The sequence below is a fragment of the Rhodococcus sp. 1R11 genome, assembly GCF_004563845.1.
Taxonomy (GTDB): domain Bacteria; phylum Actinomycetota; class Actinomycetes; order Mycobacteriales; family Mycobacteriaceae; genus Rhodococcoides.
Genome location: NZ_SPNG01000018.1, coordinates 1 through 56,143, shown reverse-complemented (window position 1 = coordinate 56,143; position 56,143 = coordinate 1). Strand labels below are relative to the sequence as shown.

General features: G+C 64.5%; 56 protein-coding genes, 2 tRNA genes, 1 rRNA gene and 1 riboswitch (1 of these 60 cut by a window edge). Of the genes, 26 read left to right on the top strand and 33 right to left on the bottom strand.

Features of this window, described 5'->3' with window-relative positions; all coding sequences use genetic code 11:
• The 3 genes in view from E4P29_RS24065 to argS are tightly spaced (each overlapping or abutting the next) and all read right to left on the bottom strand, a layout consistent with a single transcriptional unit that may run on beyond the window.
• Positions 1-610 carry the start of a homoserine dehydrogenase gene (locus E4P29_RS24065; protein ID WP_032368776.1) on the bottom strand. It extends 692 nt beyond the left edge of the window, so 610 of the gene's 1,302 nt are visible here — the first part of the coding sequence; it begins with the start codon at positions 608-610; the stop codon falls past the left edge of the window.
• Positions 607-2,028, bottom strand: coding sequence for a diaminopimelate decarboxylase (gene lysA, locus E4P29_RS24060; protein WP_135047542.1), 1,422 nt, complete (start codon positions 2,026-2,028; stop codon positions 607-609). Before lysA ends, E4P29_RS24065 begins: the two co-directional genes overlap by 4 nt.
• Positions 2,025-3,677: an arginine--tRNA ligase gene (gene argS / locus E4P29_RS24055; protein WP_135047540.1), complete on the bottom strand. Its 1,653-nt coding sequence runs from the start codon at positions 3,675-3,677 to the stop codon at positions 2,025-2,027. Before argS ends, lysA begins: the two co-directional genes overlap by 4 nt.
• Before the next feature lie 231 nt (positions 3,678-3,908).
• On the opposite strand from argS, the gene E4P29_RS24050 reads away from it, so the two are divergent.
• From E4P29_RS24050 to E4P29_RS24030, 5 genes are all read left to right on the top strand, one after another.
• Positions 3,909-4,832: a DUF3105 domain-containing protein gene (locus E4P29_RS24050; RefSeq protein WP_135047538.1), complete on the top strand. Its 924-nt coding sequence runs from the start codon at positions 3,909-3,911 to the stop codon at positions 4,830-4,832.
• A complete protein-coding gene (locus E4P29_RS24045; protein WP_135047537.1) occupies positions 4,832-5,548 on the top strand; it encodes a DUF305 domain-containing protein in 717 nt (238 codons plus the stop codon). The genes E4P29_RS24050 and E4P29_RS24045 overlap by 1 nt, the downstream gene beginning before the upstream one ends.
• A 69-nt stretch (positions 5,549-5,617) precedes the next feature.
• Positions 5,618-5,690, top strand: a tRNA-Arg gene (locus E4P29_RS24040).
• Between the two features lie 60 nt (positions 5,691-5,750).
• On the top strand, positions 5,751-6,668 hold the full coding sequence (locus E4P29_RS24035) for a hypothetical protein (protein WP_135047535.1): 918 nt from the start codon (positions 5,751-5,753) through the stop codon (positions 6,666-6,668).
• A 14-nt stretch (positions 6,669-6,682) separates the two neighbouring features.
• Positions 6,683-7,270 (top strand): class I SAM-dependent methyltransferase, encoded by a 588-nt coding sequence (locus tag E4P29_RS24030; protein WP_135047533.1) that lies wholly within the window; start codon positions 6,683-6,685, stop codon positions 7,268-7,270.
• Positions 7,271-7,324: 54 nt separating this feature from the next.
• Here E4P29_RS24030 and E4P29_RS24025 read toward each other — a convergent pair.
• Positions 7,325-7,398 (bottom strand) — tRNA-Cys (locus tag E4P29_RS24025).
• Positions 7,399-7,503: 105 nt separating this feature from the next.
• On the opposite strand from E4P29_RS24025, the gene E4P29_RS24020 reads away from it, so the two are divergent.
• The 3 genes from E4P29_RS24020 to E4P29_RS24010 all read left to right on the top strand — a co-directional run bounded on the left by E4P29_RS24020 (position 7,504) and on the right by E4P29_RS24010 (position 10,343).
• A complete protein-coding gene (locus E4P29_RS24020) occupies positions 7,504-8,847 on the top strand; it encodes a DUF2254 domain-containing protein (RefSeq protein ID WP_135047531.1) in 1,344 nt (447 codons plus the stop codon).
• A 35-nt stretch (positions 8,848-8,882) separates the two neighbouring features.
• On the top strand, positions 8,883-9,416 hold the full coding sequence (locus tag E4P29_RS24015; RefSeq protein WP_135047529.1) for a MarR family transcriptional regulator: 534 nt from the start codon (positions 8,883-8,885) through the stop codon (positions 9,414-9,416).
• Between the two features lie 102 nt (positions 9,417-9,518).
• Positions 9,519-10,343 carry a hypothetical protein gene (locus tag E4P29_RS24010; protein ID WP_135047526.1) on the top strand — a complete coding sequence of 275 codons (825 nt, stop codon included), beginning with the start codon at positions 9,519-9,521 and terminating at the stop codon, positions 10,341-10,343.
• Between the two features lie 182 nt (positions 10,344-10,525).
• On the opposite strand, the gene E4P29_RS24005 is transcribed toward E4P29_RS24010, so the two are convergent.
• The 7 genes from E4P29_RS24005 to E4P29_RS23975 form a co-directional block, all read right to left on the bottom strand.
• The gene (locus E4P29_RS24005; RefSeq protein WP_135047524.1) at positions 10,526-11,302 is read right to left on the bottom strand and encodes an enoyl-CoA hydratase; all 777 of its coding nucleotides are present in this window, start codon (positions 11,300-11,302) and stop codon (positions 10,526-10,528) included.
• Positions 11,299-12,207: a 3-hydroxyisobutyrate dehydrogenase gene (mmsB, locus tag E4P29_RS24000; protein ID WP_135047522.1), complete on the bottom strand. Its 909-nt coding sequence runs from the start codon at positions 12,205-12,207 to the stop codon at positions 11,299-11,301. The genes E4P29_RS24005 and mmsB overlap by 4 nt, the downstream gene beginning before the upstream one ends.
• Positions 12,204-13,262: an enoyl-CoA hydratase/isomerase family protein gene (locus E4P29_RS23995; protein WP_135047520.1), complete on the bottom strand. Its 1,059-nt coding sequence runs from the start codon at positions 13,260-13,262 to the stop codon at positions 12,204-12,206. The genes mmsB and E4P29_RS23995 overlap by 4 nt, the downstream gene beginning before the upstream one ends.
• Positions 13,259-14,398 (bottom strand): isobutyryl-CoA dehydrogenase, encoded by a 1,140-nt coding sequence (locus E4P29_RS23990; RefSeq protein ID WP_135047518.1) that lies wholly within the window; start codon positions 14,396-14,398, stop codon positions 13,259-13,261. Before E4P29_RS23990 ends, E4P29_RS23995 begins: the two co-directional genes overlap by 4 nt.
• Before the next feature lie 6 nt (positions 14,399-14,404).
• Positions 14,405-15,913 (bottom strand): CoA-acylating methylmalonate-semialdehyde dehydrogenase, encoded by a 1,509-nt coding sequence (locus tag E4P29_RS23985; RefSeq protein WP_032365569.1) that lies wholly within the window; start codon positions 15,911-15,913, stop codon positions 14,405-14,407.
• 73 nt (positions 15,914-15,986) lie between these two features.
• Positions 15,987-16,739 (bottom strand): SWIM zinc finger family protein, encoded by a 753-nt coding sequence (locus E4P29_RS23980; protein ID WP_032368786.1) that lies wholly within the window; start codon positions 16,737-16,739, stop codon positions 15,987-15,989.
• Complete coding sequence (locus E4P29_RS23975) at positions 16,739-19,582, bottom strand: DEAD/DEAH box helicase (protein ID WP_135047516.1); 2,844 nt, start codon at positions 19,580-19,582, stop codon at positions 16,739-16,741. Before E4P29_RS23975 ends, E4P29_RS23980 begins: the two co-directional genes overlap by 1 nt.
• A 91-nt stretch (positions 19,583-19,673) precedes the next feature.
• On the opposite strand from E4P29_RS23975, the gene E4P29_RS23970 reads away from it, so the two are divergent.
• The 3 genes from E4P29_RS23970 (at position 19,674) to E4P29_RS23960 (ending at position 22,249) form a co-directional block, all read left to right on the top strand.
• Positions 19,674-20,573 (top strand): NADP-dependent oxidoreductase, encoded by a 900-nt coding sequence (locus E4P29_RS23970; RefSeq protein WP_135047514.1) that lies wholly within the window; start codon positions 19,674-19,676, stop codon positions 20,571-20,573.
• 143 nt (positions 20,574-20,716) lie between these two features.
• Positions 20,717-21,385 carry an HNH endonuclease family protein gene (locus E4P29_RS23965; protein ID WP_135047566.1) on the top strand — a complete coding sequence of 223 codons (669 nt, stop codon included), beginning with the start codon at positions 20,717-20,719 and terminating at the stop codon, positions 21,383-21,385.
• A gap of 36 nt (positions 21,386-21,421) precedes the next feature.
• On the top strand, positions 21,422-22,249 hold the full coding sequence (locus E4P29_RS23960) for a shikimate 5-dehydrogenase (RefSeq protein ID WP_032373985.1): 828 nt from the start codon (positions 21,422-21,424) through the stop codon (positions 22,247-22,249).
• Position 22,250: 1 nt separating this feature from the next.
• Here the strand turns inward: E4P29_RS23960 and nagB are convergent, their stop codons facing one another.
• From nagB to E4P29_RS23945, 3 genes are read right to left on the bottom strand one after another with little or no spacing between them, the layout of a single operon-like run.
• Positions 22,251-23,045, bottom strand: a complete 795-nt coding sequence (gene nagB, locus E4P29_RS23955; protein WP_135047512.1) for a glucosamine-6-phosphate deaminase — start codon at positions 23,043-23,045, stop codon at positions 22,251-22,253.
• Entirely contained in the window at positions 23,046-24,230 is a 1,185-nt protein-coding gene (locus E4P29_RS23950; RefSeq protein WP_135047510.1) for an amidohydrolase family protein, read from the bottom strand.
• Positions 24,227-25,474 (bottom strand): PTS transporter subunit EIIC, encoded by a 1,248-nt coding sequence (locus E4P29_RS23945; RefSeq protein ID WP_135047508.1) that lies wholly within the window; start codon positions 25,472-25,474, stop codon positions 24,227-24,229. Before E4P29_RS23945 ends, E4P29_RS23950 begins: the two co-directional genes overlap by 4 nt.
• A gap of 177 nt (positions 25,475-25,651) precedes the next feature.
• On the opposite strand from E4P29_RS23945, the gene E4P29_RS23940 reads away from it, so the two are divergent.
• Positions 25,652-25,882 (top strand): PTS glucose/sucrose transporter subunit IIB, encoded by a 231-nt coding sequence (locus tag E4P29_RS23940; protein ID WP_027497937.1) that lies wholly within the window; start codon positions 25,652-25,654, stop codon positions 25,880-25,882.
• Positions 25,879-26,343 (top strand): PTS glucose transporter subunit IIA, encoded by a 465-nt coding sequence (locus tag E4P29_RS23935; RefSeq protein ID WP_135047506.1) that lies wholly within the window; start codon positions 25,879-25,881, stop codon positions 26,341-26,343. The genes E4P29_RS23940 and E4P29_RS23935 overlap by 4 nt, the downstream gene beginning before the upstream one ends.
• A 2-nt stretch (positions 26,344-26,345) precedes the next feature.
• Here E4P29_RS23935 and E4P29_RS23930 read toward each other — a convergent pair whose 3' ends face one another.
• Positions 26,346-27,089 carry a GntR family transcriptional regulator gene (locus E4P29_RS23930; protein ID WP_245154462.1) on the bottom strand — a complete coding sequence of 248 codons (744 nt, stop codon included), beginning with the start codon at positions 27,087-27,089 and terminating at the stop codon, positions 26,346-26,348.
• Between the two features lie 176 nt (positions 27,090-27,265).
• On the opposite strand from E4P29_RS23930, the gene E4P29_RS23925 reads away from it, so the two are divergent.
• On the top strand, positions 27,266-27,742 hold the full coding sequence (locus tag E4P29_RS23925; protein ID WP_135047504.1) for a thioesterase family protein: 477 nt from the start codon (positions 27,266-27,268) through the stop codon (positions 27,740-27,742).
• 2 nt (positions 27,743-27,744) lie between these two features.
• Here the strand turns inward: E4P29_RS23925 and E4P29_RS23920 are convergent, their stop codons facing one another.
• The gene (locus tag E4P29_RS23920) at positions 27,745-28,770 is read right to left on the bottom strand and encodes a phosphotransferase family protein (protein WP_135047502.1); all 1,026 of its coding nucleotides are present in this window, start codon (positions 28,768-28,770) and stop codon (positions 27,745-27,747) included.
• Between the two features lie 107 nt (positions 28,771-28,877).
• Positions 28,878-29,201, bottom strand: coding sequence for a hypothetical protein (locus E4P29_RS23915; RefSeq protein WP_135047500.1), 324 nt, complete (start codon positions 29,199-29,201; stop codon positions 28,878-28,880).
• A gap of 588 nt (positions 29,202-29,789) precedes the next feature.
• Between E4P29_RS23915 and E4P29_RS23910 the strand changes: the two genes are divergently transcribed.
• Entirely contained in the window at positions 29,790-30,503 is a 714-nt protein-coding gene (locus E4P29_RS23910) for a hypothetical protein (RefSeq protein WP_135047498.1), read from the top strand.
• 39 nt (positions 30,504-30,542) lie between these two features.
• Here the strand turns inward: E4P29_RS23910 and E4P29_RS23905 are convergent, their stop codons facing one another.
• The 3 genes from E4P29_RS23905 to E4P29_RS23895 are packed head-to-tail and all read right to left on the bottom strand — an operon-like array spanning position 30,543 to position 33,405.
• Positions 30,543-31,964: an NAD(P)(+) transhydrogenase (Re/Si-specific) subunit beta gene (locus E4P29_RS23905; protein WP_135047496.1), complete on the bottom strand. Its 1,422-nt coding sequence runs from the start codon at positions 31,962-31,964 to the stop codon at positions 30,543-30,545.
• Complete coding sequence (locus E4P29_RS23900) at positions 31,964-32,287, bottom strand: NAD(P) transhydrogenase subunit alpha (protein ID WP_135047494.1); 324 nt, start codon at positions 32,285-32,287, stop codon at positions 31,964-31,966. Before E4P29_RS23900 ends, E4P29_RS23905 begins: the two co-directional genes overlap by 1 nt.
• Positions 32,287-33,405 carry a Re/Si-specific NAD(P)(+) transhydrogenase subunit alpha gene (locus E4P29_RS23895; protein WP_032385072.1) on the bottom strand — a complete coding sequence of 373 codons (1,119 nt, stop codon included), beginning with the start codon at positions 33,403-33,405 and terminating at the stop codon, positions 32,287-32,289. Before E4P29_RS23895 ends, E4P29_RS23900 begins: the two co-directional genes overlap by 1 nt.
• 254 nt (positions 33,406-33,659) lie before the next feature.
• On the opposite strand from E4P29_RS23895, the gene E4P29_RS23890 reads away from it, so the two are divergent.
• Together E4P29_RS23890 and E4P29_RS23885 are read left to right on the top strand one after the other, a co-directional pair.
• Positions 33,660-34,100, top strand: a complete 441-nt coding sequence (locus E4P29_RS23890) for an HIT family protein (RefSeq protein WP_032401264.1) — start codon at positions 33,660-33,662, stop codon at positions 34,098-34,100.
• Positions 34,097-34,741, top strand: a complete 645-nt coding sequence (locus E4P29_RS23885) for a Type 1 glutamine amidotransferase-like domain-containing protein (protein WP_135047492.1) — start codon at positions 34,097-34,099, stop codon at positions 34,739-34,741. Before E4P29_RS23890 ends, E4P29_RS23885 begins: the two co-directional genes overlap by 4 nt.
• A gap of 7 nt (positions 34,742-34,748) precedes the next feature.
• Here E4P29_RS23885 and E4P29_RS23880 read toward each other — a convergent pair whose 3' ends face one another.
• Positions 34,749-35,060: a hypothetical protein gene (locus tag E4P29_RS23880; protein ID WP_135047490.1), complete on the bottom strand. Its 312-nt coding sequence runs from the start codon at positions 35,058-35,060 to the stop codon at positions 34,749-34,751.
• Between the two features lie 232 nt (positions 35,061-35,292).
• Between E4P29_RS23880 and E4P29_RS23875 the strand changes: the two genes are divergently transcribed.
• Positions 35,293-36,675 (top strand): FAD-linked oxidase C-terminal domain-containing protein, encoded by a 1,383-nt coding sequence (locus E4P29_RS23875; protein ID WP_135047488.1) that lies wholly within the window; start codon positions 35,293-35,295, stop codon positions 36,673-36,675.
• A 103-nt stretch (positions 36,676-36,778) separates the two neighbouring features.
• On the opposite strand, the gene E4P29_RS23870 is transcribed toward E4P29_RS23875, so the two are convergent.
• The 6 genes from E4P29_RS23870 to E4P29_RS23845 form a co-directional block, all read right to left on the bottom strand.
• Positions 36,779-38,083, bottom strand: coding sequence for an aspartate aminotransferase family protein (locus E4P29_RS23870; protein WP_135047486.1), 1,305 nt, complete (start codon positions 38,081-38,083; stop codon positions 36,779-36,781).
• Between the two features lie 74 nt (positions 38,084-38,157).
• Positions 38,158-39,189, bottom strand: coding sequence for a TIGR03842 family LLM class F420-dependent oxidoreductase (locus E4P29_RS23865; RefSeq protein WP_135047484.1), 1,032 nt, complete (start codon positions 39,187-39,189; stop codon positions 38,158-38,160).
• Positions 39,190-39,191: 2 nt separating this feature from the next.
• On the bottom strand, positions 39,192-40,613 hold the full coding sequence (gene hydA / locus E4P29_RS23860; RefSeq protein ID WP_135047482.1) for a dihydropyrimidinase: 1,422 nt from the start codon (positions 40,611-40,613) through the stop codon (positions 39,192-39,194).
• Positions 40,613-41,452, bottom strand: a complete 840-nt coding sequence (locus E4P29_RS23855; RefSeq protein ID WP_209205501.1) for a nitrilase-related carbon-nitrogen hydrolase — start codon at positions 41,450-41,452, stop codon at positions 40,613-40,615. The genes hydA and E4P29_RS23855 overlap by 1 nt, the downstream gene beginning before the upstream one ends.
• Positions 41,453-41,562: 110 nt before the next feature.
• Positions 41,563-43,083: an ATP-dependent DNA ligase gene (locus tag E4P29_RS23850; protein ID WP_135047479.1), complete on the bottom strand. Its 1,521-nt coding sequence runs from the start codon at positions 43,081-43,083 to the stop codon at positions 41,563-41,565.
• A gap of 161 nt (positions 43,084-43,244) precedes the next feature.
• The gene (locus E4P29_RS23845; RefSeq protein WP_135047477.1) at positions 43,245-44,807 is read right to left on the bottom strand and encodes a carboxylesterase/lipase family protein; all 1,563 of its coding nucleotides are present in this window, start codon (positions 44,805-44,807) and stop codon (positions 43,245-43,247) included.
• Positions 44,808-44,908: 101 nt separating this feature from the next.
• Here E4P29_RS23845 and E4P29_RS23840 point away from each other — a divergent pair, with 101 nt between their 5' ends.
• From E4P29_RS23840 to E4P29_RS23815, 6 genes are all read left to right on the top strand, one after another.
• The gene (locus tag E4P29_RS23840) at positions 44,909-45,562 is read left to right on the top strand and encodes a hypothetical protein (protein ID WP_135047475.1); all 654 of its coding nucleotides are present in this window, start codon (positions 44,909-44,911) and stop codon (positions 45,560-45,562) included.
• 116 nt (positions 45,563-45,678) lie between these two features.
• Positions 45,679-47,076 carry a sugar porter family MFS transporter gene (locus E4P29_RS23835; protein ID WP_135047473.1) on the top strand — a complete coding sequence of 466 codons (1,398 nt, stop codon included), beginning with the start codon at positions 45,679-45,681 and terminating at the stop codon, positions 47,074-47,076.
• A 63-nt stretch (positions 47,077-47,139) separates the two neighbouring features.
• A riboswitch (TPP riboswitch) is annotated at positions 47,140-47,239 on the top strand.
• Positions 47,233-47,955: a TenA family protein gene (locus E4P29_RS23830; protein ID WP_135047471.1), complete on the top strand. Its 723-nt coding sequence runs from the start codon at positions 47,233-47,235 to the stop codon at positions 47,953-47,955. (Overlaps the previous riboswitch by 7 nt.)
• Positions 47,952-48,965, top strand: coding sequence for an ABC transporter substrate-binding protein (locus E4P29_RS23825; protein WP_135047470.1), 1,014 nt, complete (start codon positions 47,952-47,954; stop codon positions 48,963-48,965). The genes E4P29_RS23830 and E4P29_RS23825 overlap by 4 nt, the downstream gene beginning before the upstream one ends.
• Complete coding sequence (locus E4P29_RS23820) at positions 48,943-49,779, top strand: ABC transporter permease (RefSeq protein ID WP_135047468.1); 837 nt, start codon at positions 48,943-48,945, stop codon at positions 49,777-49,779. The genes E4P29_RS23825 and E4P29_RS23820 overlap by 23 nt, the downstream gene beginning before the upstream one ends.
• Before the next feature lie 13 nt (positions 49,780-49,792).
• Complete coding sequence (locus tag E4P29_RS23815; protein ID WP_135047466.1) at positions 49,793-50,530, top strand: ABC transporter ATP-binding protein; 738 nt, start codon at positions 49,793-49,795, stop codon at positions 50,528-50,530.
• 33 nt (positions 50,531-50,563) lie between these two features.
• Here E4P29_RS23815 and E4P29_RS23810 read toward each other — a convergent pair whose 3' ends face one another.
• Positions 50,564-51,826, bottom strand: coding sequence for an LCP family protein (locus E4P29_RS23810; RefSeq protein WP_135047464.1), 1,263 nt, complete (start codon positions 51,824-51,826; stop codon positions 50,564-50,566).
• 20 nt (positions 51,827-51,846) lie between these two features.
• Positions 51,847-52,503 (bottom strand): NAD(P)H-dependent oxidoreductase, encoded by a 657-nt coding sequence (locus E4P29_RS23805; protein WP_135047462.1) that lies wholly within the window; start codon positions 52,501-52,503, stop codon positions 51,847-51,849.
• Between the two features lie 65 nt (positions 52,504-52,568).
• Here E4P29_RS23805 and E4P29_RS23800 point away from each other — a divergent pair, with 65 nt between their 5' ends.
• Positions 52,569-52,931 carry a helix-turn-helix domain-containing protein gene (locus E4P29_RS23800; RefSeq protein WP_135047460.1) on the top strand — a complete coding sequence of 121 codons (363 nt, stop codon included), beginning with the start codon at positions 52,569-52,571 and terminating at the stop codon, positions 52,929-52,931.
• 17 nt (positions 52,932-52,948) lie between these two features.
• On the opposite strand, the gene E4P29_RS23795 is transcribed toward E4P29_RS23800, so the two are convergent.
• Entirely contained in the window at positions 52,949-53,269 is a 321-nt protein-coding gene (locus E4P29_RS23795) for a homoserine dehydrogenase (RefSeq protein ID WP_135047458.1), read from the bottom strand.
• Positions 53,270-53,499: 230 nt separating this feature from the next.
• Complete coding sequence (locus tag E4P29_RS23790; protein ID WP_135047456.1) at positions 53,500-54,267, bottom strand: hypothetical protein; 768 nt, start codon at positions 54,265-54,267, stop codon at positions 53,500-53,502.
• A gap of 183 nt (positions 54,268-54,450) precedes the next feature.
• Between E4P29_RS23790 and E4P29_RS23785 the strand changes: the two genes are divergently transcribed.
• Positions 54,451-54,735, top strand: a complete 285-nt coding sequence (locus E4P29_RS23785; RefSeq protein ID WP_135047454.1) for a GNAT family N-acetyltransferase — start codon at positions 54,451-54,453, stop codon at positions 54,733-54,735.
• On the opposite strand, the gene E4P29_RS23780 is transcribed toward E4P29_RS23785, so the two are convergent.
• Positions 54,725-55,063 (bottom strand): hypothetical protein, encoded by a 339-nt coding sequence (locus tag E4P29_RS23780; RefSeq protein ID WP_135047452.1) that lies wholly within the window; start codon positions 55,061-55,063, stop codon positions 54,725-54,727. The two genes, E4P29_RS23785 and E4P29_RS23780, sit on opposite strands and share 11 nt — an antisense overlap.
• A gap of 958 nt (positions 55,064-56,021) precedes the next feature.
• Positions 56,022-56,138 (bottom strand): 5S ribosomal RNA (gene rrf, locus E4P29_RS23775).
• Between the last annotated feature and the right edge of the window lie 5 nt (positions 56,139-56,143).

Below are 56,143 nucleotides of genomic sequence, written 5' to 3'. Positions count from 1 at the left end.
ACGCAGCGTCGTAACCCTCGACATCGGCCGTCGGATCGGCCTCGGCGTAACCCAATCGCCCTGCCTCGGCGAGGGTTTCGGCGTAATCGGCACCGGTCTCGTCCATGGCCGAGAGGATGAAATTGGTGGTGCCGTTGACGATGCCCGCGACCTTGTTCACGCGGTCGCCTGCCAACGACTGCATCAACGGCCGCACCACCGGAATGGCTCCGGCGACAGCTGCCTCGAAATACAGATCGGCGCGCGACTTCTCGGCCGCGTCGGCCAACTCTCCGGTGTATTCGGCGAGCAGGGCCTTGTTCGCAGTGATGACGGACTTGCCGTTCTCGAGCGCCGACAACACCAGCTTGCGCGGGATGTCGATACCGCCGAGCACCTCGACGACGATGTCGACGTCGTCGCGACCGACCAATTCGGCCGGGTCGTCGGTGAGCAGTTCGGCCGGTACTCCGCGATCGCCGTCGATCCGACGCACCGCGATTCCCCGAATCTCCAGTGGCGCACCAATTCTGGCCTCGAAGTCCGCTGCATTCTCGGTGAGGATCCGGACGACCTCGCTACCGACGTTTCCGAGTCCGAGTACGGCGACGCCTATCGGCTTCGATGTCATGGCTGAACCTCCAAGCTGAGCAGATCTTCGATGGTTTCCCGCCGCAGGATCAGGCGCGAACGCCCGTCCTTCACCGCGACCACAGCGGGCCGCGTCAGCAGGTTGTAGCGGCTGGACATGGAGTAGCAGTAGGCACCGGTGGCTGCGACGGCGAGCAGATCACCGGGCCCGACGTCGGCCGGCATCCACGTGTTCTTGATGACGATATCGCCACTCTCACAGTGCTTTCCGACCACGCGAGCCATCACGGCGTCGGCGTCGCTGGTACGCGAGACCAAGCGGCAGTCGTACTCGGCCTGATACAGCGAGGTACGAATGTTGTCGCTCATACCGCCGTCGACGCTGATGTACCGCCTGCGAGTGGCGTTGTCGACGGTGACGTCCTTGACGGTGCCCACCTCGTAGAGCGTCACGGTGCCCGGACCGGCGATCGCTCGACCCGGCTCGACGGCAATGGTCGGAACCGGCAACCCGGCCGCGGCCGACTCCGTCTCGACGATGCTCGCCAGCTTCGCCGCCAATTGATCGACGGGCGGCGGATCGTCACTCGGTACGTACGAAATACCCATGCCGCCACCGAGATCGAGCGTCGAGATCTGTGAGGTCTTGTCCACCCCGAACTCGGCCACGATGTCGCGGAGCAGCCCGATGACCTTGTGCGCAGCCAGCTCGAATCCGTCGACCTCGAAGATCTGCGATCCGATGTGACTGTGCAGCCCCACGAGACGAAGGTTGTCCGCGGCGAACACCCGCCGGACGGCTTCGATCGCCGAGCCGTCGGCCAGAGAGAAGCCGAACTTCTGATCTTCGTGAGCGGTCGCGATGAACTCGTGCGTGTGTGCTTCGACGCCGACGGTGATGCGAATCAGCACGTCCTGCACCACACCGGCCGAACCGGCCACGGCGTCGAGACGGTCGATCTCGATGTTGGAGTCGAGAACGACGTGCTCGACTCCGGCTCGCACTCCGGCCTCGAGCTCGGCAACGGATTTATTGTTGCCGTGCATGGCAATTCGATCGGCCGGGAATCCGGCGGCCAGGGCGATCGCCAGCTCACCGCCCGAGCAGATGTCGAGTGAGAGACCCTCGTCGGCCACCCAACGAGCGATCTCTCCACACAGAAATGCCTTGGAGGCGTAGTGAACTCGTTCGGGTGCGCCGAACGCAGCGGCCATCTCGCGGCAGCGTGCGCGGAAGTCGGCCTCGTCCACGACGAACAGTGGGGTGCCGTACTGCGCTGCGAGGTCGGTGACCGACACTCCGGCGAGCCGAACCGTGCCGTCGTCGCCGCGTGCAGCGTTGCGTGGCCACACCTGTTCGGGAAGCGCCGTCATGTCCGACGCGGCGCTCGGACGCTCGGACGTGGACTGCTTGGCTGGGGCATCGGCGTGCTTGGGCCCTGCCGGATGTGCGCTCACATGCGCTCCGGTGCGCTGACACCGAGCAGTTCGAGGCCGTTGGCCAGAACCTGCCGGGTTGCGTTGCCCAATGCCAGTCGTGCGGTGTTCACAGGTCCGGGCTCCTCGTCTCCTTGGGGAAGTACTCGACACGCGCCGTAGAACCGGTGGTAGGCCCCCGCCAGTTCTTCGAGGTAGCGGGCGATCCGGTGTGGTTCGCGTAGTTCGGCGGCACTGGCGACCACGCGCGGGTACTCACCGATCGTCCTGATCAACTCGCCCTCCTGCTCGTGCGTCAGCAGGCTCAGATCGGGATCATCAGCAGAGATCCCCAGTTCGGCGGCATTGCGCGCGAGCGATGCCAGCCGGGCGTGGGCGTACTGGACGTAGTACACCGGGTTCTCGTTACTCGCGCTGGCCCACAGGGCGAGGTCGATGTCGATGCTCGAGTCGACGGACGACCGGATCATGACGTAGCGCGACGCGTCGACGCCGATGGCTTCGACCAGATCGTCGAGAGTGATGACGGTGCCTGCTCGCTTGCTCATCTTCACCGCAACGCCGTCGCGAACGAGGTTGACCATCTGCCCGATCAGCACCTCGACGGTCTCGGGGTCGTCGCCGAATGCAGCGGCGGCGGCCTTGAGTCGACCGATGTAGCCGTGATGGTCTGCTCCGAGCATGTAGATGCACAGGTCGAAGCCGCGCTGCCGCTTGTTCTGGAAGTACGCGATGTCGCCTGCAATGTAGGCAGCATTACCGTCGCTCTTGATGACGACGCGATCCTTGTCGTCGCCGTACTCGGTGGACCGAAGCCACCACGCACCGTCTTCCTCGTACAGGCTGCCCGAGCTCTTGAGGTAGTCGACCGACTTCTCGACGGCACCGGACTCGAAGAGTGAGTTCTCGTGGAAGTAGACGTCGAAATCGACACCGAATTCGTGCAGATTCGCCTTGATGCGGTCGAACATCAGCTGGGTACCGATCGACCGGAAGGTCTCGTCCTGCGCCTCGGGTGCCAGCGCCAGTGCTTCGGGCTCCTTCGCCAGCACCTGCTGTGCGATCTCGGCGATGTACTCGCCCGCATAGCCGTTCTCCGGTGCCGGCTCCCCCTTGGCCGCGGCGATGAGCGAGCGACTGAAGCGGTCGATCTGAGCGCCGTGATCGTTGAAGTAGTACTCGCGGGTGACGTCGGCTCCGTGCGCGGTCAGGATGCGTCCGAGTGCATCGCCGACGGCTGCCCAACGAGTGCCGCCGAGGTGCACCGGTCCGGTGGGGTTGGCCGAGACGAACTCGAGGTTGACCTTCTTGCCTGCCATCGAGGATCCGTTGCCGAACTCGGTACCGGCGGCCAGTACGCGGGCAACGATCTCGCCCTGTGCTGCGGCCGCCAGCCTGATGTTCAGAAAGCCGGGGCCTGCGACGTCGGCGCTGGCGATCGCGGCATCGGCAGCGAGTGCCTCGGCGAGCCAGCCGGCGAAATCACGGGGATTGGCTCCGGCCTTCTTCGCCACCTGCAGCGCCACGTTGGTGGCGTAGTCACCGTGCTCGGGATTGCGGGGACGCTCGACCGTCAGCTTCGAGGGGAGAACGGATGCATCCAGGCCGCGGTCGGCAAGCACCTTCGCGGCGGTCGCGTGAAGCAATTCGGCAAGATCGGCGGGAGTCACAGGTAGCCATCCTATTGGCTGGTGTGCGGCATACTCGCATCCACTGCCCGTCCGAGCGCGAGGCCACCTGGCCGACGCGGTCCACACGGGCTCTGAGCACGCTCTCAGACAGAGAACGTACAGTAAGGGCGCTCTGCGCGGACGACCGTCGAGCACGGCCGTCACCAGCAGATACGTACCACCAGCGCTACCGACCACCCACTTTCCTCGACTGAGAGAGCAACCACAGCGATGCCAACGGGTCCCGACAAAGGCAGTCAGAACAAGTCGGCTGCGAAGGCAGACAAAGCCATCAGTGCAGCCAACAAGAAGTCCGCTCGCAAGAAGCAGGGCGGCGTGCCCGCTGCCAAGGGCAGACAGATTCCCTGGCTGACGGTTGCCGGTGTCGTGGTGGTCGTCGGACTGGTCGTGGGCCTCGGGGTCAACCTCTATCCCAAGTACCAGGACCGCGCCGAGGCGCAGAAGTTCGCGCCCAGCGAGAGCAATCAGGATCCGTCGACCGGAATCGATGGCGTCACCATCAAGGAATACCCGGCAGCCCTGCACGTCGGGCGCGCGCAACGCGTCGCCTACGACCAGACGCCGCCGTTCGGCGGACCGCACGACGCGGTGTGGGCCACCTGCACCGGCATCGTCTACCCAGAGGCGATCCGCACCGAAAACGCTGTGCACTCCCTCGAACACGGAGCGGTCTGGGTGACGTACAACCCCGACGACCTGAACGAAGACCAGATCAAGTCCCTCGCCGACCGCGTCGACGGGGAAACGCAGATGCTGATGTCGCCGTACCCGGGCCTCGACACCCCCGTCTCGCTGCAGTCCTGGGGTCACCAGCTCAAGCTCGACAGCGTCGACGACGAGCGCATCGGTCAGTTCATCTCTGCTCTGCGCCTGAACCGCTTCGCCTACCCGGAGGTCGGTGCCAGCTGTGCATCCGTGCCGGGAGTCGGTGACAATGCATTCGATCCCGACAACCCACCGCTCTTCGACGCCTCGGCCCCGGGTGCGGACGCCGTTCCGATGGACGGTGCCGGCATCACCCCCGATACCAGCGAGACCAGCGGCGCCGGCGGCATGCCGAGCGGCCTGCCCGGCGGCGCGCAGCTCCCCGGCGGCGCCCAGCTGCCCAGCGATCTCCAGGTGCCCGCGAACTGATGATCGATTCGACAGTCGACTCGGTCAACGCCGCCCCCGAGACCAAGCGGAGCCAGCGCACTGCGCTGGTCGCCTTGGCCGTGATCGCCGTACTGGCCATCGGATTCGCGCTGGGCTTCCTGGCGCAGAATCCGTTCCGCAACGGTGACAACTCACCCGCAGCAGATTCGGTCGACGTCGGATTTGCCCAGGACATGACGGTGCACCACAACCAGGCCATCGAAATGGCCGCAGTCGCGTTGACGAACGCGCCCGATCAGGCCGTCAAGAGCCTGGCGTTCGACATGCTCACCTCGCAACAGAATCAGGTGGGCCAGATGCAGGGCTGGCTCGCGTTGTGGGACCGCGCGCCGATATCGACCGACGGCTACATGACCTGGATGACGGCCGACGACTCTCACGGCCATTCGATGGGCGGCATGTCGATGGAACCGGGATCCACCGATCCCACCAGGGCCATGCCCGGCATGGCCAGCTCCGCGGAGCTCGCCGCACTTCGCCAAGCGACCGGAACCGACGTCGACGTCATGTTCCTGCAACTGATGCTGCGTCACCACGAGGGCGGCCTGGCGATGATGGAATACGCCCAGACGCACGCGCAGTCTCCCGCGGTGATCAACCTGGCGAAGTCCATGGTGGCGACGCAGACGAGTGAGTCGACTCTGATGAAGCAGATGCTCGCGGCGAAGGGGGCGCAGCCGCTGCCCGAGGGGTGATTTCGACTCCCGTCGCACATGCGCTAGTCTTTCGTACAGCCCAACAGGCACGCCGGTTCTCACCGGTGCGCCCCCGTAGCTCAGGGGATAGAGCGTTCGCCTCCGGAGCGAAAGGCCGCAGGTTCGAATCCTGCCGGGGGCACACATCTTTCACGCACGTCACTTCCCTGAAGCGACTGCTCGAACGAGACGGACTGTTCACATGTCCGAGGATCTCCCCGATATCGACACCGTCATCGACGAGCTGTATTCGCTGGCACCCGCCGACTTCGTGTCGCACCGATCGGTGTTCGTGACCCGGTTCAAGAAAGCCGGAGACAAGTCCGGTGCCACTCGTATCGGCGGACTCCGTAAGCCCACTGTCGTGGCCTGGTTGGTGAACACACTCGCTCGTCAGGACGAATCCGCGGTAGCCGAGTTGTTCGACCTCGGTGCCGAACTCGAACGGGCTCAGCAACGCGGCGACGGTCATCGACTGCGTGAGTTGTCCACCGCTCGAAGCGCTTCGATACGCGCGCTCACCGATCGAGCCGTCGCATTGGGTCGCGAACGTGGCGTGACCGTCGGCGACAACGCGGCGCGCGAAATGTCCAACACCCTCAATGCCGCGATGGCCGATCCGGAGATCCGCGACCGGGTTCGTGCGGGCCGAACGGTGGTGGCCGAGACATACAGCGGCTTCGGCCCCGCGCTGCTCTCGCTCGTTCCTGGCACGGTCGACGATGCCGAGACGGAATTCGAACCGGACGGTACCGATGACGCGCCCGAGTCCGCTGCAGAGCCGGATGCCGAGGACACCTCCGAAGCCGAGCGGCTGCGCGAGGCCGAACATGATCGACTGGTCGCCGAACTCGACTCTGCCGAAACCGCATTGGATGCCGCACGCGATGCGGCCGACGTTGCCGACCAGGACACAGAACGTGCCGCGGCCGAACGACGCAGCGCCACAGCAGAAGTCGAGAGACTCGAAGCCGAGCTGGACGCCGCCAGAGCCAGAGCGAAGGCTGCGCGGGCAACGGAGAAAGCAAGCGTCGAACAGGCAGAGTCGACGGCGGAGGCGCTCGAGGCGGCCCGGGTACGCGTGGCCGAAGCCCGGTCGGCCCTCGACGAACCGAGCTGACCTACCCTGGCGGCATGACCACACGCTGGCAAGCCGAGAACTCCGCCGACGATTCCGCTCGGTACATCGAGAGATTCGATCGTCTGGCCGAACGCGGCGTGGATCTGCACGGTGAGGCCCGCATGGTCGACGCGGTGGTCTCCCCCGCGTCGAGCATTCTCGATGCCGGATGCGGTACCGGTCGCCTCGGTGCCGAGTTGGCGAGACGTGGTCACCACGTCACCGCTGTGGATCTCGATCCGATTCTGGTCGAGAAGGCGCGCAGTCACCCCGAACTGGAGGTCCATCTCGCGGATCTGACCACGCTCGAGTTGAATCGCACGTTCGACGCGGTCGTGGCGGCCGGCAACGTGTTGGTCTTTCTCGAGCCGGGCACCGAACGTGCTGCGCTCGAACGCATCTGGGCCCATCTGAACGACGGCGGAGTGTTCGTCACCGGCTTCGCCACCGATCGCGCCTATACGGTCGACGAACTACACGAGGATCTCACGGCGGTCGGATTTTTCGTCGAACATCGATTCTCCACCTGGAACCTGCAACCCTGGCGCGCCGACGCGGACTGGGCCGTGACCGTGGCACGAAAGCCCGCTCTACTTGCCTGAAACGAGTCGAGACAGGACGAATCGAGGCCGGCCGTTTCCGGCCGGCCTCGATGGTGGAGCGAGCGACGGGATTCGAACCCGTGTAAACGGCTTTGCAGGCCGGTGCCTAGCCACTCAGCCACACCCGCATCATCGATGATGATGCCGTGTCGGCCACACGAACACCACGGTTACGCTCAGCGTGATTCGAAGTGCGGGTGTCGATTCGTTCCTGGGCGGGAAGACTGTCGCTCATGAAGGAACACATGGCGCGGTTGCGGGAGTCGTTCTGGTTCATTCCCGCCGTCCTCGGAGTTCTCGCACTCCTACTGGCGCAGGCGCTCGTCGGCCTCGATCGCTACCTACTCGACACCCGCGTGGACCTGACTGGCTCGTTGCTCTATCACGTCGGAGCGAGTGGCAGCCGGGACATCCTCGGGGCGATCGGTGGCTCGATGCTGGGGGTGGCCGCCACGTCGTTCTCCATCACCATCTCCGTCCTCGCCACGGCCAGCTCCTCGTACGGCCCCCGTCTGGTGCGAAACTTCATGGCGGACCGCGGGAATCAGGTGGTACTGGGGATCTTCGGGGCGACGTTCCTGTACTCGCTGATGGTGCTGCGGTCGATTCGTTCGATCGAATCCGATGGTTCGGTGTTCGTCCCGGACATCGCCGTCAATGTCGCCGTGGCGCTCGCGGTGGTCGATGTAGGCGTACTCGTCTACTTCATCCATCACATCGCGCAGTCGATTCAAGTGGCCACCCTGTCCGCGAGAGTCCGCGACGAGCTGTCGGAGTCCGTCGACTCCCTCTACCCGACCGACCGTCCCGACGATTCCGCATCGATCGACGGCATCTCGAAACCAGCTGTCTACGTGACGGTCCTGGCCGAGACATCCGGGGTGATCATCGACATCGACGAGGACGCACTGCTGGGCATCGCGACCGACAACGGCACGCTGATCGAGATTCATCGGGTCCCGGGCGAGCACGTCGTCTCCGGCGAGCCGCTCGTCGACATTCTCGCCGATCGCTCGGTCGACATCTCCGCTGCATCGATCGACCGAGTCCGCTCTTCCTTCGACATCGGTACCAGTAGGACGCCACGCCACGACATCGCGTTCGCCGTCGAGCAGATGACGGAGATGGCGGTCCGGGCGCTGTCCACCGGGGTCAACGATCCCTACACGGCGCGTAACGCCATCGACGATCTCTCCGTCGGACTCGTTGCCCTGGTCCAACGGCCGGCACCGTCACGCGGACGGCGCGGAACCGACGGAGAGGTGCGACTGATCGTGCGGCGGGTGGCCGTCTCGATCTTGATCGACCATGCGCTCGATGCGGTGCGCATCTACGGGACCGGCAGTCCCATGGTGGTCCAGGCCGGAATTCGCCTCGCCGAGAGGGTCGGCCGCGCCGCACGCTCCACCGACGATGTCGACGCCGTGCTGGCGCAATTGAGCCTGTTGGACGCCGCCCTGACCGTCGACGAGACCGACAGCGCGCGCACAGCCGATGCCCGCGAGCAGATTTCGCGGACTCGAGCAGCGATCACCGATCGGGTACCACTCGCGGTACTTCGCACCGTCATTCGGTAGACGCTCGAACCGGGCACCGTGGGAGGATGGTGTGTATGCCAGCACCGTCGCCGCTTCCCCTCGACCCCATTGCAGAGGCCCACCGTCAGTGGACCAAGCACGGGTGGACCGATGCCGCCGACGGTATGGCCGCGGTCACCTCGCTGATGCGCGCGCAGCAGATCATGCTGGCCCGGGTCGAGGAAGCGCTCAAGCCGACGGGACTGACGTTTTCGCGCTACGAATTGCTGACGTTGTTGACGTTCACCAAGAACGGCGCGTTACCGATGGCGAAGGCGAGTGCTCGACTGCAAGTGCACCCCACCAGTGTGACCAACGCGGTGGACCGCCTCGAATCGGTCGGCTACGTGCGCCGCATTCCCCATCCCAGCGATCGACGGACCACCCTGGTCGAAATCACCGAGCAGGGGCGCACGTTGGCGGTCGAAGCCACCGAGCGCCTGAACACGCTGGTGTTCGCCAAGCCCGGGCTCGCGCGCGACAAGCTGATGGCGCTGGTGCGCATCCTTGCGGAACTGCGTTCGGATGCAGGCGATTTCGACAGTGATGACATCACCACATCGTTCTGAGTTCGATGGTGACTCGTCACAAGACAATGGCACAGCCGTACCGTTCGTGGTCCAATTGCTCTGGGAACAGATCGGAGTCGGTCTGCTGAAGGGCGGGGCGGGGTGCTGGTGTTGGGGGTCGGGGCGGGTGCGCACGGTGCACGCGCAATTCTGACGTATCTGGACAGCCCCCACCGCACACCCATCGTGTCGCGGACGGTACGCCGCGCTCCAGGGCAGTCGCTGGCCACCACGATCGCCACCGGCGTCGACGCCATCCATTCCATCGCCGCGACGATGTCGCTCCCGGTCCAGTTCTCCGCTATCGCCTACCGGGTGGCCACCGATCCCGGCACGGTCGCCACCGGAGGTACCGCTCGCACGGCCACACTCGTTCCGGAAACCGCTGCGCAAGTGAGGTTTCTACGATTCATCGGGCTGGTCCCCAATCACGGCGTCACCGTGCTGTGCGACATCGGTAGTACGGGGACCACGGTCACCGTCATCGACCTCGCGTCCACTCGCACCCTCATGACGCGGCGCACCGCGACGTTCTGCGGCGACGACCTCGACCACTCGGTTCGCCGACTGCTCTCGTCCAAGGGCGTTCGCATCGGACTCGACGCCAGCCGGTCCATCAAGGAGCAACTGAGCATCGATCCCGTCGTCAGCACCACGGACCCAGCCGGCACTGCACGGCATGTGCTGACGCGGCGCGACTTCGACGATCTGATCGCAGGACCCGTCCGCTACGCGGGCATGCTGGTGGAGCAGACCATCGAATTGTCCGGAGCCAGACCGCAGTCCATCGTCGTGGTCGGCGGCGGCGCGAACATCACCTCGATAGCGCGGTCTCTCGAACTGCGGACCGGCCTGACGACCCTGGTGCCGACGATGCCCGAGCTGGTCTCGGCCCGCGGGGCCGCCCTCCTGTCCCCCGACAGGTAGGACGGCCCAGGGAGTGGAGCCTGCGGAACGACCGGTCGGGGTGGGAGTGGAGCCTGCGGAACGACCGGTCGGGGTGGGAGTGGAGCCTGCGGAACGACCGGTCGGGGTGGGAGTGGAGCCTGCGGAACGACCGGTCGGGGTGGGAGTGGAGCCCGCGGAACGACCCGAAAGAGCGGCCAGCACTACCGGTGTTGGAAGTTGGGCGTGCGCTTCTCGATGAAAGCCGACATCCCTTCCTTCTGATCCTCCGTGGCGAACGTCGAATGAAACACGCGGCGCTCGAACAGAACTCCCTCACGAAGGCTCGACTCGAACGATCGGTTCACTGCTTCCTTCGCCATCATGGCGACCGGAAGCGACATCTCGGCGATGGTCGTGGCGGTTGCGATGGCGTCCTCGAGGAGGTCGGCGACCGGCACGATGCGCGAGACCAATCCTGCTCGCTCGGCTTCCTCGACCTTCATGTTCCTGCCGGTCAGGCACATCTCCATGGCCTTGGCCTTGCCCACCGCACGCGTCAAGCGCTGCGAGCCACCGATCCCCGGAATGACACCCAACTTGATCTCGGGTTGTCCGAATACCGCGGTGTCGGAGGCGATCAGAACATCACACAGCATCGCGAGTTCACACCCGCCACCGAGTGCATAACCGGAGACCGCCGCGATGAGGGGCGTCCGCGCCGCGGCCAGTCGATCCCACGCCGCGAAGAAATCGTCGAGGTACACGTCCATGTAGGACTTGGGCTGCATTTCTTTGATGTCGGCCCCGGCCGCGAAGGCCCGCTCGGATCCGGTGATCAGAATGGCACCGATCTCGGAATCTGCATCGAGTTCCTCCACCACCGAGACGACCTCACGCATCAACTGAGAGTTCAGCGCGTTCAATGCTTTCGGACGGTTCAGCGTGATGATGCCGACGCGTCCCCGTCGTTCGAGCAGGATGGTTTCGTAGTCGGTCACTGGGCAGCTCCGTTCGAGCGTTCGCGGATGTCGTTGATGATGCCGGAGAAGTCCACGTCGGTTCCGCCCCCGGACGTTTCCTTGAACCGAGCGTAGAGCTCGGCCGCACGAAGGCCGAGTACTCCCTCGACCCCGTTGTCGCGCAGTGCATTCGCAGCCAGACCCAGGTCCTTGTCCATGAGGGCCGCTGCGAATCCGGGCTTGTACTCGTTGTTGGCCGGGCTCGTCGGAACCGGACCGGGCACCGGGCAATTGGTCGTCAACGCCCAGCATTGGCCGGACGCGGTCGATGCCACGTCGAAAAGCGCCTGATTGCTCAGACCGAGCTTCTCGCCCAACACGAAGGCCTCACTGATGGCGATCATCGATACGCCGAGAATCATGTTGTTGCAGATCTTGGCGGCCTGACCGTTGCCCGCTGGTCCACAGTGCACGACCTTGCGGCCCATGACATCGAGAACGGCAGCGGCGGCCGCGAAATCGTCCTCCGAACCACCGACCATGAACGTGAGCGTGCCTGCGGCCGCTCCCCCGACACCGCCCGAGACCGGAGCGTCGAGGCTGCGGTGTCCGGCCTCGTGCACCAGCCGGTGCGCGGCATGCGCGTCGGCGACGTCGATGGTCGACGAGTCGATGAACAACGTTCCCGGTGCCGCGGCAGGGAGCAGGTCCCCGTAGAGCCCGAGTACCAGTTTTCCGTTCGGCAACATCGTGATCACGATGTCGGCTCCGGCGACGGCCGCGACCGCGGACTCCACCACTGTCACGCCGTCCTTCGTGGCCTGCTCGAGCGCCGCGGGAACCAAGTCGAAGCCCTGCACCGTGTACCCGGCCGCAGCCAGGTTGGCGGCCATCGGCCCACCCATGTGCCCGAGGCCGATGAATCCGATCGTCTTCTCGCTCATGACTGCTCACCTTCTGTATGTGCTTTCGACAGACCGAGTTCGGCGTCGCCCAGGGGCGCGAAGTATCGGTCGACGTCCTCGGCAGTGACGTCCGCCGACGTGGCCGGCTGCCACTGGGGATTGCGATCCTTGTCGACGACCTGCGCCCGAATTCCCTCGACCAGATCGTGACTGCTCAGCGACGCGACCGACACGCGGTACTCCTCGTCGAGCACGGCCTCGAGGGAGGGCAGCGTCGCCGCCCGTCGCAGCGACCGCAGCGTCACCGCAAGAGACACCGGCGATTTGGACGCGATGTCCTTTGCAGCCTGCTGCGCCTCCGGCACCGGCGATGCAGCCAGAGCGTCGACGATGCCCTGAATGTCGTCACCGGCGTAGCACTCGTCGATCCATTCCTGCTGAGCCGCGACGGTGGATTCCGGAGCCGACTCGCTGAACGTGTCGACGGCCTCCCCGACGCTGACCGTCTCGAGGGCGATGTAGAACTCCTCGAGCTTGTCCGACGGAATGTAGTGATCGGCGAATCCGACCGCGATGGCGTCGGCCGCATTCATCCGCGCCGTGGTGAGCGCGAAGTGGGTACCGGTTTCGCCGGGCGCACGCGAAAGAAGGTAGGTGCCACCGACATCGGGGATGAATCCGATGCCGACCTCGGGCATCGCGATCATCGAACGTTCGGTCACGATGCGGGTGTTCGCGTGGGCCGAGAGCCCGACGCCACCGCCCATGACGATGCCGTCCATGATCGCGACGAAGGGCTTGGGGAAGCGGGCGATCGCGGCGTTGAGCACGTACTCGTCGCGCCAGAAGTCCTTGCTTCCGCTGCCGCCGTCCTCGGCGTCGTGGTAGATCGAGACTATGTCGCCGCCCGCGCACAATCCTCGCTCGCCGGCTCCGGTCAACAGGACGACGTCGACGCTGTCGTCGGTTGCCCACTGCGCCAACGCCGGAGCTATCTGCTGCACCATCGCATGCGAGAGTGCGTTGATCGCTTTGGGGCGGTTCAGAGTGATGCGACCGATCCCGCCCGAAACCTCCAGTAGGACATCGCTCATGCTGCACCCACGATGGAGCGAGCTACGACCACGCGCATGATCTCGTTGGTACCTTCCAGAATCTGGTGGACCCGAAGGTCGCGAACGATTTTCTCGACACCGTACTCGGCGAGATAACCGTATCCGCCGAGCAACTGCAGCGCCCCGTTGGCGACCTCGAAGCCGGTATCGGTACCGAAACGCTTTGCCATCGCGCACATCTCGACCTTGTCGGCGGCATTGTTCTGCAACCCGTCCGCTGCTCGCCACAGCAGCGTTCGGGCAGCTTCGAGCTCGGTCTTGAAATCCGCCAGTCGAAACTGCAGGGCCTGCGAGTCGAGCAACCTGGCACCGAATGCGTTGCGGTCGGCGAGGTAGGACACGGCCTTGTCGAGAGCGGACTGTGCGCCGCCGATCGAGCACGCGGCGATGTTGATGCGTCCGCCGTTGAGCCCGTTCATCGCGATCCGAAATCCGTCGCCCTCGCCGCCGAGCAGGTTGGCAGCCGGAACGCGGGCACCTTCGAAGATCACCTGGCGGGTGGGTTGAGCGTTCCATCCCATCTTCTTCTCGTTCGCTCCGAACGACAGTCCCGCCGTGTCCTTCGGCACGATGAACGCCGAGATGCCGCGGGGACCCGGCGCTCCGGTGCGGGCCATGACGACGTACACCTCGGAAGTGCCTGCGCCGGAGATGAACTGCTTGACGCCGTCCAGCACGTACTCGTCACCGTCGCGGACGGCCTTGGTACCGAGCTTTGCCGCATCGGATCCAGCGCCGGGTTCGGTGAGGCAGTAGCTACCGAGCTGGTCCATCGAGCACAGCCCCGGAAGCCAGCGCTGCCGTTGCTCGTCGTCGCCGTACGTGTCGATCATCCAGGCGACCATGTTGTGGATGGAAATGTAGGCCGCGATGGACGGGTCACCGGTGGCGAGTTGCTCGAAGATGCGCACCGCGTCGACGCGGGTCAGGCCCGATCCGCCCACGTCTTCACGAATGTAGATGCCGCCCATCCCGAGAGCAGCAGCCTTGCGCAGCAAGTCTACCGGAAAGTGCTTCTGCTGATCCCATTCGACGGCGTTCGGTGCGAGGAACTCGTCCGCGAAATCACGAGCAGTGTCGTTGATGGCACGCTCGTCCTCGTTCAACGTGAACATCGTCGATCAGTCCATGTTCGGAATGACGAAGTGATTCTGCGCAGCTGCTTCCTTGGTGCCCGACGGCCAGCGCTGGGTGACGGTCTTGGTCTTGGTGTAGAAACGGATGGAATCCGGTCCGTGCTGGTTGAGATCGCCGAATCCCGAACGCTTCCAACCACCGAACGTGTGGTACGCGATCGGCACCGGAATCGGCACGTTGACGCCGACCATGCCGACCTGGACGCGGGAGCAGAAGTCGCGAGCGGTGTCGCCGTCGCGAGTGAAGATCGAGACGCCGTTGCCGTACTCGTGTTCGGACGGCAGACGCAGCGCGTCCTCGTAGTCCTTCGCGCGCACGACGATCAGGACCGGTCCGAAGATCTCTTCCTTGTAGATGCGCATGTCGGTGGTCACCTTGTCGAACAGCGTTGCACCGGCGAAGAATCCGCCCTCGTGGCCCTCGAGACTGAATCCGCGTCCATCGACGACCAACTCGGCACCCTCGTCCACACCGATCTGGGTGTAGTCGTTGACGCGCTTCAACGCATCGCTACCGACGAGCGGGCCGAAGTCCGCGTTCTCGTCGTCGCTGCGGCCGATCTTCAGTTTCGCCACTCGCTCGGTCAGTTTGGCGACCAACGCGTCGGCGGTCTCCTCACCGACGGGAACCGCGACGGAAATCGCCATGCACCGCTCGCCGGCCGAACCGTATGCGGCTCCGAGCAGAGCGTCGGCGACCTCGTCGAGATCGGCATCGGGCATCACCAATGCGTGGTTCTTCGCTCCACCGAAGCACTGTGCGCGCTTGCCGTGCTGCGCCGCCGTCTCGTAGATGTACTGCGCGATGGGCGTCGATCCGACGAAGCCGATCGCCTTGACGCGATCGTCGGTGAGCAGCACGTCGACGGCGTCCTTGCCGCCGTTGACGACGTTGAAGACGCCCGGCGGCAGACCTGCCTCGAGGAACAGTTCGGCGAGCTTGAGGGGCACGGACGGATCCCGCTCGGACGGCTTGAGAATGAAGGCGTTACCGCAGGCAATGGCCGGGCCGGCCTTCCACAGCGGAATCATGGCCGGGAAGTTGAACGGGGTGATGCCGGCAACGACACCGAGCGGCTGACGCATCGAGTAGACGTCGATACCGCCACCCGCACCCTCGGTGTACTCACCCTTGAGCAGGTGCGGAACACCGACGGCGAACTCGACGACCTCGACGCCACGCTGGATGTCGCCCTTGGCGTCGGCGATGGTCTTGCCGTGCTCCGACGAGAGCAGCCGCGCGAGTTCTTCGGTGTCGCGGGTGACGAGCGCAAGGAACTTCATCAGCACCCGAGCGCGCCGCTGCGGGTTCCACTTCGCCCACTCACGCTGCGCCTGCTCGGCGTCGGCGATGGCGGCCTCGACCTCGGATACGTCGGCCAGGGGCACCCGGGCCTGCACCTCACCGGTATTGGGATCGAACACATCCCCGAACTGTCCGGAGGTGCCGGCGACATGCTTGCCGCCGATGAAGTGCGTGAGTTCGCGAGCCATGGGTGTCCGTCCTCGAGCGTGGAATTAAGTACGCTCATCCTATAGTCGGATGTCCATGTAAGTCCAGGAGCGGTCACATTCGGTCGTAGAACGCGCGCAGATCAGCGCAGGCCCGGCTGACTTCCGCCTCCGTCGAACCGTCGGCGCGAAAGATTCTGCGCAGGATCAGCGGATCGAGATCGTCCGTCGCCGGAGCGAACGACACTTTCGGAAGTTCGGGGAACGCCGCACGATCGCCGAACCAGTCGTCCGGGTCGAACTCCTCGTCGCTGTCGCCGACCCCCTCGATCAACTGATCCAGATCGACACCGCGCAGTGTCAGGATCGTCCCCGCGGACGCGTCGATGTGCTCGGCGGCGATGTACATCAGCGCTGCCGCGTGTTTGCACGGCCACCCGTCGTCGGGGCACGAACAGTCGAAATCCAGTTGCCCCTTGTCGTGGGGAAGCAGCACCGACGCCAGCGCCTGAGGAATCGCGTTGGACGCGAGTTCCGCCAGCATGCCGGGGTTGGATCGCACTCGGCCGACGAGCGCGGCCACCTCGCCTTCGGTGAGCGGCTCCACGCTGACCGACGCCGAGAACGGCTCGAGCTGACTGCCCTGCACCTCACCGTAGATCTGCCCGCGTTCGACGCCGAGAGTGAGCACCTGCCCCTGGCGGGCATAGGTCCGGCCCCGTGCGATCCGGCCCGGATCGGCCAGATCTTCCATCGCGGCGACGAAGTGCCTGCCCCACCACGTCTGCCCGAAGGCACCCCGCTTGTTACGAGACTCGATGCCGCCCTTGGCTTGTCGACGCTTGCCGTACTGCGAGAAGTCGGCCATCACTCCCCCACCGCGTCTTCGCTGAGACGAAACAGTTCCTGCAGTTCCGCAGTGTCCATCTCGGTCACCCAGCTCTCACCGGTGCCCACCGCCAGATCCGCCAGATCCTGCTTCGACACCAGCATCGAATCGATGCGTTCCTCCACGGTGCCCACACACAGCAGCTTGCGCACCATCACATTCTTGCGCTGGCCGATACGGAAAGCGCGGTCGGTCGCCTGGTTCTCCACCGCCGGATTCCACCAACGATCTAGGTGCACAACATGATTGGCGGCAGTGAGATTGAGCCCGGTACCACCGGCCTTGAGCGAGAGCATCATGATCGGCGGACCGTCGTCGCTCTGGAACTTCTCGACCATCTCATCGCGCTTGCCCTTGCTCACGCCGCCGTGCAGGAACGGCACCTGAACTCCGAAACGCTCGGCGAAATACGGTGCCACGAGCTCACCGAACTCTCGAAACTGCGTGAACAACAACGCCTTCTCGTTGTCACCGAGAACGGAATCGAGCATGTCCTCCACCAATCCGATCTTTCCGGAACGGTGCTGACCTCGCTTGAGTACCGCCGAACCGTCGGACAGGAAATGCGCGGGGTGATTGCACACCTGTTTGAGGCGAGTGAGGGCCGAGAGCACCGCACCCTTGCGCTTCATGCCCTTCGCGTCCGCGATCTGGGCCATCATCTCGTCGACGACGGCCTTGTACAACGCCGCCTGCTCGGCAGTGAGGTTGGCGCGCACGGTCATTTCGTTCTTCTCCGGCAGATCAGAGATGACCGTGGGATCGGTCTTGACGCGACGCAGAATGAACGGAGACGTGATGGCACGCAGCCGCGAGACCGCGTTCTCGTCGTTCTCCCGCTCGATCGGGACCGAGAACCGCTTCCGGAAGTCCGACGGCCGCCCCAGCATGCCCGGGTTCGCGAAATCCAGAATGGACCTCAGCTCGTCCAGCCGGTTCTCCACCGGCGTCCCGGTGAGCGCCAGTTTGTGATCGGCCGGAATGGCCAGCGCCGCCTTCGCCTGCACGGTGCCTGCATTCTTGATGTGCTGCGCCTCGTCGAGAACCACGCGACGCCACGTCTGTGCGGCCAACTGCGCGCGGTCCTTGGCCATCAATGCGTACGTGGTGACGATCAGGTCGTGCTCCGCGATCGCTCGATCGAGCTCCTCGTCGCGTAACCGCGTCGGACCGTGGTGCACCAGAACACGCAGTGCAGGAGTGAATTTCGCGGCCTCACGTTGCCAGTTACCGACCACCGACATCGGGGCCACCAACAGCGTCGGAGTCGCACTGTTCTCGTGAGCGAGCAGCGTGAGCACCTGCAGTGTCTTGCCCAGGCCCATGTCGTCGGCGAGCACGGCACCGAGACCGAGTCGGCTCATGAACGCGAGCCAGTCGAGACCGCGTTGCTGGTAGGGCCGCAGAGTCGCTCGGACACCGTCGGGCACCGGGATGGTTTCCGGAACCGCCCCGGGTTCGAGCAACGTTGCCGCCCAGCCGGTAGCGCGGATGTCCTGGACCGGAGCCGGAGGCGGATCGGCCAACGTCATCTCACGCATCAGCGTGCTGAGCGCAGTCCCGTCGCCGTGATGCTCGGCGACGTACTTCGCGGCCCGCGCCAGCTGTCCCCCGTCGGCGAGCACCCATTGCCCGCGCAGGCGGACGAGGTCGCCCTTCGAGACGGCAAGCCGGTTCATCTCCGCTTCGGTGAGCACCATGTCGCCCAGCTGCAGTTGCCAGTCGTACGACACCAGCTCGTCCATACCGACGGCACGATCGGCCGCAGCTTTGGTCACCGCGGGTGACTCGACCCGCAATCGCATCGACGGATCCAACCTGGTCCAGGCCCTCGGCAGCAGGACCGTCGTGCCGGTGGCCCGCAATGCAGTGGCACCGTGTTCGACGAGATCGATGACCACCGACGTCGGCAACAACAGGTCGAGGGTGCCCTCCTGGGTGGGCAGATCACGCAGCCTCGGGTAGGCAGCGACGGCCTCGCCGAGTTTGCGCACTGCCGTCGAAAGCAAGGTCGCGTCGACCTTGCGGCTCATCGGGACCGGACGCGGCGCCTCCCCGTCCGCGCGCAGGCACACCTGAAGTGTCCAGAACGACTCGACGGCATCGTCCGGGGCACCGTCGGCATCGCCCGTCTCGCCGTCCTGGTCATCCGGTTCGAGCAGGCGCAGCACCAGCGCCGGTTCGTCGACGGTGAGGCTGGCGCGCCAATTGTCGAACAGCGTCGAGATCTTCTGCGTCCCATCGAGATACGGATCGTCACGCACGAGGGCCGACAGCAACGGGTGCTCGGAATCGGGCTTGCCGAGCACCGATCTGACGATCGGGTCGGTGAGCTCCTCGACCATGTCGTCCAGAAGCTTCTTCGGTCGTTCGTTCGCTCGCTGCACCGACGGCATCGCAACAGCGAGCTCGCTGAGCCAGGCGCGTTGACGCTCGCCGCCGACCAGCCGCCAACGCGGCCACCACTGGCCGTCCATCAATTTCAGTGCCGGCACCACTCGTCCGGCCCGGACCCACCGTTCGATGCCCTGGGCGACGTGGCCCAGGAACCGAAGGTCGCCGGAGATCAGCGGGTGGGTCGACGGGGTGCGGAGCAACAGGTCGGCCGCATCGTGCGGGGCCAGCGCGATCGCCGGCAGTTCGACCGGATCCCGAGGGGTGGCGCGTCGAGTGGAGTCGGGAAACGTCACTCGGGCGCGATGCCGGAACGTGCGGGTGAGCACGTGCGAGTGTGTCGCCGGTAGGTCGGGTTCGTCTCCGGTGCTGATCTCGTCGTCCCAGAGCAGCAATCCGGCACCGGGAGACCAGAGACCGTGCAGCATCGGTCCATCCAACCAGCACGCACCGACATACCCGGCGCCGATGTGTCTTCGATGAGGCACCGATGTCTCATCGATGAGGCACAGTGGTCCCGTGATCGCGTACGGCTTCGACGAATACGGCGGCCCCGACACCGAGACATTTCTGGACCTCCCCGTGACGGAACCGGGATCGGGGCAGCTTCTCGTGGCGGTACATGCCGCGGGGGTGAATCCCGCAGATTGGAAGGTGCGGGCGGGTAATCGCAAGGACACCGTGCAGATCACCTTGCCTGCGGTGCTGGGGCGGGAGGTGTCGGGCACTGTCGTGGGCGTCGGCTCGGGAGTGGAGGGGTTCTCGGTCGGTGACGAGGTCTTCGGGGCGACGGCGTCGGGTCACGGCGGCTATGCGCAGTACACGCTGCTCAACGCGGCCGGCACGGCACACAAGCCCGAGGCCGTGTCCTGGTCGGTCGCGGCAACCTTGCCGGTGGCGGCCGGGACCGCCTTCGACGCACTGCGAGGGTTGGCGCTGACTGCAGGCAACACGGTTCTCGTTCTCGGCGCAGGCGGCGGTGTGGGTTCTTCGGTTCTGCAGCTGGCGCGTGCCGACGGTATCGACGTTCTCGGGGTGGCGAGCTCGGGCAAGCGGGAGTGGATCGAGAGCCTCGGTGCGGAGTTCGTCGAGTCCGGACCCGAATACGTCGGTTCGATATCGCGGCCGGTGCACGGCATCGTCGATCTGGTCGGCGGCGACACTCTTCGCGCGGCCGCTGTGAAGACCGGCGCTCCGATCGTCAGCGTGGCCGACCCGGTGCTCGCCGCCCAGTGGGGTGGGTCTGGAGCAGTGCGCGAGCGCACCACTGCGGCGTTCACCCGATTGGCCGATCTGGTCGTGACGGGCGTCCTTCGCCCACGCATCGATCACACGTTTCCACTCGACCGCGCAGGCGAGGCTCTTGCGCTCGTGGAGAACGGGCACGCACTCGGCAAGGTCGTCATCGAGGTCCGCTGACACCCGACAGTTTCGGGCGGTGTCGGTACCGTCCGGCACACTGCTGTCGCGAGGTACGAGAGTCGGCAAGTTCGAAGTTTCACGATGGGGCGTGTGTGAAGAAGCTGTGGGTAGCGGCGGCGTTGGTGATCGCCGCGATCGTCATGGCGACGTTCGAATCCTGTGATCGGTCCGACATACCGGGATTGGCTCCCCCGCCCCCGGCTCCGGGCAGCCCCACCCGCGCCCAGATCGAAACGCTGTTGGATCGGGTGGCCGTCGTCGCCGCACGACCCGATCCCCGTGGGTACGAGCGCGGATGCAAGGGCGGTGAAGGGTGCGTGTTCGGACCGGCGTGGACGGACGACTACGACGGACCGGGCGGGCACGACGGGTGTGGAACTCGCGACAACGTGCTGGCACTGTCGATGACCGAAGTCGAGTTCAAGGCCGGCACCCGAGACTGCGTGGTGCTCTCGGGCTCCCTGGACGACCCCTACTCCGGTGAACGGTTGCAGTTCACCAAGTCCGACGCCGGCAAGATCCAGATCGATCACGTCTATCCGTTGTCTGCCGCCTGGGACATGGGTGCCGACAGCTGGGCAGCGGACAAGCGCATTCGATTCGCGAACGACATCGCGTTCAATCTGCTGGCGGTCAACGGGCCGGACAACCAGAGCAAGAGCGACAAGACGCCGTCGCAGTGGATGCCGCCGAACGCGGCGTACCACTGTTTCTACGCGGGCAAATATCTGTCGGTGGCGGCCCAGTACGAGCTGCCGATCACCGAGGCCGACCGCCGCGCCCTCGCTTCGGTGGCCCCCAGCTGCTGATCCAGCGATGCGAACGCGGGCGGTAAAGTCTGGCCAATGGCAACGACGTCGTCGCGCAGCTTTCTCGACCGTGACACCCAGCTCTGCATGTCTCTGTCGGGAAGGCCGAGCAATATCGGAACCCGCTTCCACAACTACCTGTACGACGAACTGGGATTGAACTTCGTCTACAAGGCGTTCACCACCACCGATCTCGCGGCCGCGGTCGGTGGAGTCCGTGCACTCGGTATCAGGGGATGCGCGGTCTCCATGCCGTTCAAGGAAGACGTGATCGAACTGGTCGACGTCATGCACGAATCTGCGAGCGCGATCGCATCGGTCAACACCATCGTCAACGAGGCGGGCGTGCTGCACGCCTACAACACCGATTACCAGGCTGTGGCCGATCTGCTCGCGTCGAGCGATATCTCGACCGATTGTTCGGTGGCCGTGACCGGCAGCGGCGGTATGGCCAAGGCAGTCGTTGCCGCACTAAGAGATTCGGGTTTCACCCGCGGCACCGTGGTTGCTCGCAACACGTCGACCGGTCCGGCTCTCGCCGAGGCGTACGGATACGACTGGTCGGCCGAGTCCGTCGAAGCAGACTTGCTGGTGAACGTCACCCCGGTGGGAATGGCGGGCGGCCCCGCTGCCGATTCGACTCCCTTCACCGAGTCGCAGATCCATGCGGCACAGGCAGTGTTCGACGTGGTCGCGATGCCGTCGGAGACTCCGCTGATCACCGCGGCGCGTGCGGCGAACAAACCGGTGATCACCGGCGCACAGGTCATTGCCCTGCAGGCAGCAGAACAGTTCGTTCTCTACACCGGAGTTCGCCCGTCCGACGATCAGATCCAGCGGGCGTCGGAATTCTCCCGTCGCTGACTCACAGGCGTTGCCACGCGGGCTTGTTCGCGTAGGCGTGGCGGTAGTAGTCCGTGAGAGCGAGGGACGCAGCAGCCGCCTCGTCCACCAGTACCGTCACGTGTGGATGCCACTGAATCGCGGACGCAGGACAGCGTGCCGACAACGGCCCCTCGACGGCCGCGGCCACCGCGTCTGCCTTGGATTCTCCGGTAGCGATGAGCACGAGATGACGCGCCTCGTCGATGGTGCCGAGGCCTTGCGTCAGCACGTGGTGCGGCACCTCCTCCGGCGAGGTGAAGAAGCGCGCATTGTCGACCCGAGTCTGTTCGGTGAGCGTCTTCACCCGGGTTCTCGACCGAAGTGACGACCCGGGCTCGTTGAAGCCGATGTGTCCGTCGGTGCCGATGCCGAGAATCTGCACATCGATACCACCGGCCTCCTCGATCGCGGCGTCGTATCGTCGCGCTTCGGCAGCGATGTCGGCGGCTTCACCGTCCGGCGAGAACACCGCGGAATCGTCCAGGTCGACGAGGTCCACGAAGTTCTCGCGAATGAACGAAAAATACGACTGCTCAGCAGTTCTGGGTAGCCCTATGTATTCGTCGAGCAGAAATGCTCGACACCCAGCGAAGGACAGCCCTTCCTCGCGATGTCGGCGGGCCAGCTCGCGATACGTGCCGACTGGACTCGACCCGGTCGCCAACCCGAGGACGGGGCCCGATCCCGGGACCGAGTCGGTTCGCACGACGCGCTCGACGATGTCGGCCGCGGTTCGGTCCACGTCGGTGACTGTGGGGAGTACGACGATCTCCATCTAACTTTCCTCCTCGATCGCGCGTCCGCCGCGAATGACCTGCACCGGCTCGAAGGATGCGTCGACCACCAACACGTCCGCTCTCGATCCGGCGACGAGAGAACCGGTTTCGGCCCCGATCCCGATCAGCGCTGCCGGGGTGGTTGCCCCGGCACGCACTGCGTCGAGCAACGGCACACCGGCGTCGAGCACAGCGCGGCGTACCAGGTCGAGCACACTCGACGTGCCGCCCGCGATCGGGGCCGACTCGGGATCGTTCTCCCGCGACAGGCGGGCGACCGAATCGTGCACGGTGACATCCAGCGGCCCGAGCCGGTAGCGGCCGTCGGCCATTCCCGCCGCGGCCATCGCGTCGGACACCAACGCGATGTTCCCACCGCCGACGAGATCGAACACCGCTCGCACGGTCTCGTCGGCGAGATGTACTCCGTCGCCGATCAATTCGAGCACCATCGACCCTCGCGCCGCGGCGGCCAAGCACTCGCTGACCGGCCCCGGCGACCGATGATGCCAGGTGGGCATCCCGTTGAACAGGTGCGTGGCACCGATGGCACCCTCTCCGAGGGCGTCGATTGCGCTGCGAGTGGTGCGTGCGTCGGCGTCGGTGTGCCCGATGCTGGGCACGATGCCGTTCTCCCGCAACATCTGTGCGACGGCAGTGAAGCCGTCGACCTCGGGGGCAAGTGTCATCGACCGTACCGCTCCCCGCCCGGCATCGATGATGTCTGCCAGCAGACCGGTGTCGCCGCCACGGAGTGAGGCGGGGTCCTGCGCTCCGCAACGGGCAACCGACAGGAACGGCCCTTCGAGGTGCACCCCGGCGATGTCCCCGGACTCGTACAGATCAGCGAGCATCGACGTCTGCTCGACTAATCGCCCAGGGGATGCCGACACCAGCGATGCGAGCATCGTGGTGGTCCCGCGACCGCGGTGGTGCCGTACCGCGGTCATCAGATCGGCGTGTCCGGAATCCGGGAACGACGCCCCGCCGCCGCCGTGGCAGTGCACGTCGACGAGGCCCGGCAGGATGGTCGAATTCGATTGCGGTGGAGCCTCGTCGGGCCACGCCGACACCGGACCCACCCAGGAGATTCGATCGCCGGACAACGCCACGACGGCGTCGTCGATGACCGCGTCGGGTGTGACGACCCGCCCTCGGAGCGTCGTCGTGATCGACTCGCTCATGCCCGGTCGGGTTCGAGCACCGCGTCGTCCTCGCGGCCGGGGGTGCGCAGGTTCCACTTCTTGATGACGAAGCTGAACAGGAAGTAGTAGATCACCGCGTACACCAGGCCGATAGGAATGAGAAGCCATGCCTTGGTCGCGATTCCGTAGTTCAGCAGATAGTCGATGCCGCCGGCCGAGAAGAAGAAGCCGTCATGGATTCCCAGGGCATTGGTCAGTGCCATGGAGGTTCCCGTCAGCACGGCGTGGATGATGTAGAGCGGCCAGGCGACGAACATGAACGAGTACTCGAGCGGTTCGGTGATGCCCGTGACGAACGCAGTCAGACCGGTGGACAACATGATTCCGCCGACGATCTTCTTCTGCGACGGTTTGGCGTTGCGATAGATCGCGAATGCAGCGGCAGGCAGAGCGAACATCATGATGGGGAAGAAGCCGGTCATGAAGACTCCGGCGGACGGATCTCCCGCGAAGAATCGGTTGAGATCGCCGCGTACCAATTGACCACTCGCGTCCTGATAGTCACCGACGAGGAACCAGACGACCGAATTGAGAATGTGGTGCAGCCCCGTCGGAATCAGCATGCGATTGGCGAAACCGTAGATTCCGCTGCCCACGACACTGTGGTCGGCAACGGTGTTTCCTACCCAGTTCAGTGCGCTGTAGAAGAGCGGGTAGACGAAAGACATGACGACGGCGACGACGAGCCCGGTGACAGCGGTCAGGATGGGAACCAGACGGCGTCCGCTGAAGAAGCCGAGGTAATCCGGCAGCTTCTGGCGGTAGAACCGCTGCCACAGAACGGCCGAGAGCAGGCCGATGACGATGCCGGCCAGTACGCCGTAGTCGATCACCGCCGGATCGCCGTTGGCGTCGACTTTGCCGTCGAGTACCACCGGTGACATCGCGGTGAAGACACCGTTCATGACCATGTAGCCGACGACGGCGGCGAGGGCGGTCGAGCCGTCGGACTTCTTGGCCCAGCCGATGGCGATGCCGACGGCGAAGATCAACGGCAACCAGGTGAACACCGCCTGGCCGGCCGCGGAGATGACGGTCGCCGCGGTGCCCAGAGCACTGAATCTGCCGAGGAGGTCGTCCTGGCCCAGCCGCAACAGGATTCCCGCTGCGGGAAGAACCGCGATGGGCAGCATGAGACTGCGCCCGAATCGCTGCAACCCGGCGAGAGATCTGGATTCCTTCTTCGGTTCGGCGTCGGCCGAGTCCGTCTTCTTCAGGGTCATGGCGACCTTCTCTTAGAGGCTGGTCCGGCAAGGGAGTTCTGCTGTTGTGACCGGATGACTTCAGGGGTACTGTCCGGTCATTACCAGTTGTAGTTTGGCCAGGTGGCGACCACATGTCAACCCGTAGATGTGACCTCACCGACACCACTGCACACGAGAAGGAAGCGGGAACAGAACATGGCCAAGGCGGACGCGATCGTGAAGGGCCTCGGCGGTGCCGACAACATCGTCGAGATCGAGGCGTGCATCACCCGGCTACGTACCGAGGTCAAGGACGGGTCGCTGGTGGACGAGGCTGCGCTCAAGGCAGCAGGTGCACACGGAGTGTTCCACAAGGGGACAGCCGTGCAGGTCATCGTCGGCCCGGAGGCCGACACCCTCGCCGAGGACATCGGCGACATTCTGTGACCGGGGCCTCGACGATCTCCAGTCCTGTTGCCGGTCAGGTGATTTCGCTCGCCGACGTACCCGATCCGGTCTTCTCTTCACAGATGGTGGGATCCGGGGTCGCCGTGCGCCCGGCGGCCGGTGGCGGTCCCGTCGAGGTGCGGTCTCCGGTTGCCGGCAAGATCCTCAAACTCCACCCCCATGCGTTCGTCGTTTTCACCGACGACAAAGCGGGCGTGCTGGTGCACATCGGCATCGACACCGTGAAGATGAAGGGCGAGGGTTTCGAACTCGTTGCAGCAGAGGGCGATCGGGTCCAGTCCGGCGATCTCGTGATCACCTACGACCCTGCGGCCATCGCGGAGGCCGGATACTCCGACGTGATTCCCGTCGTTCTGATGGACTCCAAGCCCGATACCGTCACGAGCGCTGCCGTGGGAACCTCGGTGGCACAGGGTGACTCGTTGTTCGAATTGCCCTGACCCTAGCGGCGCTGCGTGGTGCGCCGCTCGCCCTGCACTTCCATCGAGAGTTGGTACCGGTCGCACCGGTACCAACTCTCCGTGTGCTCGATCGGCTCGTCGCCGCTGAACGACACTCGGTCGAAGTACAGCACCGGTGCGCCGCGTTTGGTCCCCAGTAGCGTGGAGGTGTCGCTGTCGGCGGCTGTCGCTTTGACGGTCTGCTCGGCCCGATCGATGGTCAGGCCGTAGTGATTGCGTACGGCCTCGTACACCGACCGACTCAGATCGTGGTCGATCAGCCCCGGAAGCAGTTCGGCTCGGTACCACCCGTCGTCGACACTGACCGGCTCGGCATCGGCCAGCCGTAGCCGTTTGATGTGGTACGTCTGATCACCGTCGACCAGGCCCAGAGCGCGAATCGTTGCTGCCGAGGGCTTTTCGAGTCGCGCGAACAGGACCACCGTCGTCGGCGTCAACCCCTGGGCACGCATCTCCTCCGAAAATGACGCCAGATGCAACCGAGACTGCACGGTACGAGAAGCAACGAACGTTCCTTTTCCACGTACCCGAACCAGATGCCCGTCGTTGACGAGCTGCCCTATTGCCTCGCGCACCGTGATGCGACTGACGCCGTAGTCTTCCATCAACCGACGCTCGCTCGGCATCAGATCGCCCGGCGCAAGCTCCTTGGTGCAGCGGTGCAACAGGATTGCGCGCAGCTGTTCGTGCTTCGGGATCTGACTGTCCCTCAGATGTACGGGCATCACCACTGCGCCGGCCTTTCGATCACTCGCAGAACCAGCGGTACGGACTGGTCCGGTCCAACCAAAGACTACGTCACGACGGCGATACCGAGGAAGCATTCGCCCCGACCGAGCTGCCGGGTGCCTGGAATCCGATCGCGTTTGTTGCCGACGTGGCGACGGGTTAGCGTCGTGCCATGACAGAGTCGCCGAGGGACAGCGTGGAATTGTCGAATGCGTCGGATTTCCCGGCGTTGTGGCCGGTGTCGACCCGATGGGACGACAACGACCACTACGGCCACGTCAACAACGTGACGTATTACGCGTACTTCGACACCGCGGTGAACGGGTGGTTGATGGAAACGACGGGCGTGGACATCAGGACGCTGCCCGCGATCGGCGTCGTGGCCGAAACCTCGTGCCGCTACCTGTCCGAGCTCAGCTTTCCCGATCGCCTTCAGGTCGGTTTGGCCGTGGAGAAGCTGGGCACCCGCAGCATCGTCTATTCGCTGGCACTGTTCCGCGAATCCGAGGACGACGCGCTGACGTTGGCCGCCCGGGGACGGTTCGTTCACGTCTACGTCGACGCGACCTCCCGCCGCCCCGTCCCCATTCCGTCCGAAATCGAGAGTGCAGCACGCACTTTGGTGATCGGGACGTCAGCGGAGGGCTGAATCTAGAGCCCGATGTCGTCGGCCCGCTGCAACGCTCGGGTGACGATGTCGTCGATCAACGTAGTGGTCGGTGCGCCGCCCACGGCCCGGTTGCGTGAATCGGCTTCCATCCGTCGCATGACGCCTTCGGCGATGATCGACAACTTCCACAGCGCCAGCACTTCCCAGAAGCCGGCATCTGCCACATCGCGGCCTGTGTTGTGGGCATAGGACTCGACCAACTCGGCCCGGGTGGGGAACCCGGGCAGGGTCGATGCCATGAAGGGACCGGCAACCCCGTCGTCCGCCTGCGGCCAGTAGGCGAGCAGACCACCCAGATCCGCCAACGGGTCTCCCAGCGTGCACAACTCCCAATCGACGACGGCAACCACGCGGCCGTCGTTTCGAGCGGTGATGACGTTGCTCAGATGGAAGTCGCCGTGAACCAGCGTCACCTCGTGCTGCTCGGGGATCTTGGCCGTCAATCGTGCTGCGAGCGAATCGATCCCAGGCACTTCCCGGGTTCGGGAGGACTCCCACTGCGTGGTCCACCGCGCGATCTGACGCGCCGCGTAGGGCTTGCGGCCGGCGAGGTCGGCAAGACCCGACGACTCGAGGTCGACACGGTGGATGCCGGACAACGCCGCGGTCAGACCGAGTCCGACACGTCGACGCTGATCGGGGTCCAACTGTTCGGCAGCCGACACCGAGTCGACGACGACCCCGTCGACGAAACTCATCAGAACCAATGGGACCTCGGAAATGGCTGGATCTTGCGTGATCGCAATCATTTTCGGCACGGGGACCGGCGAGTTCTGCAGACCGGAAAGAATCCGGTGTTCACGCACGACGTCGTGAGCCGACGCCAACAACTTGCCCAGCGGTGGCCGACGGAGGACCCACGCACTGCCACCGGCATCGCGAACTGCATACGTGAGGTTGGACTGGCCGTTACCGATGCGCTGAAACGAGAGCGGCGACGTTGCGCCTATCCCCAGCTCCGCGATCCACGTCGACACTGCATCTTCGTCCAAGCCCACCACGCCCATACAAAACCCTCACTTCGTTGTGCGGCATCGTTGCCGACGGACATCACCCGGTCGGGTGATCGTAACGAAGCGGTGCCGACGAATGCCGGTGGCAGGAGAGCGGACGATCAGCTGGCGCGACCGAACGCGGAAATCAACGCCGGGGTAGCAACGGCGGCCGGGACCGAGGACTCGTGCCGCTTGACGGCGATTTCGTCGATTTCGCCGACGAGCAGAGCGGTCATCGACTCGGGCTCCGCACACCAGACGGACGAGATATTGTGCACCTCCGCGGGCGCGAACAGTCCACTGGTGGACAGCGCGTCGATCCATTCGGCAACGGCATCGGCTGTGGGCTCCGGCATCACCGTACGGTCCAGCGAGTCCGCTTGGAACTCGTTGCAAAAGAACGCGCGGACCATATCGAGCTGCCCCTGCGACATTGCGGTCATGTTCTTCTCCTTCGAGTTTCCGACTTCCGTTGGTGCCGAGTGGCCGTTCACGAATCGCGATGAGCCGACAAGACCGTGTTCAGATCGTTACCAACTTGGCCGTAACGGGGGAATACGGTTTTCCGATGCGGCTGAAACTACGCCCTTTCGGACGGTCTCGCCCAGGGTGAACTGGACTATGTGACCATAGTCACACAGAACGACCCATCCGATCAACGACTTGCAACGAATTCATAGTTCGCATTTCAAAATACTGTGACAGAAGACAAACTCCGAACAAAAGTCCAGCTAGGGCGGGGTGCATCATTCCAGAGCAACAACACGGCACCGCTGTCGAGTAGCCTCTTCTACACCGCACTGCACCACACACTCCGACCGATCGGTTGGCTGCAAGGCCGAAAGATACTTTCGGTACGGTTTTTCGGCACTGTGCGGACTCCAGGAATTTGACAGATCGCCTCTACTAGGTTGCGGCTACAACAATGAATCGACGCCGCTCCGTCGTGATCTGACCGTTACCGTAGATGCTCAGCCGGCTCCCACGATGCTCACACCGCACGCTCAGCCGACTGCGGCAGAGTGGCGTCCATGCGATCACCGAGTCTCGACAGCGGACCGATCCGGTCACCCCGTGGGGCCGGCAACGAAAGCCGTTGGGCGATCACGAGCGATCGAGCGCACCGACGGGCTATCCGTACCCGGCTGACGGTGTCGGGCATCTGCGCGGTGCTGTTGTCGGTACTACTGATGTGGGTGCCGAACATGGCACCGGTGTGGCCCGTCTCCACGAGCCCGGCCGCCGCCCTGGCCTCGCGGGCGCTGAACACCATCGACGTCACCGCCGTGCTGACCGTCCTCGCCGCCCTCACCGTCGTCGCCCTGGTCCGAAAACTGCCCTACGGCATCGGGGTGGTGATTGCCTGCGTCGTCGGTGCGGAGGTGACCACAGCTCTGGTGCGTCACGCCGCGGCGTCGTCGACACCGGCCACCGACCTTCCGAGTGGGCAGCTCGTTGCTGTCACAGCACTGGTGGGTGCCGCATCGATGGTCGCATCGGCGACGTGGCGGCCGATGATCCTCGGACTCGGTGCCGTCGCCGCACTCGCTGTCGGCTCGGCCCAACTCGCCGTCGGGTCCGTCTCCCCCATCGGTGTTTTCAGCGCACTGCTGATCACGTGCATTTGGTGGCCGGCGTGCTCGGTGGTGATGCTCTTTTCGCCCGCGGCCGCTGCCCGCGAGGCTCGAAACCCGTTCGATACCGCTGCCCTCGTCGCCCAACGCAGAATGGGACGCTTCCGTTGATGCACGGGAGCGTCCCATCCGGGCCGAGACAGCGGCCGACTACAGAGCCTTCAGCTCCTCGGTCACCTCGGACACCGATTTCTTCGCGTCGCCGAACAACATCGACGTACCTTCCGCGAAGAACAGCGGGTTCTCGATTCCGGCGAAGCCGGACGACATCGAGCGCTTGAGGACGATGACCGACTTCGATTGATCGACGTTGAGAATCGGCATCCCGTGAATCGGGCTCGACGGATCGTTGCGCGCCGCCGGGTTGGTGACGTCGTTCGCTCCGATGACCAACGTGACGTCGGTGCGGGAGAACTCGTCGTTGATGTCGTCCATTTCCTTCATCGCGTCGTACGCGACGTCGGCCTCGGCGAGCAACACGTTCATATGTCCGGGCATACGACCGGCGACGGGGTGAATGGCGTACTTCACCTCGACCCCCTTGGACTCCAGCAACTTGGCCATGTCCTTGACGGCGTGCTGCGCCTGCGCGACGGCAAGCCCGTACCCGGGCACGACGATGACCTGGTTGGCGTAGGCCATCTGGATCGCCGCGTCGGCTGCGGACGTCGCTTTGACCGTTCCGCCGCTTGCACCGGCCGGACCGGCAGCCGCGTCCCCGCCGCCGAATCCACCGGCGACGATCGCCGGAATGGAACGGTTCATCGCCTTGGCCATGAGATTGGTCAAGATCGTGCCGGACGCACCGACGATCATGCCCGCGACGATCATTGCGGTGTTGTTCAGCGCCAAGCCGGCTGCCGCGGCCGACAGACCGGTCAGTGCATTGAGCAGCGAGATGACGACGGGCATGTCCGCGCCGCCGATCGGCAGCACCACCGTGAGGCCGAGGATGCCCGCCAGCACGAGAACCGCGACGATCCACCACTGCGATACTCCGCCACCAGGAGTGGCGTTGATGCCGATGACGACCGCTGCGGCGATGGCGCCGATGAGCAGCAGGGCATTGAGCGGCTGCTGCAACTTGCCGATGGTGATGGGCGAGCCGGGCAGCGTTTCCTGCAGCTTCAGGAATGCGATGAGCGATCCCCAGAACGAGATCGAACCGATGATCGCCGCGAACAGCGAGCCGATGACGATGTGTACCGTCGGCGACTCACCGTGGTTGAAGTGCGAGAACCCGGACGTGTCCAGGAACTCGGCCCAGGCGATCAATGCGACCGTGCCACCGCCGACGCCGTTGAACAGCGCCACCAGTTGCGGCATCGCGGTCATCTTCACCCGGCGTGCAGGCGGGATTCCGAGCGCCACGCCGACGACGAGTCCGACGATGATCAGGATCCAGTTGCCGGTGTCGCGAATGGAGATCAACGTCGCCACGACGGCGATGAACATGCCGACCGCCGCAATTTGGTTGCCGCGCACCGCGGTCTTCGGTCCGGTCAGACCCATCAGACCGTAGATGAACATGCCGAAGGCGACGATGTAGAGAATGTTGACGAGATTGTCCATCAGGAGTCAGCCCCCTTCTCGATCTTGGCGGGGACGGGCTTGGACTTGAACATCGACAACATGCGGTCGGTGACCACGAATCCACCGATGACGTTGACCGTTCCGAACACCAGCGCGACGAACAGGATGACCTGCAGCCCGATGGACGGGTCGTGCACCTTGCCGAGGACGACCAACGCGCCCAACACGACGATGCCGTGGATGGCGTTGGTTCCCGACATCAGCGGGGTGTGCAAGGTATTGGGCACCTTGGAGATCACCGCGAAACCGACGAACCCGGACAACACCAGGATCGCGATGTTCGCGAGAAGCGGGGTGTACATCAGTTCTCCTTCTCACGTGTCACGCAGGCACCGGCGAGCACTTCGTCGGAGAAATCCGGAGCGAGTGCACCGTCGACCAGCATGAGCTCGAGCAACGCCGAGATGTTCTTCGAGTACAGCTCGCTGGCGTGCTCGGGCATCGTGGCAGGCAGGTTCAACGGCGAGCAGATGGTGACGTCGTGCTTGACGACGGTCTGGCCGGGCTCGGTGAGTTCGCAGTTTCCGCCGGTCTCACCGGCCAGGTCGACCACGACGCTGCCGGGCTTCATACCCTCGACTGCGGCGGCGGTGACCAGACGCGGTGCGGGACGGCCGGGCACCAACGCCGTGGTGATCACGACGTCGAATCCCTTGATCGCCTCTTCCAGGGCACGCTGCTGCTGGACGCGTTCGTCCTCGGTCAGCTCACGCGCGTAGCCGCCTTCGCCGGCAGCATCGATCCCCAGATCGAGCCACTGCGCGCCGACGGAACGGACCTGGTCGGCTACCTCCGGTCGCACGTCGTAGCCGGTGGGTCGACCACCGAGACGCTTCGCGGTGGCCAGGGCTTGCAGGCCGGCCACACCGACACCGAGAACGAGCACAGTCGCCGGCTTCACCGTTCCGGCGGCGGTGGTCAGCATCGGGAAGAACCTCGTGGACTCCGACGCGGCCAACAGAACGGCCTTGTACCCGGCGACGTTCGCCTGAGAAGACAAGGCGTCCATCACCTGAGCGCGGGAGATACGCGGAATGGCTTCGACCGCGAACGCCTGTACTCCGGCGGCCTTCAGCGCGCCGATGCTGTTCTCGGCATTGCGTGGGGCGAGGAAACCGATGAGCGTCGAGCCCGACTTCAGCCTCGAGATCTCTACGTCGGTGGGCGGTGCGACCTTGACCACGACCTCCGAGCCCCAGGGATCGCCGATCGTGGCCCCGGCTGCGACATAGAGCTCGTCCGGGATCAGAGCGCCGAGTCCGGCACCCGATTCCACGACGACCTCGACACCCTTGCCCGTGAGCGCGGCAACGATCTTCGGGACCAGAGCGACACGTCGCTCACCTTCCCCCGATTCGCGGACCACACCGACGACCGTCGTGGATCCCGAACCCTTTTCAGTGCTCTGCGATGTATCCAAATCTCCGTCTTCCTGCGTTGAATGGTGCCCACCGATCGGCCAATGGCTCGAAATCTGCGACGAGTGGACGAACCCATGCGACAAGGCACGAGGTTCCTGATAGTAGCCACAGGTAATGGAGCGCGGGTAACCCAGAACACAGTCCGATTCGTTCTGAATCGAGTCCGTTTCGACATTTCGCGACTACAGGGCGAGCAATTGTGATGCACGCCATACAGGTCTATCCGTGATGATCGGACCTTACAGTGACAATCGTGGAATCTTGCATCTTCTGTGCCATCGTCGCCGGCGACGCACCTGCCCACCGCGTGTTCGAGAACGAGCACACCGTCGCCTTTCTCGATATTCGACCGATCAGCAGGGGCCATGTTCTGGTGGTTCCGCGCGAGCATTCCGCAGACCTGACCTCCACCGGACCGGACACAGCTGCCGAGGTTTTCCGCGTCGGGCACACGCTGGCGCGCGCAGTGCGCGACTCCGACCTCCGCGCCGACGGTGCGAACCTGGTGATCAACGACGGCGTCGCCGCATTCCAAACCGTCTTTCACCTGCATCTGCACGTGGTGCCGCGCTGGGACCGCGACCGACTGAAGTTCGCGGCGGGGTTCGTCACCCGTCGCCTGCGTGAACCCGAACGGGTGGCCGAGGCAATTCGATCCGGAATGGCCAGGGTCGCCGGGGAGCAGACCTCGTGAGGTTGTTCTTGTCTTCGTATCGATTCGGCGGCCATTCCGACGAGTTCGCCCGCCTCACCGGCCCGCCCGCCGATCTCGCGGTCATCGCCAATGCGGCCGATGCCTGGCCCGCCACCGCCCGCGAATCCTCGCTCCGCAGCGAGTTCGGACCCCTGCGCGCGTTGGGATATCGGCCGTCGGAGTTGGATCTGCGCGATTTCGCCGGGAGGCCGGCCGCATTCGAGCGCGCCCTGGCAGCGTTCGACGCAGTCTGGGTCCGCGGTGGCAACACGTTCGTGTTGCGCGCTCAGATGGCTCGTTCCGGTGCGGACGAGGTCATCCGCGGGCGCGTTCGGGCCGACACCATCGCCTACGGCGGGTACAGCGCGGGAGCGTGCGTCGCTGCGCCGTCGCTGGCCGGGGTCGAGGATGCCGACGACCCGAACGAGGTACGGCCGGTCGCAGGCATCGATCCGGTGTGGAGCGGGCTCGGTCTCGTCGACTTCTCCGTCGTCCCGCATCTCGATTCCGTGCTGGACGAGCAGAATTCGGGGTGGGCGACGCTGCGCCGTCTGCGACGCGAGGGAATCGAAACTCACGGACTGACCGACAGCCAGGCAATCGTGGTCGACGACTCCGGGAGGACAATTCTGGGTGCGTGAACCGTGATCAGCCCAGGCGAGCGAGCGGCGCGAGCCGGTCGAGAGACGACCACGCGAGAGAGCAACGGCGAGCAGTCATTTCGTCGGCGTCGAGGACGAGCATGTCGAACAGTCGGCGGGGTGCTGCACGCCAGGAGTCGGCGATGGCCGCGACGGTCGCGCTCTCGAACATCCCGGATTTCAGCAACGCGTGCACCCACTCGTCGACCTCGCCGCGGTGAATGCGCTCGATGGTGTCGTATTCGACTCCGCCCCCGAGAAATTCGTACGAGAACATCGCCGCCACACAGTTCCAGGAGTCACTTCCGGGATCGATCATCGTGCAGCCTCCTTGTCGACCCGCACCGCATGGGGTGCGAGATGCGCTGCGCTGGACGCTAGCGCTGCGAACTACAACATTGCGTGTCGACGACGCATCGATCTGGTAACGCCTGGGGCTGGTGTTAATGATGTGACTCGGACAATCCCAGCGGCGTCCTCGTTCACGCCCCACTGCGAGTCGTGACAGACTCGAGTGGCGACGGTCACATGTACGACGTGAGGAGAACCGGATGTCGGTGACGACCGATGCAGATGCCCACCTGAACGAGCTCGAAGCGCTGCTTCCCGCCGGTGCCGTGGTCACCGACCCCGACATCACCGAGGGATACCGACGCGACTGGGCCAAGGACCCCGACGCGGGTATCCCATTGGCCGTGGTCCGCGCGCAGTCCACCGACGACGTCAGAGCCGTCATGCGGTGGGCCACCGAACACGCGGTGGCGGTCGTCCCGCGCGGGGCCGGCTCGGGCCTGTCCGGTGGTGCCACGGCCGTCGACGGCGGGATCGTGCTCACCACCGAGCTGATGCGCGAGATCACCGTCGACCCGGTGACCCGCATAGCCGTCGTACAACCCGGGTTGCTCAACGCCGAAGTCAAGAAGGCAGTCGCCGAACACGGCCTGTGGTATCCCCCGGATCCGTCGTCGTTCGAGATGTGCTCCATCGGCGGCAATGCCGCGACCAACGCCGGCGGTCTGTGCTGCGTGAAGTACGGCGTCACCACCGATTACGTTCTCGGACTCGAGGTCGTCCTGGCCGACGGAACGGCCGTCCGACTCGGCGGTCCACGCCTGAAAGACGTTGCGGGACTGTCTCTTGCGAAGTTGTTTGTCGGATCCGAGGGCACCCTGGGCATCATCACCGAGATCACTCTGCGGCTGATCCCGGCCCAACCTCCGGCCAGCACCGTGGTCGCTTCGTTCGCCTCCGTGCACGATGCGACGACTGCCATTCTGGCCATCACCCGTACCTTGCGACCGTCGATGCTCGAGTTCATGGACCGTGCGTCCATCGGTGCCGTCGAAGACGCCATGAACATGGGACTCGACCGCGAGGCAGCGGCGATGCTCATCGCTCGGTCCGACTCCCCCGGTGCCGATCGAGGGCGTGAGATCGAGATCATGGCCGCAGCATGCACCGAGGCCGGTGCCTCGGATGTCTTCACCACTGACGACCCCGACGAGGGTGAGGCCTTCGCTGCCGCACGACGATTCGCCATCCCAGCGGTCGAGCGACTCGGCAGCCTGCTGCTCGAGGATGTCGGCGTTCCGCTACCCGCCCTCCCGGCTCTCGTCGACGGTATCGCCGAATTGTCGAAGAAGTACGACGTGCTGGTTGCCGTCATCGCGCACGCGGGAGACGGCAACACCCACCCGCTGATCGTGTTCGACCCCGAGGACGCCGACATGACTCGCCGGGCCAACGTCGCATTCGGAGCCATCATGGATCTGGCAATTTCGTTGGGCGGCACCATCACCGGGGAACACGGCGTAGGTCGCCTCAAGAAGGCCTGGCTACCCGATCAAGTCGGCGAAGACGTCATGGAACTGACCCGGCGAATCAAGACCGCTCTCGATCCGGCCGGAATCCTCAACCCCGGTGCTGTGCTCTGATCAGAGCGGCTGACGCCGCACGTGCGCGCAGTGTTTTCGGGTCGTTCCGCAGGCTCCACTCCTGCCTCGTAGCAGGAGTCGAGTTTCCGCGCACGACCCCGAGTCAGACGGTGAACCCGTCCGCCACCGTCAATACCTCGTCGAGGATTTCCAGTCCCTGACGAATCTCGTCCTCGGTCGTCGTCAGCGGCGGCGCGATCTGCAGACGGTTGCCTGCGACGAAGGGCCACAGACCCCGTGACTTCGCCGCGGCGGTCACGGTGCCCATCGCCGCCGCGTCCTTGCCCGACGCGGCGAAGGGCACCAGCGGCTCCCGCGTCGTGCCGTCCTTGACCAACTCGACGGCCCAGAAGAATCCCTTGCCGCGCACCTCGCCCACGCTGGGGTGAGATTCGGCCAGCTTGGACAGGCCCGCACCGAGTACGTCCTCGCCGACGTGACGCACGTGCGGAAGGATCTTGTCGCGCTCGAACACTCCGATGGATGCCACACCCGCGGCGCACCCGAGGACGTGGCCGGAGTAGGTCAACCCGCCCGGATAGGCTTTGTGGTCGAACTGCGAGGCGATCTTCTCCGAGATCACGACCCCGCCGAGGGGCACGTATCCGGAGTTGACGCCCTTGGCGAAGGTGATCAGATCCGGTGTCACATCCCAGGCCTGGCACGCGAACCATTCGCCGATTCGCCCGAACCCGACCATCACTTCGTCGGCGATGTAGACGATTCCGTACTTGTCGCACAGCGCTCGAACGCCGGCCAGATATCCGGGCGGCGGGATCAGCACACCGTTGGTACCGATGACCGATTCCAGGATCAGCCCGGCGATGTTCTGCGCGCCTTCGAGCACGATGACCTGTTCGAGGTGCGCCAGCGCTGCGGCTGTCTCGTCCTCGGGAGTCGTTGTGCCCCAGGGCGACCGGTACGGGTACGGCCCGAAGAAGCGTACGACGTCGACGTTGGTCGGCTCGGTACCCCATCGCCGCGGCTCGCCGGTGAGACCGATAGCGACTCCGGTTCCGCCGTGGTACGAGCGGTAGGCGGCAAGCATCTTCGTGCGTCCGGTGTGCTGGCGCGCCAGCCGCACCGCATGCTCGACGGCTTCGGCACCGCCCGTCGTGAAGAACACCCGGTTCAGATCACCCGGAGCGCGTTCGGCGATCAGAGCAGCGAGTTCACTGCGCTTGTTGTTGGCCACGGTCGGCGAGATGGTCGTCAGAACCTGGGCCTGTTCGACGATGGCGGCCACCACGTCGGGGTGTTGATGCCCGAGATTGACGTTGACCAACTGGGACGAGAAGTCCAGGTACCGATTGCCCTTGTCGTCCCAGAACCACGACCCCTCGGCACCCTCGACGGTGATCGGGTTCAGTTCGGCCTGCGCCGACCAGGAGTAGAACACGTGATCCATCTACTTGCCGCCTTTCTTCGGTGTGACACTCACCGGAGCGTACGACTGGCCGACGGCAACAGTCCCGTCGCCCGTCACGACGTAGCCGTGACAGATGTGCGAATCTGCGGGATGATGCTCTCTCCGTACGCTTCGAGCGTCGCCGCTTTGGCATCGTGCTGGAGGTAGACCGAGAACTGGTCGACGCCGAGTGTCTCCAGCTCCTTCAGCTTGGCGATGTGATCGGCCGGGGTACCGAGCAGACAGAACCTGTCGATCACCTCGTTCGGAACGAATTCTGCGTGCGAGTTTCCGGCTCGACCGTGCTCGTTGTAGTCGTACCCTTTGCGCGCCGCGATGTAGTCGGTGAGTGCCTGCGGAACACCGCCGCCGTCACCGCCGTAGCGTGCGACGATATCGGCGACGTGATTGCCGACCATTCCACCGAACCAACGACATTGATCGCGGGCATGTTCGAGCCCGGCCTCGGTACCGTCGGTGACGTAGGCGGGAGCTGCCACGCAGATCGAGATCGAATCCGGATCTCGGCCCGCCTGCTCGGCCGCAGCACGCACCCGGCCGATCGTCCACGCAGCGATATCCGGATCTGCCAATTGCAGAATGAATCCGTCCGCTACCTGCCCGGTGAGCTCGAGGGCTTTCGGTCCGTACGCCGCGACCCACACCTCCAGCGTCGAGTGTTCCGCCCACGGAAACTGCACCGTCGTCTCACCCACCCGGGCGCTGCGCCCGTTGGCCAGATTTCGGATCACCTCGATCGAGTCTCTAAGCGAGGCAAGCGTTGTCGGCTTCCCTCCGAGAGCGCGGACCGCGGAATCACCCCGACCGATACCGCAGACGGTTCGATTGCCGAACATGTCGTTGAGTGTCGCGAACGTCGACGCCGTTACGGTCCAATCGCGGGTAGCCGGATTGGTGACCATCGGACCCACGGTCACACGCCTGGTCGCGGCCAGAATCTGACTGTAGATGACGTACGGTTCCTGCCACAGCAGATGCGAATCGAACGTCCATACGTGCGAAAACCCATGTGTCTCGGCCTGTCTGGCCAGATCGATCACCCGCGACGCCGGCGGATTGCACTGCAGCACCACCCCGATGTCCATGCTCAGATCAGATTCTGTGACAGGTCGCGGCGAACGAAGCGGCCGTGTCCCGCAGTGCCGGAATAGGATCCACTGTCGACGATGACGCGCCCGCGAGACATCACGGTGTCCACGTGCCCGTCGATCTCGAAACCCTCGTACGCCGAATAGTCCATGTTCATGTGGTGGGTCTTCTCGACCCCGATGCTGGTGTGCCCGTTCGGGTCGTAGATCACGATGTCGGCATCTGCTCCCGGGCTGATGACGCCCTTTCTCGGATACATACCGAACATCCGGGCCGGGGTGGTGCAACAGACGTCGACCCACTTCTCGAGGGTGATCTTGCCGCTCTTGACCCCCTGGAACATCAAGTCGATGCGATGTTCCACCGACCCGATTCCGTTGGGAATCTTGGAGAAATCGCCGATTCCCATTTCTTTCTGGTCCTTCATACAGAACGGGCAGTGGTCGGTACTGACGGTTGCCACGTCACCGGTGCGCAGGTAGCGCCACAACTCGTCCTGATGGCCCTCGGCTCGCGACCGCAGGGGCGTCGAGCAGACCCATTTGGCCCCCTCGAAGCCGGGTGCACCGAGTTGTTCTTCGAGCGAGAGATAGAGGTACTGCGGACACGTTTCGGCAAACACGTTCTGCCCGTTGCCCCGGGCCTGCGCAATCTGCTCGAGAGCCTGCTTGGCCGACACGTGCACGACGTACAGCGGCGCGCCGGTGACGTCGGCCAGCATGATGGCTCGGTGCGTGGCCTCTTCCTCGAGTTGCCACGGACGCGATGTCCCGTGGAAGTACGGGGCCGTGTCGCCGCGCGCGATGGACTGGGCCACGAGGACGTCGATGGCAATCCCGTTCTCCGCGTGCATCATCAAGAGCGCACCCGTTTCCGCTGCCGACTGCATGGCTCTCAGGATCTTGCCGTCGTCGGAGTAGAACACGCCCGGGTACGCCATGAAGAGTTTGAAACTGGTGACCCCTTCGGACACCAACTCGCTCATGGATTTCAGCGAATCATCGGTGACATCGCCGATGATCTGATGAAACCCGTAATCGATCGCGCACCGCCCGGCGGCCTTGTCGTGCCACTGCGCCAGAGTGTCCTGCACCCGTTGGCCGGGAGTCTGAATGGCGAAATCCACGATGGTCGTCGTACCACCCCACGCAGCTGCGCGAGTTCCGGTTTCGAACGTATCGGACGCGAACGTGCCACCGAACGGCATCTCCATGTGCGTGTGTCCGTCGACGCCACCCGGAATCACGTATTTCCCGGTGGCGTCGATGACGACGTCCGCCGACGTCTCGAGATCCGCGGCCAGGGTCACCGAGCCGGGTGCCAGCACCGCGACGATGGTCTCACCGTCGATCAACACATCCAGTTTCTGTGCGCCGGTAGTGGATACGACGGTTCCACCGTGCACGAAGGTGGTGGCCATCAGGGTTGCACCAGTGGACCGTAGGCGTCGGGTCTGCGGTCACGGTAGAACGCCCATCGGTCGCGGACCACCTTGATCAGATCCATGTCCAGGTCTCGAACGACGATCTCGGGCTCGGAATCCGACGCCACCTCGCCGACGAATTTGCCCTCGGGATCGACGAAGTAGCTGGTGCCGTAGAAGTCGTCGTCGCCGTACTCGGATTCGATTCCGACGCGGTTGATCGCACCGACGTAGTACTCGTTCGCAACGGCCGAGGCCGGTTGCTCGAGTTTCCACAGGTAGTTCGACAGACCCCGTGAGGTGGCCGAGGGATTGAACACGATCTCGGCACCGGCAAGTCCGAGAGCGCGCCAACCTTCGGGAAAATGCCGGTCGTAACAGATGTAGACACCGATGCGGCCGACAGCGGTGTCGAACACCGGCCACCCCAGGTTTCCCGGACGGAAATAGAACTTCTCCCAGAATCCATTGACGTGAGGAAGGTGGTGCTTGCGGTACTTACCGAGATAAGTGCCGTCCGCGTCGACCACGGCGGCAGTGTTGTAGAGGAGACCTGGCTGCTCCTGCTCGTACACCGGCAGGATCATGACGATTCCGAGCTCTTTTGCCAACGCGGCAAAGCGGTCGACCGTAGGGCCCGGTACGGATTCGGCGTATTCGTAGAACTTCGCATCCTGCAATTGGCAGAAGTACGGGCCGTAGAAAAGTTCTTGGAAGCAGACGACTTTCGCGCCCTGCTCGGCCGCGGACCGAGCGAACCCCTCGTGTGCCGCGATCATCGATTCTTTGTCACCGGTCCACGCGCTTTGGACCAGTGCAGCTCGAACTGTGGACATCATCGGCACTCCATCTCTCGCTGGCTTGCACCCTCAAGGTATTTTGCGCCGTGTTACGGGATCGTTCGTCCGGTTTCGTATGTATTAATCGTGCTCAGTTGTCGGCGCAGTCATGAGTTCGAGTGGGGCAGCAACGCGCGGACGGCATCGATGGTGTCTGCGGTGGCAAGGTTCTTGTCCGGTCGGTATCGCAGCACTCGGGCGAAACGCAGTGCCACACCGCCCGGATAGCGTGAACTGACCTGCACACCGTCGAGTTCGATTTCGACTATCAACTCGGGCCGCAGGTACACGGTGTGCTGATCGCGCTCGCGTTCGTGCTTCGGGAATTCCTCCGTCTGCCACTGCAGGAGCACGTCGGTCAGGCCTTTGAACGTCTTGCCGACCATGATCGGCTCACCGCCGTCGGGATCGCTAGCCCCCAGATGCAGGTTGGACAGAAAGCCCGTACGGCGGCCGTATCCCCACTCGGCTCCGAGAACCACGAGGTCGAGAGTGTGTTCGGGTTTGACCTTCTGCCAACTCTTTCCGCGACGGCCCGCCGCGTACGGTGCGCTCAGAGCCTTGAGCATCACTCCCTCGTGCCCGGCGTCGAGAGCGGCGTCGAAGTGGGCAGCCGCCCCGTCGGCGTCGGGCCGCACGGTACTCGGAATTCGATGGTTCGGCGCCACCTTGTCGAGCGCTGCGAGGCGCTTCTCGAGTGGAGAGTCGAGCAGATCGACGCCGTCGAGATGCAGACAGTCGAAGAAATAGGGCTGCAGCAACAACTCGTGTGCACTCTCGGCACCGAACCGGCTCATCGTTTCCTGGAAGGGACGCGGTCTGCCACTGTCGTCCAGTGCAAGGGTCTCGCCATCGAGAACGACGGATTCGCACGGCAATGCCCGGACCAATTCCACCAGCTCGGGCACACCGGCGGTGATATCGCGCAGGGTGCGGGTGTAGATGCTCACGTCGGCTCCCGAGCGATGTACCTGAATTCGAGCGCCGTCCAGCTTGTATTCGACCGTCACGTCCCCGGCCAGCTGCTCCCAGGCACCACGAAGGGACTCCGCGGGCGACGCCAGCATCGGGCGAACCGGCCGACCGACTTCGAGTCGAAAGGCGTCCAACGCCTCGACACCACCGGTCACGGCGGCGACGGCAGTGGCGGTCAATCGACCGGACAGCATGAACGCCCGCCGAACCGACGCCTGTGGCAGACCGGTGGCAGCAGCGACAGCGTCGACCATGATGCCCTCGAGCGCACCTTGCCGCAGCTCGCCCGTGACCAACCTGATGACGAACTGCCGCTCGTCGGCCGTGGTCCGCGAAAACAAGCCGAGCAGCAGAGCCGAGCGCCGCGCAGCCGAACCCGCGCCCGATGTCGCCGCCACTTCGGACAGCACGTCGTCCACCTCGGCGACGGTCAGAGTCGACTCCGAGGCGGACGAGACATCCAGATCGGCGAGTGTGCGCCAGCCGACCCCGATCCGCCCCTGCGGCAATTCGCCCGACAACCACGACACCGCCGGCTCGATGTCACCCGCCTGCGCCTCGGACAGCAGAGCACCGAGCTGCTCGATCTTGACCTTGCGCGAACGCGTCGCGGCCACGGCACGAGAGGTTTCGACAATCCTGGACATCAACACTCACCGAACATAACCGCACCCACCGACTGGTTGCTGACATCCAATTGTTACCGCTGTGACTCCAGCGACCGGTGTTCTTGCTGTTACGTTCGATGAATGCCTGTGACGTCCCCAGCAGGAGTGAAGCCTGCGGAACGACCCGGAGGCGGACCAGCGACGGGTCAGCTGAATCCCACCACCCGGTCGCCCCAGGCAGCCCGCATGTCTCCGTCGGGATCGTCGACGAGAGTGTCGGATGTATCGATCACCAGAGTCCATCGATTCTTCTCGGTGTACGGGGCCCAGTGCTTGGACGCGTCCAGCGCGGCCGGTACCCCGTACCGGGCGAAGGCCAGCCACCGCCGCTGCACCCGGGCCGACACCGCCATCGCCGGTTTCCGACCCCCCAGCCAGAAGGTCGGATCTCGGTTGAGAGTTCCGAAATTGCCGAACACGTACGGCAATTCGGTCGCGTGGCCGGCCCCTACTCGCGCAGCCTTGAGCATCGGCGTCGCGTGATCGAAACGGTACATCCAGGTCGGGGAGTGCCTACTGTGCCCGTCGGCGATCCACAGACTCGGCATGACGAAGCCTGCGTCGCGCGAGATGGCCTGCGCCCCAGCGGGTTTGTTCCGGTCCGGGTAGGCGGCCATGATGTCCGCGATGCGCGAGGCCGGCATGTCCGCGTGATCGTGCGCGATGGCTCGGAACATCTCCGAGACGGTGTCGGACGTGATCGGCATCAACGGGGACTTCATGAACCGGAAGATCGAGGGCTCGTCGTGGTTGGTGCCGATGATCAACGGAATTCGGTGCGACAGACCTTTCTGGAAGGCCGCGACCGGGTAGCGGGGCACGATGTCTCCGTCGACGACGGGCGAAAGACCCAGAGTCCCAGGCACTGTGGTCGGAATCTCGTAGCAGAGGGCGTCCCCCGCGGTGACCAGTCTGGTGAAGTGCATCTCGAACAGTTCGCCGACGTCGTCTCGGTCGATCCCCACGAGCTCGAGGAACCGGGCGGCCACCGCAGCACCGCGTTCGGGGCCGTACACCGACGTAGCCGGGGCACTCTGCACGATCGCTCGATGGAAGAGCCCCTCGGCCTTGGGCGAGGTCATCAGAGTGGTGACCGACGCGCCCCCGGAGGACTCGCCGAAGACGGTGATCTCGTCGGGGTCCCCACCGAAGGCGGAGATGCACTCCCGGACCCAATGCAGCGCTGCAATCTGGTCGCGCAGGCCGAGATTGGTCTCGAAGACGTGTTCGTCGGTGGAGAAGGACGACAGATCGAGAAAGCCGAAGGCACCGAGACGAAAGTTGATCGAAACCACGACCACGTCGCCGTTCTCGCTCAGATGTCGCCCGTCGTACACCTGTTGCGCGGACGAACCGAGCGAATACGCGCCGCCGTGGATCCACACCAGCACCGGACGCAGTTCGCCGTCGGGCCGTGGCGCCCAGACGTTGAGCGACAGGCAATCCTCGGAGATGGACAACGACGGATCGATCGGGACCGGGCTGTCGCGGCCCTGCGGTGCCATCGCACCGAAGTGCAGACCGTCGAGCACGCCGTTCCACGGCTGCAGGGGACGCGGTGCTCGAAACCGCAACTCACCCACCGGCGGCGTCGCGTAAGGAATACCCCTCCAGGCGACTGTCGGCGATGCATAGGCCGCAACCGGGTAGCCGAGAACGTCGCCGTACGGCGTGCTCACACGCACGGTGGAGTCGGACGTGGTGTCCATCGCACCTCCCCTTCGGTCGTTGCTCAACGTACCAACTCCATCCCCGACGCCGGTCCCCTCGAAACCCCCGGCAGCACTTCCAACGAACCGAGGAACGAGTCATGAAGAGAATCGGATCCGTCGCAGCAGCGGCCCTCGCGGTGTTCTTGTTGTCCGCCTGCGGTTCGGGCGGCGGAGGTGACGGACCGATGGCGACGGTGATCACCGACCGCCCCCAGCCGATCACGGCGGTTCCGACCAGCGCCCGTGCTCTGCCGTCGAGCAGTGCGCCGTCCACAACGTCCTCCACGACGTCGCCTTCCAGCACCACAGCGACGACGCCGAGTGCAGTTTCACAGCAAGCAAACCCGAAGCAGTACGCGGGCAAGGCTCCGGGTTGGTACTACTTCACGAGCCCCAGCGGCAAGTTCGAGTGCGGTATAGCCGTTCTCGAGACGTCGATCGCCGGTTGCCACGGATCGCTGCCCGACTCGGCCCCCGAGGTGACCGACAGTGCATCCACCGACCGCGTGAAACCCAATTCCGTGCAGATCATCGCCGGCTCCCCGGCGAAGTTCGAGAGCCTGGGCGATCCCAAATTCCACCGATTCGACGGACCCGCGGCGGCGCTCCCGTACGGCGAAGAACTCACCGTGCCGGGTAGTGGCTCCACCAACGGGGTTCGATGCAGCGTCGACGAGCAGACCGGAGTCACCTGCACCGATCAGGTCGGCCATGGCTTCACCGTCTCGGACGACGATTTCGACCTTCGCTGACGGCGTCGTTCGCGCAGCGAAAGACCAGGCGTAATGTCCGAGGACGGTACGACAATCCCTGCCGTACGGTCTCCCCAGCGGCCGGCGCCCACGCGCGGCCAGAAGGTGCGTCACACATGAATCAGACCTCGGACCGTCACACAGCGAAGGTCATCGGCGTCAGCGTCGCCGCCGCTGTCGGCGGCTTCCTGTTCGGCTTCGACAGCTCGGTCATCAACGGAGCTGTCGATTCGATCGAAAGCCACTTCTCTCTCGGCTCGTTCACCACCGGGTTCGTCGTGGCGATCGCCCTGATCGGCTGCGCGATCGGTGCCTGGTTCGCCGGTAGTCTCGCCGACCGTTGGGGCCGCAAGAAGGTGATGTTGCTCGGCTCGGCTCTGTTCACCATTTCTTCGGTCGGCTCCGGATTCGCGTTCAGCGTTCCCGATCTCATGCTCTGGCGTGTGCTCGGCGGTCTCGGCATCGGCATCGCGTCGGTCATCGCACCGGCCTACATTGCCGAAATCGCGCCCGCCAAATGGCGTGGCGCTCTGGCCTCGCTGCAGCAGTTGGCGATCACCATCGGTATCTTCGCTGCCTTGCTCTCCGACGCCCTTCTTGCAGGCGCGGCCGACGGAGCCTCCAACGACCTGTGGTTCGGCGTCGAGGCGTGGCGCTGGATGTTCCTCGTCGGTGTGATACCCGCTCTGGTCTACGGAATCCTGGCCACCCTGATCCCGGAATCACCGCGCTATCTGGTGGGTCAGCATCTGGACGAGGAAGCCGCCGCGGTCCTGGCGAACATCACCGGCGAGCTGCATCCCGACGAGCGAGTGCACGAGATCAGGCTCACGCTGCGCAAGGAGGCCCGATCGTCGTTCGCCGACATCCGTGGCCCCAAGTTCGGTCTGCAGCCGATCGTCTGGGTGGGCATCACGATGGCCGTCCTGCAACAGCTGGTCGGCATCAATGCAATCTTCTACTACTCGACGACGCTGTGGCGGTCGGTCGGGTTCACCGAGGACCAGTCGTTCACCACCTCGGTCATCACGGCGGTCATCAACGTCGCCATGACGTTCGTGGCCATTCTGTTCGTCGATCGCATCGGCAGGCGCAAGTTGCTGATGGCCGGGTCCGTCGGAATGTTCGTCGGACTCGTCATGGCGTCCGTCGCCTTCTCGCAGGCGACCGGCAGCGGCGACGAGGTCAGCCTGCCCTCGCCGTGGGGTGCGATCGCGTTGGTCGGGGCGAATCTGTTCGTCATCTTCTTCGCATCGACCTGGGGACCCATCATGTGGGTCATGCTCGGCGAGATGTTCCCCAACCGGATGCGCGCCATGGCACTGGGTATCGGTACGGCTGCGAACTGGATCGCCAACTTCGCTGTCACGCTTGCCTTCCCACCACTGACGTCGTCCGTCGGACTGTGGGTCATCTACGCCGGCTTCGCGCTCTTCGCGGCGCTGTCGTTCCTCTTCGTCAAGTCCAACATCCGCGAGACCAAGGGCATGGAGCTCGAGGACATGCTGGGCTAGACCCAGGCCGAGGTCCAAGGGGCAGTAACACCGGTACATGGTGACCGGTGTTACTGTCACTGACGTTCTGACACGGGGTGTGTCCGCCGATGCGGATGCTGAGATCAAACCCGCCGAACCTGATGCAGGTAATACTGACGAAGGGATGTCAAGGCGATGACGCCTGTTGTATCTGCGGACCCGGTCCGCTTCACCGATCGACTCTGGGACGCATCCGCGCACATCAGACGCGCGATCGACGATCTCGAATTCCTCCGCCTGCTCGGTGCGGGGACACTTCCACTCGACGCATTTCGTCGATATCTGGAACAGGATTCGCTGTATCTCGGTGGCTACGTGAAGGCGCTGTCCCTGCTGGCAGCGCACGCCCCGACACCGGTAGCCGGAGCGTTCTGGGCCGGCGCTGCATCGAGCGCGATGGACGAGGCCGCCTCGCACGAGGCCATGCTCACCGGAAACGTTCTCCCCTCCGCCACCGAGACGCCGGCTCCGTCACCGGTATGCCTCGGCTACACCTCCTATCTGACGGCCGCCGCGGCGACCGAGCCGTATCCCGTTGCGGCGGCGGCTGTTCTGCCGTGCTTCTGGATCTACGCCGACGTCGGCCGCTCGTTGGCCGGAGCGGCGAAAGCAGTGCTGGCACGCGATCCCGGTCATCCCTACGCACAGTGGGTGGCCAACTACGACGCACCCGAATTCCATGCCATCGTCGAAGCTGCCAAGGGCTTCGTCGACGACGCGGCCGACTCTGCGACGGAACTACAGCGTGAGCAGATGATCGACGCCTTCGTCGTCGCGTCCAGATACGAATTGATGTTCTGGGACAGCGCATTACACCCCACTGCGTGGCCCTCGACCGAAAGCCCGGTGCACGCATGAGAACGTCTCGACTGCTCACGGTGATGGCGGCGACAGTCCTCGCGACCACGGTGATGGCCGGCTGCTCGCAGTCGACGGATTCCGACACCATCCGTTTCGCCCTCGACTGGACTCCCAACACCAATCACACCGGCCTCTACGTCGCCCTTCAGGAGGGCTACTTCGCCGACGCCGGGCTCGATGTGGAAGTACTGCCGTACAACAACACCGCCGCGGACACGCTCGTCGACGCAGGCAACGCCGAATTCGGTATCAGCACCCAGAGTTCGACGGTCTTCGCCAGATCGGCCGGCGCTCGGACCGTGTCCGTCCTCGCACCACTGCAGCATTGGGCCACCGGCATCGGAGTGCGTGCGGATCGGGACGACATCGCGAGCCCACGCGCACTCGACGGCAAGGTCTACGCCGGTTTCGGTGAATCCGGCGAGCAGGCCGGGCTTCGACAGGTCATCGAGAATGACGGTGGCACAGGCGAATACGAGACCGTCGTACTCGGCACATCGGCCTACGAGGCGGTGTACTCCGGCACTGCGGACTTCACGGTGTCGTACCTCGCATGGGAGGGCATCGAGGCCGAGCACAGCGGAACGCCGATGAAGTACTTCGATTACACCGATTACGGATTCCCCGATGCGTACGCCATCACGATCAGCGGGAACGAACCGTGGCTGGCTGCGCATCCGGACGAGGCGAAGAAGTTCGTGCAGGCGCTGCAGCGTGGCTACCAACTCGCGGCGGACGATCCGGACAGGGCGGCTCAGGATCTGATCGACGCCAATCCCGGCACGTTCACCGACGAGTCGTTGGTGTTCGAGAGTCAGAAGATGCTCGCAGAGAAGTACATGAAGGATTCCGCGGGCGAGGTCGGACGACAGAATATCGACACGTGGACCGCGTACTCGAAGTTTCTCTACGACAGCGGGGTACTCACCGATCAGAACGGTGCACCGCTGAGCGCCGAACCGGACTGGTCCACCTATTTCACCGATGACTACCTCGGCGATCGATGAGCCGGTGACCGCCGAGCGAGAGACGTTCTCATTCAGCGGTATCCGAGCTTCGTTGCGGTGGGCGTGGCCCGCGGTGACCGTCGTCGCCCTGTCGATCGCGGTGTGGCAGATCTATGTCGAGGTCAGCGGCATCAGGCCACAGGTACTGCCCTCCCCCGGTCGCGTTCTCACACAGGGCTGGGCCCAACGCGAGGCGATTGCCGAGAACGCCACAGCGACACTGCAGGTGACACTCGTCGGGTTCGCAGTCTCTCTCGTGCTGGCCTGGCTGCTCGCCATCGCCGTGGACTTCTCGCCGTGGCTGCGCCGTGCCTTCGTACCCTTGTTCGTCGTCTCGCAGACACTGCCGATCATCGCGATCGCACCGCTGCTCATCATCTGGTTCGGGTTCGGACTGTTGCCCAAGATTCTCGTGATCGCACTGGCAACGTTCTTTCCCATGGCCATCGGGCTCATCGAAGGGTTCGCCGCCGCAGATCGCGACGCGCGAGCCCTCCTGTCCAGCATGGGGGCCGGCCGCTGGCAGCAGTTCCGGTACGTGCGGCTGCCGTCGGCACTTCCCCGGTTCTTCACCTCGCTTCGCATCGGCATCACGTACGCGGTAGTCGGCGCGATCTTTGCCGAATACGCAGGAGCCACTGCAGGACTCGGTGTCTACATGAGTCAGCAGAAGAATTCGTTCCGTACCGATCTGGTACTTGCAGCCGTTGCCGTCACCGCGGTGATCAGCGTGCTCCTGTTCGTCTCCACGTTCGTGGTCGAACGCGTCGTCGCCCCGTGGGCACGTCACGACTCGGCGGGCCACAATGTCTGACGTCGAGCCCACAATGTCTGACGTCGAGCACAGCATCGACGTCTCGGCTCTGAGAAAGTCGTTCGACGGAAAACCGGTACTCGACGGCGTGTCGTTCGGCGTCCGGCCCGGTGAATTCGTGTCGATCATCGGTCCGAGCGGCTCGGGCAAGAGCACGGTGTTCAACATGCTCGCCGGCCTCGATGCACCCGATTCGGGCTCGGTCCGAGTCCCGTCGTGTGCCTACATGCCGCAGAAGGACCTGCTGTTCCCGTGGCGATCGGTGCTCGACAACACCTCGCTCGGCCTCGAAGTCCAAGGCGTCGCCAAGAGGGAGGCACGAGCTCGGGCGCGCGAGTTGTTCCCGGTGTTCGGTCTCGACGGCTACGAGTCCGCTCGCCCGTCCGAACTGTCCGGTGGCATGCGGCAACGAGCAGCACTGCTGCGCACCGTGGTGCAGGGACGGTCGGTGTTGCTGTTGGACGAGCCCTTCGGGGCATTGGACTCGTTGACCCGTAGTGACATGCAGGCCTGGCTGCAGCAGGTCTGGTCGGAGTTCAGGTGGACGGTGCTGATGATCACCCACGACATCCGCGAGGCGGTCTACCTGTCCGATCGGGTGGTGGTGCTCTCGCCACGACCCGCCCACGTTCGACGACAGGTCGACGTACCGCTGCCTCGACCCCGGGAGCTCGAGATCGTGACGACGCCACAGTTCGCCGCCGTCGAAAAGGAATTGATGGAAGTTCTGTCGAGCACGCCGAACCGCTGACCCCGTCGACGCAGGGCTCAGTCGACGCAGGGCTCAGTCGACGCAGGGGATGCCGCCGTTGCTGTGCACACCCTGGTCCGGGGCGGCCGGTAGATCCTGGGACGGCTCGGGTACGGCTTCCTCGAGCGGTGGTGGTGCCGGATCCGACGTCGGATCGAGGGCTGCGGGTGTCGGCTGCGCAGGACCGATCAATCGCGCTGCCTCGGCTCTGATGGCGTCGACGTCGACGAGATTGACGTCCTGACCGTCGACGGTGTCGTAGCCGGTGATCGGCAGCGTGTAGAAGTCGATATCGCCATTCATGACGGCACCGGCTCCCCCGGCCAGGCCGACCGGGTCGAGGCCTGCGTCGATGACGATGTCGTTCTTGGTACCGGCGATCAGCGCACGCAATTCGCTGATGTTCGCCAGCACGCCGGATGCGCTGAGCTTGGCCATCACCCCGGCCACGAACGCCTGCTGCCGCTTGGTTCGGTCGAGGTCACCGTTGTCGAGTCCGTGCCGTTGACGCACGAAGGACAACGCCTGAGTCGCGCTCAATTCCTGTGCACCCGCAGGGAAGTTCGCGCCCGAGTACGTATCGTGCACCGGGTTGTTCAGGCACACCTGGATCGGGCCGACTGCCGTCGCCACGTCGTAGAACCCCAGAAGATTGACTTCGGCGAAATGGTCGATGGGCACATCGAGCAGATCGCGAACGGCCGTCAGCGTCGAGCGGCGCCCCGCCTCGCGTGCTCGACGCTCACGCTCGGCTGCGTCGGTGACACCCTCGTCGAGCAACTGGGTGTCGGCGTCGGCCTTGGCGAGCCCGTAGGCCTCCTTGATCTTCCGCTTGCCGTACCCGGGAACGTCGACGTAGTCGTCACGCGGTATCGACAGCGCTGTCGCTCGTCCACCGCCGGCCGGAAGATGCACCAAGAGAAGGGTATTGGTGTTGTATCCCCCGACATCGCTGTCACCGGCATGCAGGGTGTCGGTGACGAACGCGGCCGGCAGATCGTTGCCGTCCATGTCCTTACGACTGTCGAGTCCGATCAGCAGAATGTTGGTGTCGGCACCGTTGACGTCCGGATCGTTGTTCGCGATACCGTCGAGCGCATCGGAAGTGGTCAGTCCGGTGGTTGCCTCCCGGTACACCGCGAATCCGACGCCACTGACTGCGATGGACGCCACCGCCGCCGTCGCGACGAGCACCCGGCCGATCCGCAGCGCAACGGCGTGGTCGCCGGACGGACGCGCCAACCGGTGACGTCCTGGTCCACGTTCGATGCCGCTACCAGGGCCGTTCGGTTGCACCCTGACAGGTTACTCGGCTCTCACACGGGCGCGATCGTGCCCAAACGCCGCGCGAGCTCGTCGACGGCCGAGAATGCTGCGTCGAGGCTGGCCCGAGCCTGCGGGATCTTCGGGGCCAGACCGGCAACCCGCTCGGCAAGAGTCAGGTCGATCGGGACGAAATGCACGTCCATGCCCAGCGCGGCACCGAGAACCTGCTGCAGCTGCCCCGTGGTGTGGTCGATCGAAGCTGCCTCCGAGCCCGGGGTGTACTCGTTCCCCCGACTGGTGACCACAACCGCAGGCTTGCCGACGAGTGGTGCTGTGTCGCCGTCGAACGGCACCGTGATGCCGGGAACGTGCACGTAGTCGATCCAGGCCTTCAGCGTCGACGGGATCGACCAGTTGTACATCGGCGCACCGATCAGTACGACGTCCGCGGAGATCAGTTCCTCGATCAGCTCGACTTGGAGAGCCTCGGCTGCTGCGTCCACGACCTCGTCGGCAGTCCGCAGGTGCGGTGCCCAATGCAGTGCCGAGGTCGGCAGATGTGGCAGAGCGTTGACGTGCAGATCACGGCGAATCACCGAATGGTCGGTTCCGATGCTGTGCCACGCGTCCGAGAAGTGGGCTGTCACCCGGCGGCTGATCGAACGGGACAGGTCGGCAGACGAATCCAGGTGCAACAACTGCGGCACTGAAACACTCCTCGCATGGTGGGTGTCTCGAGCCTAGGCGAACCGGACGCTCCTATCCTGGTCGGATGGACTTCCGATTCGTCACCCGTGCGCTGAGTTCGCGCTCCGCCGCGCGAATCACGGCGGCACTGCACGAGAACACGGACACCGACATCGATGTGCTTCTCGGCGGAGTGTCGGTGGACCTGGACGACTCCGCGCGCGCTGCTGTGCTCGAACTGCTCACCCAGCTGGCCACCGCCAGGGCTGTGGCCATCGGAACCGTCGAAGAACTGTTGACGACCTCGCAGGCGGCAGAGGTGCTCGGTGTCTCGGACACCTACGTCCGACGCCTGGCCGACGCCGGAGACCTACCGATCGAAATGCGTGGCACGCACCGACGCTTTCGGCTGGAAGACCTTCTGCGACACCGTGATCGATTCCGCTGACGGTCTGTAGTGGCGGATCAGCCGGCCTCGCGCTCGAACTGCTCGGACTGCAACGTCATGAGGTCACGAAACGCATGGCCGGCCGCACGCCACAGTTGTTCGGCATCGATGTAGTCCACGCCGCGGATGTCGACGTCTCCCAGATACGCCCCGACGTCCACCGACAGCATCCCGATCACCGACGACACCTCTGCATCGAGGTACGTCACCCGCGTGTTCTGAAGTTCTCGAAACTGCGTCAAGAAGAACTCCGCCGGAATTCTTCGATCGACGAACTGTGCGATGAGAAAAAGGAAGCGGGACGAATGAGCGGATGCCGCTCGGTATGACTGCTCCATGGTGAATACCTCTCCCCACGGTCGACAGCACCCCTCGCACTGTCGACCGTCGAGCTCGCTGAGACCCGAAACCCGATGCACAGACGAACTCTCGAGCATCGATTCGACCCAGCGATTGAAACAGGGAGCTCGTCGTACAAGCGCCAGGTTAATCAGGCACTTCGACGGTTTCCGCACGTTGCGCGAAGTTGGTGACAGCTCACAAAATCACCGCGTTCACCTGCTAGTTCTTACTGAAAGGAACCGAGGGGGGCGCGATCGGGAGTGTCCAACTGCCAGAACTGCCAGCCATCCCGCTCCTCGACGTCTCCGCTGATGTGCGTGGCGACGGCACTGGCGGCGACGGACGGGTTGTCGAACCGTCGACCCTCCATCGGCCCGGCTGTGATTTCGAGGCGCTGAGTCTGCGGGTCGAACCGCCCACTGAGCCGGTAACCCTCGCAATCGGCCACCACCCGCACCCGGTTGTCGATCACTTCTTCCTCGACGACGACCTTCGACTTTCGCGTTGCCTTGACCCGAGGCGTGCGAACCCACGTCTGCTCGGGTCCGACGTCGACCGACGTGTCCAGGGTGGCGCTCAGTCCCAGCAGTTCCCAGCGTTCACTGCCGTGAGCCACCCTGTCGACTGCGATTGCGTGATGCCCGGTTCGTGTCCGCAGCGGTGAATCCTGTACCCACAGATCCACTTCTCCGCGAATGTCCGACGCCATCTCCTCGGAGGACACCATGTAGAAGCGCGGTTCTTCAGCAGCCAGGTCCACGAACACCCAGTACGACGACCCCGTGTCGTCGCTCTCGAGCGACTCGTCCTGCCTGCGGGCCTTCCAGTCGCCCGTCACCTTCGATCGCACCCGCACGATGCAGGAGGACTTACCGTCCATCGACCAGACCTGGACGGGATTGCGACGCGAAGTGGTCAGACGCTCCGCGCGTCCACCGCGCTGCGCGACGGTTCTGATGAAAGCTTTGATTCCCCGGTCGGATGTGTCTTCCACGGATTGCCGCCTTAAGCCTCGAGCGCCCCGTACTTATGAAGAGAGGTGTTGCGACGGGTGGCGCTCGCACGACTCGGTTTCCCTCAGCCTACTGCGTCGATGCCTGCTCGAGTAACTACCGAACAACCGCAGTTCGACTGCCGGTTACCGTGGAGACATCGAACACAGTCAGGAGGTAGCGCAATGCCGGTGACGATCACCCATGACACCGCCGCCCACCGATACGAAATTCACGTCGACGCGGAACCCGCCGGGTACTCCGAGTACTTCGATTCGAACGGCGTCCGCACCTTCCACCACACCGTGACACTGCCTCGGTTCCGCGGCCGAGGGCTGGCCGCCGCGATCACCGAGTACGCCCTCGACGACACCAGCACGCAAGGCCTCGTAGTGGTCCCTGCGTGCTGGTTCGTGCGCGACTTCATCGACGCAGCCGGCGATCGATATTCACATCTGGTCAAACGATGACCGATCGGCGATCTGCCGATACCGATCCGGACCCGGTACCGGATTCAGAACAGTCACCGTTTCCGGCTGTTTCATCGTCGTTTCCGGTGGCTGCCTCGTCCGATTCCTGCTTGGACTCGGCCTTATCTTGTGCCGCAACGCTTTCCGCCGCACGTTCGGCTGCAATGCGACGCCGTTCGTAGTTCTCGACACCCCGGGCAACCCGTTGTCGATGTTCACTCAGGACATGTTCGTAGTACATCTGTTCTCCTAGAGAAAGAATGGACGCCTCACACGGAGCACAGCCGTGCGGCGCAAAATAGTCGACGCGTAATGCTGCGAGGCTCAACGGCCTCGATCCGCGAAAGCTCTACTCAGAGAGCATGATCGGCAATAAACGCGGACCGCGTGTAGACGACGCCGCGGCCTGCGCGCTCGAAGAATGCTGCCATTGTCCACCTCCACGATCGATGCGATGTACCCGTACGACGATCATGCACTGCCGAGGCGTCGAACTCCACCGATTAAATTCTGCAGTCGACAATGGTTGCGCAGCTGTGTGTTTCAGGGCGCACTCGAATGTGTGGTGGAGTGTTGCCGGCCTACTCCGATCAGGTTGGGCGGTAGGCCTTCTCGGTCTACGCAAACGCGCGCGCGTTCGTCAGGTGCGCGCAGTCCGGTGTCACTGATCTGCTCGCGTGTGGCAAACGCGCTCGCGTGTGCGACGGGGAGGGGTGACGTCCCAGCAGCCACACGGTTGGGTAGCACCGAGTTCCTCTGTCTGCGCGAATGCGCTCACGTGCGCGACGGGGTGGGAGTCGCAAGTGGACATCCAGCGCTATCGGACGCGGCCGGTCGCGCCGGCACCCCTGGGTTGCTCACACGCGCGCGCGTTCGTCAGATGCGCGCAGTGTGGTGTCGCCGATCTGCTCGTGTCCGGCAAACGCGCTCGCGTTTGCTAGCCGGGGTTAGGGGGTGACAGGTCACGTAGCCGGCGTCAGAGGCCCGGCACGGTCCAGGGTGGCCAGACCTCGAGACCCACCCGGATTTTGGGAACGCGCGCGCGTTTGTCAGGTGCGCGCGGTGTGGTGTCGCGGTTCTGCTCGCGTTCGGCGTGTGCGCGCGCGTTCGCGATCGGGGGTGGCTGGACGGGCGGCCCCGTACGGCGAGTGATGGGACTGGGGGTGTAGGTGCAGGCGTCTGCGTGTTCAGCAGCAGGAGAGCGGCGAATACTGTTGTGTGGGTGGTGGTTTCGAATGCAAACAACCCCCGACCGTGATGGTCGGGGGTTGTTTGGTTCAAGTTGTGTTCGGCGGTGTCCTACTCTCCCACACCCTGTCGAGTGCAGTACCATCGGCGCTGGAGGGCTTAGCTTCCGGGTTCGGAATGGGACCGGGCGTTTCCCCTCCGCTATGGCCGCCGTAACTCT

What these genes read in the sequence shown, in the direction of transcription:
- E4P29_RS23845 (WP_135047477.1), bottom strand. Translation starts at nt 44,807, where the DNA reads ATGGACACCACGTCCGACTCCACCGTGCGTGTGAGCACGCCGTACGGC.
- E4P29_RS24020 (WP_135047531.1), top strand. Translation starts at nt 7,504, where the DNA reads ATGAAGGAACACATGGCGCGGTTGCGGGAGTCGTTCTGGTTCATTCCC.
- E4P29_RS23960 (WP_032373985.1), top strand. Translation starts at nt 21,422, where the DNA reads ATGGCAACGACGTCGTCGCGCAGCTTTCTCGACCGTGACACCCAGCTC.
- E4P29_RS23965 (WP_135047566.1), top strand. Translation starts at nt 20,717, where the DNA reads ATGGCGACGTTCGAATCCTGTGATCGGTCCGACATACCGGGATTGGCT.
- E4P29_RS23900 (WP_135047494.1), bottom strand. Translation starts at nt 32,287, where the DNA reads ATGTACACCCCGCTTCTCGCGAACATCGCGATCCTGGTGTTGTCCGGG.
- E4P29_RS23835 (WP_135047473.1), top strand. Translation starts at nt 45,679, where the DNA reads ATGAATCAGACCTCGGACCGTCACACAGCGAAGGTCATCGGCGTCAGC.
- E4P29_RS23925 (WP_135047504.1), top strand. Translation starts at nt 27,266, where the DNA reads ATGACAGAGTCGCCGAGGGACAGCGTGGAATTGTCGAATGCGTCGGAT.
- hydA (WP_135047482.1), bottom strand. Translation starts at nt 40,613, where the DNA reads ATGGCCACCACCTTCGTGCACGGTGGAACCGTCGTATCCACTACCGGC.
- E4P29_RS23940 (WP_027497937.1), top strand. Translation starts at nt 25,652, where the DNA reads ATGGCCAAGGCGGACGCGATCGTGAAGGGCCTCGGCGGTGCCGACAAC.
- E4P29_RS23825 (WP_135047470.1), top strand. Translation starts at nt 47,952, where the DNA reads ATGAGAACGTCTCGACTGCTCACGGTGATGGCGGCGACAGTCCTCGCG.
- E4P29_RS23840 (WP_135047475.1), top strand. Translation starts at nt 44,909, where the DNA reads ATGAAGAGAATCGGATCCGTCGCAGCAGCGGCCCTCGCGGTGTTCTTG.
- E4P29_RS23800 (WP_135047460.1), top strand. Translation starts at nt 52,569, where the DNA reads ATGGACTTCCGATTCGTCACCCGTGCGCTGAGTTCGCGCTCCGCCGCG.
- E4P29_RS23905 (WP_135047496.1), bottom strand. Translation starts at nt 31,964, where the DNA reads ATGGACAATCTCGTCAACATTCTCTACATCGTCGCCTTCGGCATGTTC.
- E4P29_RS23865 (WP_135047484.1), bottom strand. Translation starts at nt 39,189, where the DNA reads ATGGACATCGGGGTGGTGCTGCAGTGCAATCCGCCGGCGTCGCGGGTG.
- E4P29_RS23980 (WP_032368786.1), bottom strand. Translation starts at nt 16,739, where the DNA reads ATGGCCGACTTCTCGCAGTACGGCAAGCGTCGACAAGCCAAGGGCGGC.
- E4P29_RS23870 (WP_135047486.1), bottom strand. Translation starts at nt 38,083, where the DNA reads ATGGATCACGTGTTCTACTCCTGGTCGGCGCAGGCCGAACTGAACCCG.
- E4P29_RS23915 (WP_135047500.1), bottom strand. Translation starts at nt 29,201, where the DNA reads ATGACCGCAATGTCGCAGGGGCAGCTCGATATGGTCCGCGCGTTCTTT.
- E4P29_RS23795 (WP_135047458.1), bottom strand. Translation starts at nt 53,269, where the DNA reads ATGGAGCAGTCATACCGAGCGGCATCCGCTCATTCGTCCCGCTTCCTT.
- E4P29_RS23855 (WP_209205501.1), bottom strand. Translation starts at nt 41,452, where the DNA reads ATGTCCACAGTTCGAGCTGCACTGGTCCAAAGCGCGTGGACCGGTGAC.
- E4P29_RS23930 (WP_245154462.1), bottom strand. Translation starts at nt 27,089, where the DNA reads ATGCCCGTACATCTGAGGGACAGTCAGATCCCGAAGCACGAACAGCTG.
- E4P29_RS23880 (WP_135047490.1), bottom strand. Translation starts at nt 35,060, where the DNA reads ATGATCGATCCCGGAAGTGACTCCTGGAACTGTGTGGCGGCGATGTTC.
- E4P29_RS24050 (WP_135047538.1), top strand. Translation starts at nt 3,909, where the DNA reads ATGCCAACGGGTCCCGACAAAGGCAGTCAGAACAAGTCGGCTGCGAAG.
- E4P29_RS23975 (WP_135047516.1), bottom strand. Translation starts at nt 19,582, where the DNA reads ATGCTGCACGGTCTCTGGTCTCCCGGTGCCGGATTGCTGCTCTGGGAC.
- E4P29_RS23830 (WP_135047471.1), top strand. Translation starts at nt 47,233, where the DNA reads ATGACGCCTGTTGTATCTGCGGACCCGGTCCGCTTCACCGATCGACTC.
- E4P29_RS23920 (WP_135047502.1), bottom strand. Translation starts at nt 28,770, where the DNA reads ATGGGCGTGGTGGGCTTGGACGAAGATGCAGTGTCGACGTGGATCGCG.
- E4P29_RS23875 (WP_135047488.1), top strand. Translation starts at nt 35,293, where the DNA reads ATGTCGGTGACGACCGATGCAGATGCCCACCTGAACGAGCTCGAAGCG.
- E4P29_RS24015 (WP_135047529.1), top strand. Translation starts at nt 8,883, where the DNA reads ATGCCAGCACCGTCGCCGCTTCCCCTCGACCCCATTGCAGAGGCCCAC.
- E4P29_RS24045 (WP_135047537.1), top strand. Translation starts at nt 4,832, where the DNA reads ATGATCGATTCGACAGTCGACTCGGTCAACGCCGCCCCCGAGACCAAG.
- E4P29_RS23820 (WP_135047468.1), top strand. Translation starts at nt 48,943, where the DNA reads ATGACTACCTCGGCGATCGATGAGCCGGTGACCGCCGAGCGAGAGACG.
- E4P29_RS23785 (WP_135047454.1), top strand. Translation starts at nt 54,451, where the DNA reads ATGCCGGTGACGATCACCCATGACACCGCCGCCCACCGATACGAAATT.
- E4P29_RS23995 (WP_135047520.1), bottom strand. Translation starts at nt 13,262, where the DNA reads ATGAGCGATGTCCTACTGGAGGTTTCGGGCGGGATCGGTCGCATCACT.
- nagB (WP_135047512.1), bottom strand. Translation starts at nt 23,045, where the DNA reads ATGGAGATCGTCGTACTCCCCACAGTCACCGACGTGGACCGAACCGCG.
- E4P29_RS24035 (WP_135047535.1), top strand. Translation starts at nt 5,751, where the DNA reads ATGTCCGAGGATCTCCCCGATATCGACACCGTCATCGACGAGCTGTAT.
- E4P29_RS24030 (WP_135047533.1), top strand. Translation starts at nt 6,683, where the DNA reads ATGACCACACGCTGGCAAGCCGAGAACTCCGCCGACGATTCCGCTCGG.
- E4P29_RS23950 (WP_135047510.1), bottom strand. Translation starts at nt 24,230, where the DNA reads ATGAGCGAGTCGATCACGACGACGCTCCGAGGGCGGGTCGTCACACCC.
- E4P29_RS23815 (WP_135047466.1), top strand. Translation starts at nt 49,793, where the DNA reads ATGTCTGACGTCGAGCACAGCATCGACGTCTCGGCTCTGAGAAAGTCG.
- mmsB (WP_135047522.1), bottom strand. Translation starts at nt 12,207, where the DNA reads ATGAGCGAGAAGACGATCGGATTCATCGGCCTCGGGCACATGGGTGGG.
- E4P29_RS23910 (WP_135047498.1), top strand. Translation starts at nt 29,790, where the DNA reads ATGCGATCACCGAGTCTCGACAGCGGACCGATCCGGTCACCCCGTGGG.
- E4P29_RS23985 (WP_032365569.1), bottom strand. Translation starts at nt 15,913, where the DNA reads ATGGCTCGCGAACTCACGCACTTCATCGGCGGCAAGCATGTCGCCGGC.
- E4P29_RS23945 (WP_135047508.1), bottom strand. Translation starts at nt 25,474, where the DNA reads ATGACCCTGAAGAAGACGGACTCGGCCGACGCCGAACCGAAGAAGGAA.
- E4P29_RS23990 (WP_135047518.1), bottom strand. Translation starts at nt 14,398, where the DNA reads ATGTTCACGTTGAACGAGGACGAGCGTGCCATCAACGACACTGCTCGT.